Origin of the sequence: Alicyclobacillus sp. SP_1 (genome assembly GCF_024706985.1) — a bacterium.
GTDB lineage: Bacteria > Bacillota > Bacilli > Alicyclobacillales > Alicyclobacillaceae > Alicyclobacillus_I.
On record NZ_JAMCCX010000017.1, the window covers coordinates 111,261 to 168,931 of the forward strand.

Here is a 57,671-nt window from a genome sequence, read left to right on the forward strand (position 1 = left end):
GCGAAGGCAGGCGCAAGGAGGTGCCGACCATGCCGACGGCGATCTATGTGCGGGTGTCGACGGAGGATCAGGCGAAACACGGGTACAGCATCCCGGATCAGATTCGACAATGCCGGACGAAGGCCGGTGAGACGGACATCTGGGAGTACGTGGACGAGGGGGTGTCGGGCGAGTTTCTGGATCGCCCAGCCCTGTTACGGTTGCGACAGGATGTGCACGACGGACTGATTGATACGGTGGTGTGCTACGATCCGGACCGGCTGTCGCGCAAACTGGCCCATTCGCTCCTGGTGGCCGAGGAGATCGAGAAGCGGGCGCGGCTTGTGTTTGTCAACGGCGAATTTGCGAAGACTCCGGAAGGGATGCTGTTCTACCAGATGCGCGGCGCAGTGGCGGAATTTGAAAAGGCGAAGATCACCGAGCGCATGGCGAGCGGACGGCGGCAGAAGGCGCGTCAGGGCAAGGTGGTGCGCGACTTTCAAATCTATGGGTATCGCTATGACAAGGAGACGGCGCAGTTGCGTGTGCACGAAGAGGAGGCGGCGGTCGTTCGTCTCATCTTTGATCTGTTCACCAAGCCGAGCGCGGCGGCGCAGGGAATCAACGGCATTGCGAACCATTTGACGCGCCAGGGCATCCCGACCAAGAAGCATGTGGGCGTCTGGCATCGGCAGGTGGTGCGCCAGATCCTTCACAATCCGGCGTACATCGGCGAACTATACCAAAATCGGTGGAACGCGGAGGGAATGCTCGGTAATCCGTTTCGTAACGAGGACGAGAAGATTCACCTGAAGGCGCGCCCGCGTTCCGAATGGATATACACGCCATGCCCGGCGATTGTGGAGGAAGCGCAGTGGCGCTACGCCCAGCAGTTGCTCACGACATCAAGACGAAGGTGGGCGGGTCAGTCTCGACATGAGTACTTGCTGTCGGGGTTGGTGCGTTGCGCAGACTGCGGCAACACGATGACCGGACGGCGGGCGAAGAACTGGGGGCGCTTCGTGTACGAATACACGTGTGTGAAAAACACGGCGGGAGCCAAGCACAAAGGGTGCGGACATCGCTTGATCTGCGAGGATCTGGATGGACAGATCTGGCAGCAGATGCAGGCATGGCTGACCGCGCCGGAGGAGCTGGCTACGGCGATCAACGAGGAGCCTTTGCAAACGCCGTACGAACAGGACGAGTGGGAGCGGGTGTGCCGGGACATCGAACGCAATGAGCGGGGGCAACAGCGTCTCTTGGCGTTGGTGACCGAGGAGGACGGTCTCGATCTGGGCGACATTCGGGACAAGCTCAAGGAGCTCAAAGCGCATCGTGCGCAAGGGGAGGCCCGGAAGGTGGAACTGGAAACGATTCTTGCGGCGCAGGCAGAGCGAGACGGGAGCCGACAGACCGTGCAAGAAGCGGTCGAACATTATCTGGCGGTGCATCCTGAAGAACTGACCGAGGGGCAGAGGCGGGAGATCCTGCGGATGGTGGTGCGCGAGATCCGGGTGTACAAAGACGGGCGGGTCGACGTGTTCACCTTTTGACGGTGGACGCATAGGCTAGCCATCGTGAAGATCCTGCTTAATATATGGGATTATTAACCGCTACCATTAGACATTTATATAGAAATCCTAATGCATCTGCGTTCATCCAAAAAGCACCGAAAAGACGTGTATCTATCGGATCGAATCGGTGTGGACAAAGATGGGAACGAATTGACGATTGCCGACTTGCTTGGGTCGGACCCGGATGCTGTGGAAGACATGGTTGACCTTTCGTGGGAAAAGCAAAAAGTTTTCGAGCTGATGCCAAGTCTTCCCGAGCGAGAACGGGAGGTCCTCTGTAAGCGGTATGGACTCCCCGAAGGGGAAGAGAGAACACAGCGCGAAATTGCCAAAGAGTTGGGGATTTCGCGCTCTTACGTGTCACGCATTGAGCACCGCGCACTGACGACGCTTTACCAACACATGCATGGTGGCACCACGAATTCGGCTATGCTAGAGTAGGGAGCGACTCGTACGCTTGAAACAGTACAGGTTTTGTAGAGAGGAGAGTCTGCTGAAACCAGCACTCCGATGACTCAGTGGCTAAAAAACTATTTGCCGGACGAATACGTTTCGTCCGTTTACGATCTTTCCCTGGACGAGCTCTGGCGGCAAGGGCGCCGGCTTCTCCTTTTTGACTTGGACAATACTTTGGTTCCTTGGAATCATGGAGAGGTTTCGGAAGAGCTCATGAACTGGTTGGACTTGGCGCGTGAGCGTGGTTTCTTTGTGTGTATTTTATCGAACAACCGAGGGACGCGCGTCCGGCAGTTTGCGGAACGCATTGGCAGCGACTATATCGCCGAAGCGAGGAAACCCAAAGACATTGCATTTCTACAGGCAATGGAACGATTTCAATGTACACCTGAGATGACGGTTATGATTGGAGACCAATTGTTTACGGATGTCCGCGGTGGAAATCGCGTGGGTGCTCGAACGGTTCTCGTTCTTCCGATTTCTCGGAGGGAATGGTGGGGAACACGATGGAATCGGCGCGCGGAGCGCGTCATTCTCTATTGGTTGCGGCGTCGATACGCGCTTCGCACACCGAATCGAAGGGAGAAGACGAGGAATTGAGACAATGTCAGGGATGCGGAGCAGTGTTGCAGACGGTCGATAGCACTCAACCCGGATATGTGGTGCAAAGCGCGCTCAGTAGAGACCATCCACTCTGTCGGCGCTGTTTTCGAATTCGCCACTACGGCGACTTTGGAGAGGTTTCGGTGAGCCCCGAAGAATACCGGGCGGAAGTTGCGAAAATCAGGGAGAAGCCGGGGCGTGTCATTTATGTGTTGGATGTGTTTGACTTGGCCGGGTCGATTCTTTCAGACATTGCACCGTACTTTGAAGGCAGTGCCGTCGATGTTGTTGTGAACAAAATTGACTTGCTACCTCGCGAGGTTAAAGTTCATCGATTGGAGACGTGGATTCGCCAGACCGTACAAGCATCTGGGGTTAAGGTTGCTCGAGTTTTTTTTGTGTCGGCACAGAGTGGTCAAGGAGTGGACGCATGGAAAGCCGCCCTCACACAGGTGACAGAGGAGTTTGTGTATGCTGTCGGTGCTGCGAATGTTGGCAAATCGACGTTGCTCAATCGCCTAGTTCCGGGCGACCTAGGAGGGACTTCTGAAACGTTTACGATGTCTCGCCTGCCTGGCACCACGCTGCGGATGGTCGGGCAGTCCATTCAACTCGCTGGAAAGACAAAAATTTTATTTGATACACCAGGACTGGTTCGCAAAGAGCGCATTTCCGAACGTCTTTGCCCCAATTGTCTGGCGCAAACTGTTCCGCGTGCACGAATCCGGCCTCGCGTATTTCAACTCCGTCCAGAGCAGACGCTCTTCTTAGGGGGCTTGTGTCGGTTCGATTTCGAACACGGAAAACCGCAATCGGTCGTACTCTATGTCAGTAACGAGCTGCCCATTCATCGAACAAAATTGGAGCGGGCAGATGACATCTTGACGACTCGACAGCAGGAGGTGTTGAAAATCCCCTGCCGTTCGTGCCAAATGAGAGCACTTGCCAGTCAGCCACACGCCTTTGCTTCGGTTGGAATTCCAGCTGTGAAAGGGGCTCTGCGGATTGGGCGCAGAGGGTCCGATTTAGTCTTGCCTGGGCTTGGGTGGATATGTCTTTCCGGGGACGATGTGGTGGGTCGCTTGTGGACACCACAAGGAATTGTTCCATCGGAGAGGCGACGCCTGATTGGCGATGTCAGTCGCCCATTCAGCACTGCGAAAACGCGTAGAAGGATTCTTTCTACGTCTCGGACGGTTGCAGAGCGGCCCCGTTGGTCAGGGAGATGAAGAGCGTGGGGAAGGACCAGACGTCAAAACTATGCTGCGGTTTGCTCGGTTGGCCTGTGTCGCACTCTGCCTCTCCTGCCATGATGTCGAAGGCTTTTGACGTGTTGGCCATGGAAGCGGTGTACGTCCCTTTCGCCGTTGCTCCCAATCGCCTTTCGGACGCGGTTCGGGGACTATCCGCATTGGGGGTCGTCGGTGTTAACGTCACCATTCCGCACAAAGAGGCGGTGTTTGCACTCGTGGCTCGGCGCACGGAGGTGGCTGAGCTTGCCCGAGCCGTCAATACCGTGCTCTTTCATCCGGACGGAGCGATTGGTCACAACACCGACGTGGTCGGGTGGTGGGACTCGGTGAGGACTTTGCTTGACAAACGCCCCCATCCACGCATGCTCATACTGGGTGCCGGAGGTGCGGCCGCCGCCGTTGTGGCGGCCCTTTGCACTTATCATCCTGAGGCGACCGTCGTTTTGACATCGAGATCGACCGAACGTTGTCAACAGCTGATGAAACGCTTTGAAGACCGCATCAGGGTGACGGATGTTCCATGGACAGAGCGGACGAGTGCTGCAGCGCATGCGGACATGGTGGTCAACACCACACCACTTGGCATGTGGCCAGAGAGCGATGCATCGCCGCTCCCGGAGACGTTCGTCTGGTCGGACGAACAGATTGTCCAAGACATTGTCTACCGCCCGATGCAGACGCGTCTCTTGCAACAGGCGGCGGCATCGCGAGCGACTGTTTTGGACGGAGTTGGAATGCTCGCTGGACAGGGCGCGGCATCGTTAAAGTTTTGGTTTGACGTGGATGCTCCCGTCAAAGAGATGGAAGTTGCCGTTCGCGATTTCATCATGCGTGCTGACCTGCGTGCTGAATCGGGTGCTCGTGGCGGTGTCCCCGCAGATGAAACGCCGCCCGTGTGATATACTTTGACAAAAAGAGGACGATGACCATGCTATCAAACCAACAACGGCGCTACTTGAGAATATTGGCCCAGGCGACAAAGCCTGTCGTGAACATAGGCAAGAGCGGGATCAGCGGAAATTTACTTGAACAAGTAGAATTGGCTCTAGAAGCGCATGAGTTGGTCAAAATTTCTGTGCTGGAGACGAGTCCCATGCCGCGCGATGACGCAGCAAAGGCGGTGTCGGAAGTGACGGGAGCCGAGATTGTGCAGTGTATTGGGCGCGCCGTCGTGCTCTATCGGCCTTCGGAGTCGCACAAGACGATTGAGTTGCCAGTTCCGTGAGCGGCCAAACGGTGGTCTTGTTTGGAGGTACATTCGACCCTCCCCATCTTGGTCATTTACTGATGGCTACGCTGGCGCACGAGCAGTGCGATGCGCCCGTCTGGCTTTCACCGGCTCCGCTGCCGCCGCACAAGTTGGAACTGTCGCCGCTACCATTTTCCTGGCGTCTCGAGATGTTGCGGGAACTCGTCAAGGGACAGTCGGGGCTTGAAGTTCAGGCGTTGGAGTTACAGTTGCCACGTCCGTCCTACACAGTCGATACCCTGCGCTATTGCCGTGAGAATTTTCCACAATATCGCTTTCTATTCCTGATGGGAGCCGACAGTTTGCACACGCTACCCAGTTGGAAAGGGTCGGAGGAAATGGCGGAGCAGACTGAATTTGTCGTGGCGGCTCGGTCCGGGTATCCGTTTGAGCAAACGGTCAGACAATGTCGGAAGGCATTGCCGCAAGTGCGCGTGAAGTTGTTGGAAATGCCACTCGTGGACATCTCCTCGTCCTGGATTCGAGGTCGGTTGAGTCGCGGGCAATCTCTGTGCGGACTCGTTCCACCTGCTGTCGAAAAATTATTGCGGCAAGCAGTTCAAGCGAATTCCTGAAGGCATAGAGGGAGAGGAGACCGAGACTTGGAACTAGAGCAGACCTTGGCGAGAGATGCAGAGATTGCGCTCAGCAAAGACCGATTTTCGCATGTGCAAGGTGTTGTTGAGACTGCCGAACAGTTGGCTTCGCTGCATGGGGTAGACCGGGTGTCCGCCCGCCTCGCGGCATGGCTTCATGACTTGGCACGCGAGTGGCCGGAAGCTAAACTGGAGATGGAGGCAGAAAAAATAGATGTTCCTAAGGGATTTGGTGCAATTCCCACGCTTTTGCACGGCCCGGTTGCAGCACATTTGGGAAGAACGGTGTACGATATAGGCGATGCCGATATTCTTCATGCTGTCACATATCACACCACCGGAAGCCTCGGCATGGGGATGTTGGATAAAGTGCTTTTCTTGGCGGACACGATAGAACCCGGACGCCGGTTTCCCGAAGTAACGGCGATTCGGGAATTGAGTCAAGTCAGCTTAGATGATGCGATGTTGTTGGCGTTGGACAGTTCTCTGAAATATTTACTCGCGGTCAAGAAACAGATATTTCCTCTGACCGTGATGGTTCGGAATGAATATCTGGAGAAAGTACAAAAAGCGTAGGTTACAGAACGAAAAGGAGAGTGGCGATGACTCGCTCAATAGCAGAACTGGCGGTGGAAGCGGCGAATGCGGCGTCTGACAAAAAGGCAAAAGATATTCTTGTCTTGGACATTCGTGATTTGACGCCAATGGCGGACTATTTCGTCATCTGCTCTGCGACTTCAGGTACACAGGTGGAAGCGGTGGCTCGCTCGGTTCGAGAGAGAATGAGCGAACTCGGCGCGCACTGCAAAGGTGTGGAAGGAGTGGCGGAAGCTCGCTGGGTTCTCATGGACTTCGGCGATATCGTCGTTCATATTTTTCGGCCAGAAGAGCGCGAGTTTTATCATTTAGAGCGCCTATGGGGAGATGCGGAGCAAGTACCCTTTGAGGCGCAAGCCTGAAGTCATGACAGAAGATGGTAACAATCGGTTGATTCATGAGCCCTATGCAGAATTGGCGGCAGTATACGATGAAATGCTTCCAGATGAAGAGTTTTACGCACAGTGGTTGGCTTTGTTGAGAGCAGAGTGGCATTCAACTCAGCCAGCCTCGGTGGTCGATCTCGGTTGTGGCACGGGGGTACTTGCCGTCGCCATGGCCCAGGCTGGCTGGTCAGTGATCGGCGTGGATGGGTCGGAAGCGATGTTGGCAGTGGCGAGTGAGCGGGCGATTGAGGAGCGAGCAACCGTTTCCTTGAGATGTATGGACTTGCGGAGCTTTCATTTGTCCAGTCCGGTTGAGGTGGCTGTTTGCACACGGGACGTTTTGAATTATTTGCTGACGGAATCGGACTTAGAATGCGTCGTTCGACGGGTACACGATGCACTGGTACCTGGTGGGAAATTTTTCTTTGATGTTTTAGGCCCGAAGCGGGTTCGGCAACTTGCCGATGGGGTCTGGCATGTGGTGACAGATGCCACAGTGTTACTGCATCTCACGGAAGTAACGGAAGTAGCGGGTGAGTGCGGACGGCCCATCATTTCTCACGACATTACCTGTTTCTCGAAAGTCGATGATGGCTATTATGAGCGTTTTGATGAGTGTCATCTTCAGAGATTCTATACGGCGTCAGTCCTCGCGTCCGTCCTGCTTCGTCAGGGATTTCAAGTGGCGGCTGTTTACAGTGATTTTCACAAACACAATGCGGTTCTGGGGGCAGAACGAACGACCTTGGACTCCGTTGACTTTGACGATGCAGACCGCATGATTTTTGTCTGGGAGCGATTGGGCTGACGCGGATTCCGTATCTCATCGCCAGGAGTTGTTTCTCTTTGTGAATGTGGTACAAGAATCAATAAGACTGTCTGCATGCGAAACAGGCGCAAAACATCAGCTAGAGAAATCTCTCTCATACGGACTGGGAGGGATTTTTTATGTGGAACGGCGAAGATTCATCGGAAGTTGGACAAAGTCGGCAGTGGTCGAAAGTGGAGTGGGGTTTTGAGGACTCTGTCCGGGAAGAAGCTATCGAGCGGGCTTCTCTGCTTCATGTGACAGACAATGCTGTCGATGGTGGACTGGAGGACACTGTTCGTGCGCGCCAAACGGGGGTGTTTCGGTGGGCCATGCTGACTGCGTGTGTTTCGCTGATTCTGTTTTTTGGTATGTTGACTTTGAAGGCTTTTGCAATACCGCACTCTCACATGGCAGTAGCTGTCGCGCCAGTTGCCACGTCCCCTGCGCCGTCTCTTCAAGTCGATGTGGGAGGAGACGTTCATAAACCAGGGGTGTACACACTTCAGGGAGACGCGCGTGTCGAGGATGCCGTCCGGGCAGCGGGGGGCTTCCTACATGCGGCGGACATGGAGGGGGTCAATTTAGCACAGCCATTGATGGATGGCCAAGAAGTGTTCATTCCTCGGATGTCAGCGACGGCAGTGCCAGCGGTGGCTAATCGAGGCGCTGGCACTCTCGTCACTTCGCCCAGTGGTCTGTCGACTGCGTCGTCTTCTAGTTTAGGAAATTCCAGTACGCACCATCAAGGCAGACGACTCGCGAAATCTAAAAAAACTCCACTTGGCTTGAAAATTGATCTCAATACGGCAGACGCAGCAACGCTTCAAACGTTGCCCAAAATTGGTCCGGGCCGAGCTCGCGAAATTTTAGCCTACCGACAGTACCATGGCAGTTTTCACTCCGTTTCTGATTTGCGAAACATTCGAGGCATTGGACCGAAAATTTTTGCTGACATTGCTCCGTATTGTGTGGTTCAGTGAACACTCTTCGCATGGGGCAATGGCTGTGGGCGGCCAGTTCTTCTTGGACACCGCGACGTTCTGTTGTGGCCCTCTGGCTCTCGACTTGCGCCATCGAAACAGGGAGCATGGTGGCACGTGCTCGCGGTAGCATGATGTGGCTGTCGATATGCGTCGCAACAAGTTTGTCTTTGACTGGGCTTCTTCTGTACCGGCAAAGATTTCGTAAACCATTGGTCTGTCTATCGCTGATGTCCATGGCCGTTGCCTCTCCTTACGGCTGGATGCGCGAAGCCGCGCATCCAGCCTACGTCCCCGCTCCCATGGAGCAACGCGTCCCGCTTGTAGCCTCGGTGACGACGACGGAGGTAAAAGGGGATTGGGAAATTGTCTTTTTGACGGTTGAGGCCGTAGAGACGCCGTTTGGGAATCGCCAGTGTCGTGCTTCTGCTGTATGGGTTCCTGGTCCACGGGACCGACTGCCGTATCATCGTGGGGAAGTCCTCCACCTCAGCGGATTTTTCGTACCAGATACGTCAAGTAAGCCAGGGACTCTGTGGATGCGCTGGTTATCCCCTGAGGTAAAATTTATCGGTATCTTGAAGTCTTCGCAGGTTACCTCGGCCAATGTGTCACTCCTTATGCAGAAACGGCTTTCCAATTCTCTATCCTCCGTGGCACCGTCTGGGAAGCGCAGTGAAACATCCCTGCTCACTGCACTTTTGGTTGGAGATGCGGAGTCGGACGAGGCCGTCAAGCGCCTTTTTCTGGAGGCCGGTATTCTACACGTCATCACCGCGAATGGAACGAATTTAATGCTCCTTCTCGAGGTCCTGCACCGGCTTGAGTCGCCGTTTTATCGCGTTGTGCCGAAGTGGAATCAGCGACGTACACCCGTGATTTTACTGATTGTAGGCGGTTATGTCGTTCTCTGTGGCGGGACGGTTTCTATCGTTCGCGCGGCGGTGATGGCTGTCCATCGTCTGCTCGGAGACATCTGTGGACGGCGACCGCGGGCCCATGCATCCTTGGCGGTTGCCGCATGGACGATGGCTGTGGCGGTTCCGTCGCGCGCACTCTCGGCGACTGCGATTCTCTCGTTTGTAGCGGTTGCAGCGGTACTGCAGGCCGTACCACGTGCAGGTCAGCGGGATCGCCATCGACCATGGTGGGTCCGAGTTTTTCGTCGATTGGTATGGCTGGCACGGGTGACGGTGATAGTAGAGTTGTACGTGGAGCCTCTGACGGTTGCACTGTTTGCGCAGTGGACACCCTATGCGGCACTGACGAATTGGCTCGCCGACCCGACACTCATTCTTCTCATCGGTCCTTTGTTGGTCTTTGCGGGCTTGGCTGCGCTTGTGCCAGTTCTGCCCTTCGTCAAAGTGCCAGCACAGATGCTGGGAATGGCTCTGACGGCGGTGGTTGGCGGTCTCGTGCGCGTGTTAAAAATAGTCGTTGCCTGGCCGCACGCTCTCGTCGTGCTTCATCCGCCTAATTTGGCCTGGTTTATTCTCTACTACGGGGTCCTGAGCGGTGTTCCTCCGTTGTTTCGTGCGCGTGCCCAGATCTTTTCAAAACGTTCTTGGCGCCGCTTACGCGCCTTCTTGAGCCTTCCTCTAACGCACTGAGCCGTGTCTCTGGAAGGGAGAAGTCATGACGGAAATGTGGTATGATGGTGCTTGGTTGATGTGAAGGATTTCACAACCGAGCGGGATTGTCGCGACCCAATAGGAGCGGCGGACAGAGAGTGCCGGGACGCTCTAGAGCTGGCGGGCGAGCATACTGAAATGAAGGGGACTTGAATCATGGCGAAACTGGTGGTGCTTGGCGGCGGCTATGCTGGCATGATGGCGGCGTCGCATTTGGAACAGTTGGGGGACGAGTTTACACTGGTCAATGCCAATGACTATCACTATTTGACGACTTTATTGCACGAGGCAGCTGGCGGGCGCAGCGGTCCATCCAATTACTCCATCCCAATCTCCGACATTTTGACGAAGCGGACTTCGCATTTGGTGGTGGACAAGGTCACCCACATTGACCGCGAGAAGAAGAAAGTCACGCTCGAAGGTGGGGAGTTGGATTACGACTACTTGGTCGTAGCCATCGGCTGGGTGCCTGAATACTTCGGCATACCAGGTTTGGCAGAACACAGCTTGGGGATTCGGGATTTGGACACAGCTGCAGGTATTCGCAGTCACATCGAAGCGCAGTTTGCAGAGTACAAGAAGTCCGAGGACTTGCGGCATCTCCGGATTGTGGTCGGCGGGGCAGGCCTCACTGGCATCGAATTAATGGGCGAATTGATGGAGTTTTTGCCGAAACTCTGTTCACAACTGGATATTGATTTTTCTTTGGTCGATGTGCAGTGCATCGAGGCTATGCCGTCGATTCTTCCTCAAGTACCTGAATCGTTGCGAGGTGTGGCCGCCAATACCTTAACGTCAAAAGGAGCTAAGCTACGCATCGGCACAAAAATTCTCAAAGTGGAAGCTGGAGTCGTACATTTAGATGGGGCGGATCCGGTCGAGGCAGGAACCATCATTTGGACTGGTGGAGTGCGCGCCAATCCACTGCTGTCAGAGTTGGGCTTTACCTGTGACCGTCGCGGTCGTGCTAAAGTCAATCCGTTTCTACAGTCTGTGGACGATGAGAGAGTCTTTGTGGGTGGAGACAGCGCATGGTGTGATGACGAAGCGGGTCGGCCTTTGCCTCCGACAGCTCAGGTTGCCTCCCAGATGGGTGCGTTGATTGGTCATAACTTGCATGTGTTGGCGCGCGGCATGGCTACCGAGATGAAACCGTTCCACGCCTCCTTGAAAGGTACGCTTGCGTCGCTGGGACGTGATACGGGCGTTGGCGATATGGGCGGTATTCCAGTTCGGGGAATGGTGGCAAGCATCGCCAAGGAAGCAACAAAGGTCAAGTATCTGTGGGAACTGGGCGGGCTTCGTCTGACGGCGGATAAAACTAAACAAGTTGTACAAATGTAAGCACAGTCTGTGTTGCCTTGTGCAGACTGTTTGATGTGTCTGCAGACGATGTTGGCTTGTTTCTAGAGTAGCCGGGTTTGTGCGGTCTCCTAGATGGACGGGAGGGGCAGCAGTGACTGTGATGGACGCACTGGCTCGCCTGCAGGCGGGCAAACACGACCCGATTTATACTCTCCTTGGAACTGACGGAGCAGTGCTCAACTATTTTGTGAGTAGGGTAGTTCAGGCGGCTCCAGGCGGAGGAGCCGCTTTGAGACAAGATGTTTATTTCGATGAAGGTGGTGTAGAAGAAGCGCTCTACACCGCCTTTTCGCCGTCCCTTTTCGGGGATCACACGGTCGTGTTTTTAAGACGAGTTCCACTCCAGTCCTCGAGTGGCAAAGGCAAGTGGGACAGTACCTCGTTAGAAGACTACGTTGAAAACCCATCGACTTGCGCCACTCTGGTTCTGCAGGTGGATGCGGAAAAGTTGGACGAACGAAAGAAACTGACGAAGCTCCTCAAAAAGTATCCGATATTGACGTGCAATGTAGAAGGAACGGAAGACCGTCTGTCCGTTGCAAAGGTTATACATCCTGAACTGATTCAAGCGTTCACGGAAGCGGCTGTGGTAGAGTTGGCCAAGAGGTGTACGTCGGTGACCGCTCTCTTGAACGAAGCTGAGAAGCTTCGCACGCGAATGGCTGGCGCCACGGTTGACGATGCGGTCGTTCGAGAGATGGTTGTCGATTTACCGGAAGATGGGGTTTTTGACTTTGTGCAGCGAGTGCTGCACGGAGAAGTCGGACGGGCGCTTTCGACACGATTGGATTTAATACAATCCGGTACTGATGACATGGTGTTGCTCGCTATGCTGGCACGACATTTTCGATTGATGTGGCACGCGAAGCAATCCGGGGCAGGAAAAGAGGAGGCGAAGGCTCTCAGCGTGCATCCGTATGCGTTGAAGCGAGCGGCCGAAGATGCGTCGGCATGGCCATCGGGACTTATGGAAAAGGCGCTGATTCTCTGCGCAGATACGGAATTTCGAGTCAAGTCTGGACGTTGGCACGGAGAACATGCTCTTGAGTGGCTGATAGCCTGTCTCGGAACTTTGAAAAGGAGTAGTTCGCGGCGCAACCGGGCACAGTAACGTCGACGGTGAGCGTGTCGGCGAGTTGTGGTTTCGCCTGGCCTTGGGCGGGAGCTGGCTCATTGCATAGAAAAAAGCGACCCGTCAAAAGGTCGCTTTTTCTATGTCATGAAGAGCTACGCCAATTCCTTCTCCATTGCGTTAAACTTTCGAGTTAGACGCGATTTCTTGCGGCTGGCAGCATTTCGATGAATGATACCTTTTGTCGCCGCTTTATCCAATGCTCGCGTGGCGATGCGTAGCGCTTGACGAGCCTCATCGACGTTGTTTTGTGACAAAGTCACTTCAAACTTCTTCAAGGTCGTGCGAAGGGCGGAACGCAACGATGCATTGCGTAATGTGCGCCGTTGGGTGACGTGCACGCGCTTCTCGGCAGATTTAATATTCGGCACAATTTCACCTCCTTCGCCATTTCCATCCGTACAGACAGACGACAGCATACCACAGGTATACGCCTGGTGCAACCAAAGGAGGACGTGCCGTGTCAAAAGCAGAACATGCCTGGTCCAAGCTCCGCAAAGTGGAATTGTCCCCTCTACGTCAGCGAGGGCGTCAGAGTGCGCGAACCGATTTGGCCATTGAAGCCAGGGAGTTGATGCAGTCGCCGCTCGGTGCCAATTCGGGGATTGTCGAGTCGTTTGAAGATTTGGATGACATCCGTGTGAGCCGAGTCTTTGTCAAGACCAAAGTCGCCGAGCGAAAAATCGGGAAGAAGAAAGGACACTACGTCACACTTGAGGTGCCTGGACTGCGCCAGCGCAATCCAGATCTGCAGGAACGAGTCGCAGAGGTGTTTGCGAAAGAGTTTGAGAGTCTCCTCAAGTTGCCAAGTGATGCATCCGTATTGGTTGTTGGCCTCGGCAATTCGCAAGTGACCCCAGATTCGCTTGGCCCGCATGTCATTCAAAATCTTTTTGTCACCAGACACTTGTTCACCTATATGCCGGAAATTTTAGGGGACGGGAAAGGGTACAGGGTCGTTAGCGCGATAGCTCCAGGGGTTCTTGGTGTGACTGGCATGGAAACGAGCGAGATTGTCCAAGGAATTGTCGATAAAGTTAGGCCAGATGCCGTGGTCGTCGTTGATGCCTTGGCTGCCCGTTCGCTGTCTCGACTCAATTCAACAATACAACTGGCTGATTCTGGAATTCAGCCAGGGGCGGGAGTTGGCAATCGCCGTCGAGCAATTACTGCGGAGACACTCGGTGTTCCCGTGCTCGCCGTCGGCATTCCGACCGTCGTAGAGGCGGCGACCATCGCATTGGATACGATGGACCGCGTAACGCGAACGTATCATGAATTGCTTCCCGGGAAGGGACCGCACAACATACTCAAACCGTGGACATCAGAAGATAAAGGAAAGATGGTGCGTGAGGTATTGACGCCGCTTGGAGACAATCTGATGGTGACTCCCAAAGAAATCGATGAATTTATGGACGATATGGCGACGGTCGTTGCTAAAGGTCTAAACGTTGCGCTGCATCCGGCCATGACCTTGGCCGATGCAGCCATGTTGACACATTAATTTCAGAAGTTGCTAAGGTTTGCAGCCCGCTGCATGACGCTCGTTACGTAGTTCTCTGTCTGCGGATATGGAGGAATTCCACCGTACTTGGAGATGGACGCGGGGCCGGCATTGTAGGCAGCCAGTGCAAGGCGAGTATTGCCACCAAACTGGCTCAAGAGGTTTGCTAAATAATGCGTGCCAGCATCAATGTTTTGAGTCGGGTTGAACGGGTCGCTGACGCCGTATGTCGCGGCTGTGGTCGGCATGAGTTGCATGAGTCCCATCGCGCCTGCTGGAGAAACGGCGGATGGATTCATTCCTGATTCCTGCTCCATGACTGCCTGAATGAGTGAGACGGGTACCCCGTACTTCTCTGAAGCTGCAGTGATGGCGTCCTGATACGGACTGGGTAGCGTACCTTGATACGGCATCGCGCCTTCATTAGATAGGTCGCCTAATGCCCCGTTAGCCAGGCCGAGGTCTTCTGCTGTGAGCGGTTCGGATGGGAACTGTCCCGCAGGGGAAACACCCAGCTCACCGCTTGAGTATTTTGGAGAAATTGGTAGGCTTCCATTGGCAGCGGTGAAGGGCGACATGGCTTGGGACGACAGGTTGGACATGCTCTCGTTGTCTCCCATCCCTGTATCTGCCGAGCCAACGCCGGGTAAATCGGAGAGCCACGCCTGGATTAGTGAAGAAAGGGCGGTAACGTTTGTTTGCGAAGAGACTGTCGAAGCTCGGGCCAAGAGGTTAAGCAGGCTACCCTGGTCCAAAGGAGACTCCGCAGGAGCATCATTCGCCGCACTGTCCAGCAATGTGCGGACCACGCCAGGCGTGAGCGCCGACGAGTTTTGTGTACTTAACAACTGCTGAAGTAGCATCTCTTGAAAGTTCGTTGGCATGAGATTCGTGCTTGGAGTGGATATCATGCCAGCACTTTCAGACGCAATGGTGGTCAGATTTCGATTCGAAGCTTGGCGCAAGTTACCCGACCATTTGGCGTTTCCTTGGTTTTGGACGGTACTCTGACTGCTGTAATTGAGAGGATTGTTCAATGCCCTACCCACCCATGGAGTTCGATTGATTGCTGATACGAGTCAATTCGCCTTGAAACTCTATAATTCCTCCCTTAAGTGCGCGTTCTGGCAATAAACTTCCGTCGCCTATCTGTAGTCTAGCAATCTTCTCGTCGACCGTCATAAGTTCATAGAGGGACGCATATCGTTTGGTAGGAATGAGCGAGGGAACGGGGGCCACAGGACGATGCATAAATCGGTCGAAGAGTTGCGTCGCAAATTGAAATTGTTACTAGCCGGAGGTCTCTTTTGCGTTTTGTTGATGGGAGCTGCCGCGGGTTCCTTTGCAGGCTTGGCGGCTGGCATTAGTGCACTGTCCAATGCGGACAAACCGCTACCCGTGGTGATGGTGACACCGCCTGAGACAGAGCAACCTCCCGCTGCGTATACGAATCCAAATCCCTCCTACGAGGTTCCTTATGGGTATGACGTACCACAGACAGAGTCCACCCTTCCAAGCGATCCCCTCAGTCAACAATTGGACCGCATGCAAAGTCCCATTGGAGATGCCGTCGACACGGGCGGTGTACTGCTCGGAAACCGCGTGCAAGACGCTTTTGGAAATATGCTCGCCGGGGTATTAAAAACTTTGTTCTTGGAGCGCCCCGATGGGACTTCTGCAGTCAGAGGGGGGTCGGGACAAAATGGCTAAAGTGCACATGAGTGTGTTTTCAAAGTGGAGTCGCCACGCGGTTCACGTTCAGTTGCTGGCATCTGGGTGGTTTGCCGCGGAGGCGACTATCGCAGCTGTGGCAGCCAAACAAACTGGGAATTTAGTCCTGTTGGCATTAAGCATGGCGAGCGCGATTGAATTGTGGTCGGCGATGGCATTAAGTGTCCGTCTATGGATCGTCGTCGAGACGGGAGAAGAGCGCTTTTCAAACTTGGCAACGCGCCTGACGTCCCTCGTCACCGGAATCTTGCTCGCGAGCCTAGCTTGCTATTTATCCCTGCAGGTGGGGCGTCAACTCGTTCTGCCGACGGCCTGGAAAGTGTCTGCATTGGGATTTACGTCCGCCATTGCCGCGAGTGTGATAACACCTTGGTTTGTGCTACAACAGCGCCGACTCGGAAAAATTCTTGGCAGTTCTCCGCTGCTCGACGCAGGCGAACAAGGATTTTTCTTCACAGGTTTGTCATGGATTACCTTGGGTTCACTGGCCGTCGGTTGGGTGGCGCAAGAGCCGTTGGTCGATCTCGCTGGAGTCAGTATCTGCATCGTTCTTCTTCTAAAAAGTGGCTTGCAGTTCCTTGATATGGCCCGCCGCTTGACCTTTTCCAAAGAGGACGACAGGCCCGTGCTCTGAAAGAACTCCATTGTTCTGACTCACAGAGAATGCTATACTTTCGACAGACTGAATGCCGCGCGCAGACGCGGCCTATTTCATGCCCGTGCCGAGGGAGGACACTGTCCTAATGCAAGAGCGCCAATCGCGCATTCGAAATTTTTCCATCATCGCTCATATCGATCACGGTAAGTCGACGCTGGCTGACCGGCTTTTGGAGTTTACGGGAACCGTCGCCCATCGCGATATGCAAGAGCAGCTACTGGACCAGATGGATTTGGAACGTGAGCGTGGCATCACGATTAAACTGCAGGCGGTACGGCTTGAGTACCGAGCGAAAGACGGGATCGACTACGAGTTGAACTTGATTGATACACCTGGCCACGTTGATTTCACGTATGAAGTGTCCAGGTCACTCGCCGCTTGTGAGGGCGCGTTGTTGGTGGTGGATGCAGCTCAAGGAATTGAAGCACAGACCTTGGCGAACGTGTATTTGGCTCTGGAAAACAATCTTGAAATTATTCCGGTCATCAATAAAATCGACCTGCCGAGCGCAGACGTTCCTCACGTTAAACAAGAGATTGAAGATGTGATTGGCCTTGACGCCTCGGAAGCGGTTCTGGCATCCGCAAAAACAGGCATTGGCATAGAAGAAATTCTCGAACAAGTGGTGGCCAAAGTTCCACCTCCCGAAGGAGACGCAGGCGCGCCGCTGCAGGCGCTTATCTTTGATTCTCACTACGACTCATACCGAGGGGTTATCGTCTATTTGCGAGTGGTGAACGGCAAGCTCCAAAAAGGGATGAGAGTTCGTATGATGGCTACGGAGGCGGAGTTTGAAGTGGACGAGGTGGGCGTCTTTCGGCCGCAGATGACTGCCGTTCATGAATTGGCCACAGGTGAGGTAGGGTATTTCGCCGCAAGTATTAAAAACGTGCGCGACACACGAGTTGGAGATACGGTGACCGAGGCTCTGCGCCCAGCACAGAACCCACTGCCAGGATATCGTCGGTCCAATCCGATGGTCTTTTGTGGCCTGTACCCGGTCGACAGTAGTGATTATCAAGACTTGCGAGAGGCGCTTGAGAAGCTGGAATTAAACGATGCTGCTTTGACTTACGAGCCAGAGACATCGAGCGCTCTCGGATTTGGCTTTCGCTGCGGGTTTCTCGGTATGCTACACATGGAAATCGTTCAAGAACGGCTCGAGCGGGAGTACGATTTGACACTCATCACGACCGCGCCGTCCGTGGTCTACCATGTGTATACGACAGATGGGAAGATGGTTCGGATTGACAATCCGAGCGAGATGCCGAAACCGGACGTAGTGGAGCGCATTGAGGAACCTTATGTCAAAGCGTCTGTGATTGTGCCTCGGGACTTTGTGGGTCCAGTCATGGAACTTTGTCAAGAAAAACGGGGAATCTTCAAAGACATGCAATATTTGGATGAGACGCGTGTCACCTTAGTTTACGAGCTCCCGCTGTCCGAAGTGGTGTACGACTTCTTCGACCGCTTGAAGTCCTCGACAAAAGGCTACGCATCTTTCGACTATGAGATTTCTGGATATCAGGAGTCGCAGTTGGTCAAAATGGACGTGCTGTTGAACGGGGAAATCATCGATGCGCTGTCGTTCATCGTTCATCGTGACAAGGCATATCCTCGTGGCCGGGTGCTCTGTGAAAAATTGAAAGAGTTAATTCCTCGCCAGATGTTCGAAGTTCCGATTCAAGCGGCTATCGGTAATCGCGTGGTCGCTAGAGAGACGATTCGGGCCATGAGGAAAAATGTCTTGGCCAAATGTTATGGGGGCGATATCTCACGCAAAAGGAAGCTTTTGGAGAAGCAAAAAGAGGGGAAAAAGAGAATGAAGCAAGTTGGCAACGTGGAGGTTCCACAAGAAGCGTTCATGGCGGTTTTGAAGATGGATTGATGTCATTTGCACAATTGACCATTGAGGAATCTCCGCGTGCCCTCTATGTGCACATACCTTTTTGCAAAAGCCGTTGTTTTTACTGTGATTTTACGACCTATGTCGCACCGACGTCTGAGATGGAAGTTTACGCCTTGCACCTTGAAGAAGAAGTGCGGCGTACCGCGGCTGCCTCGGACGTGCCGCTGTCGAGCGTTTTCTTTGGTGGCGGCACGCCGACACGGCTTCCAAGTCCATTGCTCAAACGACTCTTGAAAAGTATCTGGACTCATTTCGATGTTGCGGCGGATGCTGAAGTCACCATGGAGGCGAATCCTGGGTCCGTCCATCTCGAACAACTGAAGATGCTGAGAGACTGCGGCGTCAATCGAATTTCTTTTGGAGCTCAGAGCTTTTCCGACCGACTCCTCATGACACTTGGTCGATTGCATGACGCGCGGGCTATCGAGCAATCGGTATCCATGGCGAGTCAGGCCGGGTTTTCGAATGTGAGCGTAGATTTGATGTTTGGTCTACCGGATCAACATGTGTCTGATGTCCGAGAGTCGGTTCTGCGCGCCGTGTCGACGGGCGTCCAGCATGTATCCGCCTATTGGCTGAAGGTGGAAGATGGCACACCTTTTGCCCGCTGGCAATCGGAAGGGAACTTGCATCTTCCTGGGGAAGACGAGGAAGCAGACATGTACGAACTTGTTCGGGACCTCCTGACTAGTGCGGGTTTTCGGCATTATGAAATCAGTAATTTTGCCCAGTCTGGATTTGAAGCGCGTCACAATCTTGTCTATTGGAGGAACCAACCTTATTTTGGGGTGGGTGCAGGGGCGCATGGATGGGTGGGGGATTGCCGGCTTGTCAACGTCAAGTCCCTGGTATCGTATGCGAATAGAATCCAGCGTGGGGACATGCCATGGGATGAAGTGAACCACGTGTCGCGAGCAGAGGCGATGGAGACGACCATGATGCTCGGCCTGCGACTAGCCGAGGGCGTCTCAGAGCGAGATTTTGAAGAGCGTTACGGTCTGCGCCTGGACGCAGTCTTTGGGGACGTACTGAGGAACTTGGAGAGTCGCCAGTGGCTGGAAAAGTGTCATGGCAGTTGGAGAATTCCTCACGCGCTCTGGCCAGTTTCTAATGAAATTGTTGAGAAATTTGTGGATGTCCTCGATGTCGATTGACAGAACGCCAATCGGTTGCTATTGTCAAATGGTGAGTTAGCACTCGTGGTAAAAGAGTGCTAACAAGCACAGCCGGATAGGGGGCGGAAAAGGTGCTATCCCAACGCCAACAAAAAATCTTATACGCGATTGTCGAAGATTACGTTCGTTCGGCGGAACCAGTGGGGTCGCGCACACTCTCGAAGCATCAAGAAATTCAGTTTAGCGCAGCTACCATCCGCAACGAAATGGCAGACTTAGAGGAACTGGGATACTTGGACCAACCGCATACGTCGGCAGGACGAGTTCCTTCTCAAAAAGGCTACCGTTTTTATGTTGACCATCTGATGGCACAAGCTCCTGTCGATACCTCCATGGCGGATTCGGTGCGCGTTCTTTTTGAGCACAAAATCACAGAAGTGGAGCGACTTGTGCAACAAACTGCGCAGGTGTTGTCGAATTTGACGCATCAGACGGCAATTGTGTTGGGGCCGCGAACTGCGGAAGAGAAGGTCCGGCAAATTGAGGTCATCCCGATTGCTTCCGGTCGTGCCGTCGCCATTTTAGTCACGGAGACTGGGCTCGTACAGGACCGTGCCATTCAGCTGCCAGAAGGAGTTCAGGGAGAAGATATTGCCCAGTTGGTTCGCCTCTTGAATGACCGCCTGGTGGGTGTTCCCATTTCTAAGTTGCGCTCTCGATTGCATTTGGAAGTGGCTTCTGAGCTGTCCAGTTTGGTCGAGACGTACGAGGAAACACTTCAATTTCTGAGTGAAGTTGGAGTCGCTTCTCCGGCACAACACCGTGCTTACGTGGGTGGAGCTTCAAACATCTTGGCTCAGCCGGAGTTTCGCGATGTCGACAAAGTTCGGCCTCTTTTTGAGTTGTTCGAGCACACGGAGTCCATCGGACGCGTTCTTCCCATCGTCCATCAAGGGACCATTGGTGTTTTGATTGGCGATGAGAACCCTGAATTGTCCTTGCACGATTGTGCCGTGATTGGAGCAGAGTACTACAGTCACGGAGAGGCAGTCGGCCGCATTGGGGTCATCGGGCCAACGCGGATGGACTATGCGCGGATTGTCAACATCTTAAACTATGCTTCGGCAGCACTCTCGAAGGTGCTGACGGACCGGTCCGATATTGGATGACGCGGCGATTCGAAAACATCTCGGGAGGCTAAGACACATGGTCAATGAGTGGACAGAGCCCTCGTTTCACGACGGGGATGGGTTCGACGGCTCGGCAAGCAGTATGCATACAGACACGTCTTCGCTCGGGGAGGAGCAGTCCGAGGATAAAACGGAGATGAACATTGCGGAAGAGTCTGCTCCGGAACCTAGTTCGTTGGACGAGGGAACGACGAAGCTGGCCGAGGAATTGGAAGTTACGAAACAGCAACTCATTCGCACTTTGGCAGATTTCGATAACTTCCGGCGGCGTGCTCGGCAGGAGAAAGAAGACTTAGTCAAGTCTGCTGCGAGAAGCGTGCTGTTGGAACTGCTACCCATTGCCGACAACTTCGACCGAGCCGTGTCTTCTTTGTCGGTGGAAGGGGTGTCTGAGCAGTTGGTGACTGGCATCGGTATGGTTCAGCGCCAGTTGCAGGCGTTGTTGGAGAAACAAGGTGTCGAGCGCATGGACGTGGTCGGCGAGACATTCAACCCAGAATATCATGACGCGGTACTCCAGGAAGCAGCATCCGACGAGCATCCGGCTGGGACGGTCGTTGATGTTTTACAAGCTGGGTATATGTTGAATGGGAAGGTGCTAAGACCTGCGATGGTCAAGGTCACTGTCTGACGCTCTACATAGGGCAATGTACACTCTTGTGAGAGAGTTTCATGAGTGGCATGCCGAAGAAATCTCTTGAAATTCACGCCGAAGTATCATGCTTTCTGGTCTGTAGGGATTTCGTTTGATTCAGTTGGATGAAGGGGGACGAAACAAGTGGCAAAAGTGATTGGAATTGACTTAGGCACAACGAACTCATGTGTTGCAGTGATGGAAGGCGGCGAAGCGGTCGTCATTCCGAATGCTGAGGGAAATCGGACAACGCCGTCTGTGGTAGGTTTCACCAAGGACGGGGAGCGCGTGGTCGGGGACGTTGCGAAACGTCAGGCAATCACCAACCCAGACAGGACTATAATTTCCATTAAGCGCCATATGGGGACAGACCATAAAGTTACGATCGACGGCCGGTCTTATACGCCCCAAGAGATTTCTGCCATGATACTACAGAAGTTGAAATCAGATGCAGAGGCATTTCTTGGAGAAAAAGTGACGCAGGCAGTCATCACCGTTCCCGCCTATTTCAGCGATAGCCAGCGTCAAGCGACGCGCGATGCTGGTAAAATCGCTGGCTTGGATGTGCTGCGAATTGTCAATGAGCCGACAGCTGCGGCACTGGCGTACGGTCTCGACAAAGAGGGTGAACACACGATTTTAGTGTTCGATCTCGGTGGTGGCACATTTGATGTATCCATTCTTGAACTCGGTGACGGCGTATTTGAAGTGAAGGCGACGAGCGGAAACAATCGCCTTGGTGGAGACGATTTTGATGACCGCATCATGAACTATTTGGCTGACAGCTTCAAGAAGGAATACGGCATCGATTTGCGGCTCGATAAAATGGCGATGCAGCGGCTCAAAGATGCTGCAGAAAAAGCCAAAAAAGAGTTGTCGTCGACTTTGACTACAACGATTTCACTGCCCTTTATCTCCGCAGATGCGACCGGACCGAAGCACCTCGAAGTCAATCTCACGCGAGCTAAGTTCGAAGAACTGACGGCAGATTTGGTAGAAGCTACACTCAGTCCTACGCGGCAAGCTCTCTCCGATGCAGGTTTGTCCGCGGATAAGATTGACCGGGTGATTTTGGTCGGCGGATCGACCAGAATTCCGGCGGTGCAAGAGGCGGTTAAGAAACTGATTGGCAAAGATCCATCTAAAGGGGTCAACCCGGATGAAGTTGTCGCGGTTGGTGCAGGCATTCAGGCAGGTGTGTTGACCGGGGATGTCAAAGACGTCGTCTTGTTGGACGTGACTCCGCTCTCTCTTGGTATAGAGACCATGGGCGGTGTGTTTACGCGATTAATTGACAGAAATACGACCATTCCTACGTCCAAGAAGCAAGTCTTTTCAACGGCGGCAGACAATCAGACGACGGTTGAAATTCACGTGCTTCAAGGTGAACGGGAGATGGCTCGCGACAATAAAACTTTGGGTCGATTCACATTGACGGACATTCCTCCAGCTCCGCGGGGCATTCCGCAAATTGAAGTGGAGTTCGACATTGACGCCAATGGGATTGTCAATGTTTTGGCAAAGGATTTGGGAACAGGCAAGAGTCAGCGCATCACCATCACGTCGTCGAGTGGTCTCGCCAAAGAAGACATTGAGCGGATGGTTCGGGAAGCGGAAGTCAATGCGGAAGCAGACAAAAAACGTCGAGAGGCGATTGAAAAGAGAAATCAGGCAGACTCGCTTCTTTACCAAACTGAGAAGACGCTTAAAGATCTTGGGGATAAGGCGGATGCTGCGCTCAAGTCTGAGGCAGAGGAGAAGCTGTCAGCTCTGCGAGAGGCGCTGAGCGGAGACAACGATGACGCTGTTCACGCTGCTTCGGAGGCACTCACCGAGGTCTTGCACAAATTATCCACCAAATTGTATGAACAGGCCGCTGCAGACGCGGGTCAAGCAGAGGGAGCTGGAGATGCGGGCCAATCGACAGCAGATGACAATGTCGTCGATGCCGAGTACAATGTTGTGGATGAGAACAAATAAGGTGCTGGTCGAATGGAGTCGCGGGGCTCCATTCTACGAGTTCGAGTCGGGGGGGAGTAGCCAGTGAGCAAGCGCGACTACTACGAAGTGCTGGGCGTTTCTAAGAATGCCTCGCAGGATGACATTAAGCGCGCGTATCGTAAGCTGGCGCGGCAGTATCATCCCGATGTAAATAAAGAAGATCCGGGTTCTGCAGAGAAGTTCAAAGAGGTGTCCGAAGCCTATGACGTACTGTCGGATGCGGACAAAAGAGCCCGTTACGACCAATTTGGGCATCAAGCGACCGGCGCCGATGCCGCGGGATTTGGCGGCGCTGGCGGCAGTCCGTTCGGAGACTTCTCGGGCTTTGGCGATATCTTTGATATGTTTTTTGGTGGCAAGACGGGGCGTGGTCCGCAACGTGGCAGTGACTTAGAGTATGAGTTGGAAATTGATTTTGAAGATGCCGCATTTGGCGTAGAAGAAGACATTCAAGTCCCGCGCACGGAAACCTGCGGAACTTGCGGTGGAACTGGCGCACGACCAGGGACAGACACTAGGAAGTGTACGTCCTGCAACGGAACGGGTGAACAACAAAGTGTGGTCAATACGCCGTTTGGGCGTATGGTCAATCGGCGCCCCTGTTCTGTTTGTCACGGGCGAGGCGTCATCATTGAGCACTTATGCCGCGATTGTGCAGGTCAAGGGAAAAAGCGAGTTCGTCGGACAATGACTATCAAAGTGCCGCCCGGTGTGGATACTGGAAATCGTCTGCGGATGCCGGGAGCCGGGGAGAACAGTCCGGATGGTGGTCAGCCTGGGGATTTGCATATTGTCATTCGCGTCCGCGAACACGACATATTTGAGCGCGACGGCTTGAATGTGATTGTGGATGTCCCAATAACGTTTGTCCAAGCGGCGCTCGGGGATGAAATTGAGGTTCCGACTTTAGATGGTCAAGTGAAATTGCGTATTCCAGAAGGGACGCAGACGGGCACCTCGTTTCGTATTCGCGGCAAAGGAATTCCCAAACTAGGGTCGCAAACTCAGCGTGGAGACGAGCATGTTCGAGTGCATGTGCAGACACCTACTTCCTTGAATGAACGAGGACGAGAATTGTTGCGCGAACTCGGTAAAGAACTTGGCGTCTCGACGACCGAGCAGTCAAAAACATTTGTTGAGCGGATGAAAAGTTTCCTCAGCAATGCCTGAGTGTCCGCACGCAAGTACCAGGTTGGACCCATGGTAGTCAAAGCTCCATCTCGGTGCATCCGCAGGCTGGAAGGATGGACGAATAAGAAAGGGAAGAAGCGGCCACGGGTTGCCTGAGGCCGCTTTTCCGCATACTTGGAACTTGCTTGCCTTTTGCGAATGGGTTACGCGAGCGGATAAGGATACTTCGTAAAAAGATGGTCGTAAAAGGATGGTGTCGATGAAGTGGTGGGAAGTTCGTACACCGGTTGATTTAACAGTCGCAGACCAACTCGCGGACTTGTGGCTAAACATTCCAGATGTAAAAGGTGTGGCAACCGAAAATTGGTCTGTCGACACGCCGCCGCATGCGGAATATGGAGAGTGGTTCGACGAATCCATTCTTGCAGGTACACAGCCTATGGTGGTTGTCTATCTGCCCGAGACATGGGATAGAGGACGCGTCCAAAGCGCCGTGGAGACGGTTCTTTCAGAGTGGATGGAGGATACCCCAAAGACCCCGCGCCCGAACGTTCAAATTCGACAGTTGGACGAAGAAGAATGGGCGGACGGGTGGAAAAAAGAGTACCGTCCCGTCGAGATTGGCCATCAATTCGTGATTATACCCCGTTGGGATGATGTCGCTGACCATCCGACGCGCGTGAAAATCGTCTTGGAACCGGGCATGGCATTTGGCACGGGTACCCATGAAACGACGCAACTTTGTCTGGAAGCATTGGAACGTTTGGGTGGGAACGGACGAGAAGTGCTCGACGTAGGTTGCGGGACGGCGATTTTGTCCATTGCCGCGGCTAAAGTGGGGGCGCAGAAGACCACCGCGATCGATATCGATCCGGTTGCGATTCGGGTTGCGAGCGATAATGTGGTACAAAATGGAGTGCCGCAAGTGCAGCTTATTGAAGGGGATTTAGTTTCGGCACTGCCATCATTCGAACAGTTTGATGTCATCTTCGCCAATATTTTGAGGGACATTGTGATAAGCTTAGCTCCGGATGCATATCGTCTTCTTCGCACTGGTGGCGTCTTTGTCTGTTCCGGATTTGTTCGGGACCATCTTGAGTTGGTTCGTGAAGCGTTGTCTGAGACGGGGTTTACGGCTCAGCATGCCTACACCAAAGGCGACTGGGCACTGATAGAGGCGGTGAAGTAAGGTGTTGCCGAGAGTGTTTCTTCCTGACGCTGGGGGGATTGACGCGCTCGTCGTGTCGGGCGAACAGGGGCATCATTTTGCACGTGTTCTCCGAGTCCGGGAAGGAGAGCAAATCGTAGCGGTCTGCGCGGGTACCCCGTGGCTTTGCTCGGTGCGAGGTGTCCGTCCAGACCTTGGAGAAATGACGCTACAACCCATCGAGCCATGCTCGTCCCATGAACCGAGAGTGCGTCTGACATTGATTCAGTCTCTCGCGAAAGGGGATAAGATGGATGCTATCATGCAGCACGGCACAGAACTCGGTTGTGCCGAATTTGTCGTCTATGTGGCTGATAGGTCTGTAGTCAAATGGACAGAGAGCAGCGGGTCCAAAGCGAGACGATGGAATAAAATTGTGAGGGAAGCTGCCGCTCAGTCGCAGCGGGACGTGCAGCCCGCGGTGACCGTCTGTATGAGTGTGTCTGATTTAAAGAGTCATTTGCAAACGTGTGATGTTCACCGGGTTGCTCTTTGCGATGAGATGGAGACCTCTTTAGGGATTGTTCCTTTTGCGCGTCAGTGTAGCATCGACGCGATAGCTGACTTGGCTGTATGCATCGGGCCGGAAGGTGGTTGGTCCGATGACGAGAGGCAACGCCTCATCAGTGAGCTTGGGGCGCAGCCCGTCACTCTCGGTCGACGCCAGTTGCGCACGGAGACCGCCGGTCTTGCTGCGCTTGTTGCCATTTTGGCTGCTATCGGGGAAATGGAGGGGAATTGAATGCCGCGTGTCGCGTTTCACACGCTAGGTTGTAAGGTCAATTTTTATGACACAGAAGGAATATGGCAGCAGTTTCAATCTGCCGGATATGACCAAGTTGCCTTCGATGAAAAAGCGGACGTCTACGTCATCAATACCTGTACTGTGACTCATCTGGGTGACAAAAAATCACGGCAGATGATTCGGCGCGCTATTCGCCAAAACCCAGATGGTGTGGTGGTTGCGACGGGCTGTTACGCGCAGATGTCTCCACAGGAAATTGCGGACATTCCGGGCGTGGATTTAGTGGTCGGAAACGACCGGAAAAGCAAGATTGTGCAACTGGTAGCAGAAGTTCGAAAAGAACAGCAAACTTTGATTGACGTGGGTAACATTCTCAAGTCGGACGAGTTTGAAGAGTTTGACGTTCCGGCGTTTGGAGACCGCACGCGCGCGAATTTGAAAATCCAAGACGGTTGCAACCATTTTTGCACATTTTGCATCATTCCTTATGCACGCGGACTCATTCGGAGCAGAGCCCCAGAACGAGTGTTGTCACAAGCTCGCAAGCTGGTGGATGCCGGATATCGGGAAATTGTGTTGACGGGAATTCACACGGGCGGATATGGAGAAGATTTGCAGAATTATCGGCTGTCGCATCTGCTAGAAGATTTGGAACGCATGGACGGGTTGAGTCGAATTCGCATTTCCTCTATAGAGGCGAGTGAACTGGATGACCGATTGATTGAAGTGATGCATCGGTCACAAAAAATTTGCAACCACTTGCACATACCGCTTCAGTCTGGAAGCAACCGGATTTTAAAGCGTATGAATCGACACTATACGCGAGAGTTTTTTTCCGAAAAATTAGCCCGCTTGCAGGTATCCTTGCCGAACTTGGCCGTGACCAGTGACATTATTGTCGGCTTCCCCAGTGAGTCCGAGGAGGATTTCTTGGAGACGGAACGATTTATTCAAGAGCATCATTTTTCAGAACTTCACGTATTTCCATATTCACCGAGACGAGGTACACCCGCCGCCAAATTTCCAGATTCGGTACCCCCTGATGTGAAAGCCGAGCGTGTGCAACGCCTGTTGCGGCTGTCGCAAACCTGCACTCAGTCCTATGCTGAACAACAGCGTGGAAAAATGTTGCAAGTAATTCCGGAACAACTTCTTGCTGCTCACGACTCCGACTTTTATCGGCGTAAATTTGCCCATATCCCTTCCTCGCAAGTAGTGGTCGGACACGCGTCCAATTACTTGAGGGTCGCGTTTGTCGTACCCACATCGGTGGACCGTGCATCCATTATGGGGGAGATTTGTGCAGTTCGCCTGTTAGAGACCTCCAGTGATATCCAACTGGGCGAGTGGTGCGGACAAGTCTCTTACGCCGAGGTTGCGGAACAGTCACGGAGTGTCATGGCCTGAGGGCACAAGGGGTAGTGTGATAGAGTAGTGAGATAGCATCGTTGTGGAGTGGTCGAGGAGGAGTGCGATGATGGTCGAGAATGACGATGTGCTGAAAGAGCGAGAAGCTCTTGAAGTGGAGTACGCCGCTGGAGGCATTGTGGTCCGTGGTGACCAGACACCAGAAGTTTTGATGATTGAAGACCAATATGGCCATATCAGTTTTCCCAAAGGGCACCTGGAGGCGGGTGAAACTTGGGAACAGGCGGCGATTCGCGAAGTTGCGGAGGAGACAGGCATCCAGGCCCAGGTGCTGGCGCCTCTCGGACATGTGCAGTATCGATTGAATCGAAACAACCGCAGCACCATGAAGACTGTTCGATTGTTTTTGATGGAGCCCTTGGACAAAGAGCTAAGTCCGGTTGCACAGATGGAGGAGGTCCAGTCGGCAGTCTTCGTGCCGTTGTCAGAGGCGCTCGCCGCTCAGCAGGACAGAGGATATGCGAATTGGGATTTTGTGTTGAGAAAGGTCGACGCTCTGCTGAGACTGATGCCGTGGATTCAAGAGTTCCGCAACTCAGGGAAGTTTGATGAATCGGTCGATCCCGCTGCCGTGCTGACGGACGACCTGCGTAGACATCTGACAGACTTCCTCGAAGTCACTTTCGACGAAATGCGCTTGGTCTATCCGGACATCTTAGACCAATACGAGCGCCGGGTTGCACTCATCTCTGGAGATGCAGATGCTTCAGTTTCGACCGCTGCAGCTCATGCACTCTCACAAGTTCCTTTAAATCTTCCGCAGACCGAGGAATTGTGTCGTTTGGTCGATTATACGCTCTTGTCACCTGACGCGTCATTTTTAGAAGTCTTGCGTTTGTGTTCTGATGCGATACGTCACAATTTTTACAGTGTCTGCATTTCGCCACGGTTTGTCTCGCTCGCTCGGCAGAGCCTGTCTCGACACTTGCCGTTGGTTTGCACGGTCTTAGGATTCCCCCATGGCGCGGGCGGGTCGGACGAACTCGTTTTCGAAGCGAGCGCGGCCATCGCTAGGGGCGCTAAAGAACTGGACATGGTTGCACCTTTTGGGGACATGCGGGAGGATGACTTCCGTTCGCTCTATACGTCTGTAGAGAGACTTGTCCACTTCGTGCGCTCCACCAAGCAGGAGATCGTCGTCAAGGTCATTTTGGAAGCTAGTGCTCTGTCTCTAGACCAAATTGCCAAGGCAACCCTTGTAGCCATGGCGGCAGGGGCAGACTTCGTCAAGACGTCCACCGGATTTCACCGTGGTGGCGCCACTTGGTTGGACGTCCTGACCATGTATGTGCTGGCGAGGCCGGCAGGAGGCAAAGTCAAGGCGTCTGGGGGGATTCGCACAGCGCTAGCGGCGGCGCGAATTGTCCAATTTGGGGCAAGTCGCATCGGCACCAGCTCGTCATTGCAACTCCCTGGATTGGGAAAATAATGACCTGTGGACCGAGAGTTACGAAGTCGTTTCGCGGTTTGGCAGTAACCATTCGACGAAATGGGCGTATTGCGAGACAAAGGGCCAGACGAGAAGTGTACAGAGAAGATTAAAGAGTGTGTGTGCATTGGCGACGATGGCCGCTGGCAGGAGTGTCGTGCCCGACATGGTGTGTGCGAAGACAGGGATAAAGGGTAGCGCCAGAGCGACGCCCAGACCGTTCAATAATACGTGGGACAATGCGACTTGCTGTGCACCCTTGTTTTGTCCAATGGCAGCAATGACGGAAGTCAAACACGTGCCGATGTTCGCTCCGAGTACGATGGCGACGGCGCCTTGCACCGTCAGCAAGTGATCGTTGGCAAGGCTCATCGTGACGAGAGTTGTGGCTGTGCTCGATTGAATGACGGCGCTGGCAAGTGCACCACAACCCATCGCCATGAGTAAGTTGCCCGTCCCGTGTGTGAGGAGACCGAGGAAGAACGGCTCGTGGCTCAGTGGAGCGAGCGCGTGGTCCAATTCTGCGAGAGCGAGGACGATCGTTGCCAATCCTGCGCATGCTACAGCCGGAGCGCGCCATTTCTGTTGGCGTGACACCAATCCGATGATGCTTAGAGACATCGCTGGAATGGCGAGCAGAGATAAATTGAAGCGAAGCAGTTGAGGAGCGATGGTCGATCCGACGTTGGCTCCGAGAACCAGCCCCAATGCGCTGCGGAACGTCATGCTGTCACTGGATACCAAGCCAACAGCAATCGCCGTCACCGCACTGCTACTTTGGAGAAAGCCGGTGGCTATAGTTCCAGATAGAATGCCTCGTGTCGGAGAATGGACCAAACGGTCAATCCAAAGATGAATGCGGCCAGCCATCATGCCTTCGAGTCCTTTGCGCATATAGTGCAGACCTGCTAGAAAAGCGACCAGTGCCAATGTGGCGATGAGGAGATGAGTCGCCATGTAGTCCCCCCCATTCTGAAAGAAACTATGCATAGGGGGACGTGGACATGTTGCTTTTTTTCGTCGCGGTGCGTCCATTCCGTGTTTGACACGTGAAAAAGCGCTATACTATAATACGCCTGATACGTCATTGCTTCGTGCCGGAGGGAGGGAAGAAGATGTCCGATATTAAGGTTCGCAAAAACGAATCTTTGGACAGCGCGCTTCGCCGCTTTAAAAAAGCGACGGCCCGGGACGGTGTCTTGGCGGAAGTTCGCAAACGGAAGCACTATGAAAAACCGAGTGTGGCCCGCAAGAAAAAGTCCGAAGCGGCCCGAAAGAACAACCGTTCTAAAACATTTTAAGGGTGTGTGAGTAGTCTATGGACTTGTCCGCTCGCCTTGCGGAAGATATGAAACAAGCGATGAAAGACAAGGACAAGGTTCGTCTCTCCGTCATCCGAATGATTCGCTCGGCGGTCAAGTACCGCGAAATAGAATTGGGCTCTGCCCTCACGGAACAAGATGTGTTAGCGGTGGTAAACCGCGAACTAAAACAACGCAAAGACTCCCTCCAGGCGTTTGAATCGGCAGGACGTTCCGATTTGGTGACGGAAGTGCAAGCGGAGATGGCTGTGTTGGCAGAATACCTTCCGGAACAGTTGACGGAAAAACAGATTCAAGAGATTGCGGAGCGCATCATGAATGAAGTTGGCGCTTCCAGCAAAGCGGATGTCGGGAAAGTCATGGCACTGTTAATGCCGGAAGTCCGCGGGCGTGCGGATGGGAAATTGGTCCAGAACGTAGTGGCGAATCTTCTGTCGTCCTGATTCCGAGCCATTATCCGTCCCGTTCGGCCACCGTATCACTGTTCCTTGTAAAATATGGATTTCATCCTGGCTGGGGTTCCGCTTTATGGAACCTCAGCTTTTTTGCGAAAAGGGCTTAAGCGTCTGACTTGCATTTTCATCATAGACTGTGACTGGACTACGCTATGAACGTTGGTTACGTTTTTTGAACTCGCATGCCCTGCGGGGTGAGAAGGCATTCCGGTTTTAGTGCTACCTCCAGGAGCATGGACATACTCTGGTAATGTCCATGCTGAAGGGGATGATGGCGTGCCAAACTGGACTCAAAAAATCAAACACACGGCCACCGACTGGCTATCGTTACCCCCCGATGCGTTGCTAAAGTCGCACCGGGTGACGTGCGTCGATGGCACGGAAGTAATAGTCGAGCATCTTCGCAAGCTCTTGCACGTATCGGTGGATGAAGTCTTATGTGACCTTGGAGATCGACGATTGAGAATCATTGGCGAGTCGTTTGAAGTGCTGCTTGTGACAGAGTCCGAACTCCATCTGAGGGGGCATGTCACTCGTCTCGAATATGTCAGGAGCGAGACACCATGAGGTGGCGCTCTGGTATCGGTTTACACCAGTCGCCTTGGTACAAGGCTGCCAAGTTGACGCTCCGTCTGCGCGGTCAGCGCGCAGATATCATGGTGGCACTGCTGCAACAGCAGGGTGTTGTGTTGGAGCAGATTGTTTGGCGACCCTATCTTGAAATTACGATTCGATTGTCCGATTTTTCTGCGGTGTATGCGCTTTGTCGGAGAGAACATGTGAAATTTCGAATTGTCCGTCGTTTCGGGGGGTTGTTCACACTGCGCCGATGGGCACAGCGAAGGGCCATGTTGGTCGGAGCGGGACTGTTCGTCATACTACTCTATCTCGCCTCTCAGATGATTTGGCGCGTGGATGTGAATGCCCCGAGTGCGGAGGTTGCAGAATCAGTCACAACGACGGCAGCGGATGCGGGGGTACGAGTTGGAGTTTGGAAACGTTCCCTCTCACCTCTGTCTCAATTGCAACAAAGCATTCTCGATTCATCCCGCGACGTAGCCTGGGTCGGTGTGCGTGTGGACGGTTCGGTAGCCCATCTACAAGTGATTCCGCGCATTGAGTCGCCTAAGGCTACCGCCCATCAACCCTCCAATATTATCGTTACCAAGCCAGCGGTCATTCTGGCTGTCCATGCAACTCGTGGCACCGCGTTGGTAAAGTCGGGAGAATTAGTGCGCGCTGGGCAGGTTGCCATCACAGGACAGCTGGGGGACGGTGCAGTGCAGGTTCCTGCTGGGGGCGAAGTGCTCGGAGAAGTTTGGTACAATTCGGAAGTGGAAGTGCCGCTGAAAGTGGCGCATGCGCAACTGTCAGGGGAGTTTGTTCAACGAGAGTATGTTTCTCTGGCCGGGTTGAGAATCCGCGTGTGGGGTTTCAAAGCTGTGCGCTATCGAGCAACTTATAGGCGTGAACAGGAAACGGATTGGGAGATATTAGGAAAGCGTTTGCCGGTGCAATGGGTGGAAGTTCGAGACTATGAAGTGCAACCCGCCGTTCTTTTGGAATCGGAGCGCCGAGCGCGTGAGGTGGCGCGCCATTTGGCTGCAGCAGACGTGCGTACCCTAACCAGTGAAGAGAGTCGAATTCTCAGCCAAATTGTTTTACATCGACAACTGAGGCATGGTACTCTATATGAGACCATTCTCACAAAGGTGGAAGAGGATATTGGGGCGCCTGCTCCTATACCAGCTGAGACCACGAAGAAAGAATCCGATAGCGTTCGAGGCTAAGTGAGGGAGTGGGTCTGCGGTTGACCACTGGAGTATCCGTCCGGAAGTGGACGTTTGCCAACAATGAGGAAGCAGTTGCCGTTCTGGGAACCAACGATTATTTACTAGAATTGTTAGAGGAATCGTTTGATGCGCGGTTGACCACGCGCGGAACAGAACTTTCGTTCGCGGGTCCGATTGAGGACCTAGACCGATTAATGGGACTACTTCGTGTGTTGACACAATTGGTTCACTTGGGAGTGCATCTGTCGCACGGTGATTATCGATACGCCATCGAATTGGCTCAGCGGGATGAGTTGGCCGAGTTAGTTCCCTTATATACGACCGAGATAGCTACCACCTTCAAAGGAAAGCCAGTGCGGGTAAAGACACTCGGTCAACGCCAATATGTCGAGAGCATTCGTCAACGGGAAGTTGTGTTTGGTGTTGGGCCCGCAGGTACCGGTAAGACGTATTTGGCGGTGGCGATGGCCGTCATGGCGCTCCGCCGAGGCGATGTCAAGCGGATTGTCCTGACTCGTCCAGCTGTGGAGGCAGGAGAGAAGTTAGGCTTTCTTCCGGGCGACATGCAGGAGAAGGTCGACCCGTATCTGCGGCCACTGTATGATGCACTGTATGACGTTTTCGGCTTGGAGCAGGTTCAGCGGGCACTTGAGCGTGGGAATATTGAAGTCGCTCCGCTCGCGTACATGCGCGGGAGGACATTGGACGACTCTTTCGTCATTCTCGATGAGGCCCAAAACACGACCGTCGAGCAGATGAAGATGTTCTTGACGCGCTTGGGATTTGGGAGTCAAATGGTCATTACGGGTGACATTACGCAAATTGACTTAGGGTATGGTAAGGAGTCGGGATTGGTTCAAGCAATTCGTGTTTTGGCGGACGTTCCAGGCATCGCATTTCATCATTTTTCTACGCAGGATGTGGTTCGCCACCATCTGGTTCAACGCATCATTGAAGCTTATGAAGCACATGCAGACACACTACATCCTGCCGACTGACTCATTTTGTGGGCGCGCACAGTAGCCCCGTATCTATGCAAGACAAGGAGATTTGTGAATGGCCACATCGCGGTGGTATCAGGTTGTCCGGAAGCTGCTGGACAACCCTGAGTTTCGTTCCTCGAGGCGAATTCGCGTCTTGCTATACGTCTTGTTGGCTGCGTTTGTGTATCTCATATTGCTGTCGTCTGTGCTCCCGCCTCGTTACCACTTGGCCGTAGGTCAGGTCAGCCCTGTCACCATTCGTTCACCCATCACCACGGTTGATACGCAAGCGACGAAGGCTGCGAAGCAAGCAGCGATGGACCGTGTGCCGAAGCAGTACGAGCAGTCTCCGCAGGTGGAGGCAACTGCGTTGCAGCAAGTCGACCAGCTGTATTCCACGGCTGTTCAAGATGTGTCTGATAAAAGCATGACGGCCAGTCAACGATTGGAGTCGCTAGAGGCTCTGGCCCCCCGTGGTGTCTCACCATCCACGCTGGAAGCGCTCTCTGGATTTACGCCGGAGGAAATCGGGATTTTGCAGAGCGTGTCCGAACGTATTGTAAAAGACTTGCTCAGCGTTCCTTTCTATCCAGAGTCTCTGCAGCAGGCGGGCTTGTTGGTGGACCGGCAGATGCTTAATTACGACCTGAACCGAGTCTCGCGGCTCATCGTGCAGAATGTCGTTACAAGCGTACTTCACCCCAACATGGTCTATCAGCAAAGCGCGACCGATGCAGCGCGGGCCGCAGCAGCGAAGAGTGTCTCGCCAGTGATGATTCATCAGGGCGAAGTCATTGTTACGAAGTATGGAATCATCACGAAGAATGTTCAAAGTCGGTTGAAAGATGTCGGACTGTACAGTGGTCAGACCGATTATGGAATGGTCTTCGGTTTTGCGTTGTTTGTGGCGCTCTCAATTGGTTTGTTAGCGGCCTACATTGAACGCAGGGACCGGCGGCGACGTCTTGATAACTTGATGCTCTTAATTTTGCTCTTGGTCTTCGTTTTGATTTCGGTGCTCATCGCACTGACCAAAGGCGTTGTAGATGCAGGTGGCCCATCGTCTATTCCGTTTTTGTTACCCATCTCGCTCGGGGCTATGTTGGTCGCCGTCATGATGGATGCGTCGCTTGCCGTCGTGACGTCCTTTTATTTTTCATTTCTCGTCGCCGCAGCGCTTGGATTTCAGTTTGAATACGTCTTGTTCAGCTTCGTGGGGTCGTTGGTGGGGGCGTACAGCGTTGGCAAGGTGACAAGCAGAGGTACCTTTATGCGGGCTGGATTTTTCGTATCTGGGGTCAATCTCTTGACAGTGGTCGCCATGCACTTGATGCAAATGGACAACGGAGCCTCGTTTCATGAATTTCTCGTACACAGTGGATTTGCCTTGTTGAACGGTGTCTTGAGTGCAGTCCTGGTAATGGGGATTCTCCCATTCTTTGAGACGACCTTTGGACTTTTGACGGCCATTCGACTGTTAGAATTGTCGAATCCAAACAATCCATTGCTGCGCAAAGTGCTCTTGGAAGCACCCGGAACGTATCATCACAGCTTGATTGTAGGAAACTTGGCCGAGGCGGCTGCGGAAATGGTGGGGGCAGATCCGCTCATTTGTCGTGTTGGTGCTTACTACCACGATGTCGGAAAGACGCGGCGTCCGATGTTTTTTGTTGAGAACCAAATGACGAAAGAGAACCCGCACGAAAAAATTGCTCCGAGTCTCAGCCATTTGATTATCACGTCACACGTCAGCGATGGTCTGGAAATGCAAGTTAAAGCTGGCTTACCTAAGCCCATTCAAGACATCTGCGCTACCCATCACGGCACAACGATTCTATGGTACTTTTACAACAAGGCTAAAGAACAGGATAAAAATGGAACAGTGAAAGTGGATGACTATCGATATGCCGGACCAAAGCCGAAAACGCGCGAGTGTGCGATTGTTATGATTTGCGACGCGGTCGAAGCGTCTGTGCGAAGCATGGCTAGGCCAACTCCCAATCGGGTGGAAGGTGTCATTCGAAAGATCATTCGCGACCGATTGCAGGACGGGCAGCTGGATGAATGCGACTTGACACTGCAAGATTTGGACGTGATGGTTTCGGCGTTTATGAAAACGTTGAAGGGAATTTATCACTCGCGCATCGAATATCCAGACATCGATAAACTGCGTAAGGAAGTGGCGAAGTGAGCGAAAATCGGTGTACGGTTGTCTGTGACTTTGAGGTGACTACACTTGAACGATGGAATTTAAAAGAAGAATTTGTTGCTTCTGTCTTGGCTGCTGCAGGCGAAGAGTTGGGAGTCTGTGGAGAAGTTTCGGTACTAGTGGTCGATGATTCTCGAATTCATCAATTGAACCGTGAATTTCGAGACGTGGACAGGCCTACGGATGTGTTGTCGTTCTCTCAGCTGGAAGGTGAATCCATGGGGGGGCTTCCTGAGGAACCAGTCCTACTGGGAGACATCGTAGTGTCTGCACCGACTGCAGTTCGACAGGCCGAAGAATATGGCCATACGGTCGCCCGGGAATTTGCGTTTTTACTTGTACACGGGTTTTTACATCTGCTTGGGTATGACCACGAAACCCCTGAAGAGGAAACGGAAATGTTTGCTCTTCAGGAAAAAATATTAGAGCGTCTATCGTTGGCGCGCAGGGTTTAAGAGCCCACAGGAAGAGAGGGCGTTGCGGCCTTGGAACCTAAAAAGAGGGCTCCTTTTCATCGCTCGTTAGGGTATGCGTGGCTTGGTGTGATATCGCATATGCAGAAAGAGCGGAATTTGCGCATTCATTTCGCGTTGCTCCAGTGTTTGACTGCATTTGATGTCGTAATTCAGCCTCCGCTTGGTGAAACTGCGCTAGGAGTCGTCGCTGCGGGAACGGTTATCGGCATGGAACTGGTCAACTCAGCCGTCGAAGCCTCGATTGATTTAATTGCTGGGGATCAGCGTCATCCGCTTGCGAAAGAAGCGAAAGATGCGGCAGCGGGTGCGGTCCTCGTGGTATCTGCGGCAGCCCTGATGGTCGCACTTTATCTAGCGCTCGCTAACTGGCCATGGCACGTCAATGTTCTCGTTCACGTCCGCTGGAAGAGTATGACTTTGATGGGTGGGTTCGATCTCGCTGCATGGATTGCCTGGTGGCGGGCTTCTGTGTTTGGGCGCACGCAGAACAGCCACTCTGCCTGATGGGTGTGAAGACTAAAGAAGTGGTGGAGGGATGTACGAATGGAACATTCGATGGATTCATTTCGTTCCGGATTCGTCGCCATTGTGGGGCGCCCAAATGTCGGGAAGTCGACGCTGCTGAATCATTTGATTGGACAAAAAGTTGCCATTATGTCGAACCGGGCTCAGACGACTCGAAACGCTATACGCGGAGTTATGACCCGCTCTGACGCGCAGGTCATTTTCATTGATACGCCGGGGATTCATCAACCGAAGCATCTTCTCGGCGAGCGCATGATGGATGCGGCTCTTCAAACGTTACAAGAAGTGGATGTCGTCCTGATGGTGGTTGATGCGACGGAAAGTGGCATTCACAAAGATGCTCCTGTCTTAGAACTGCTGAAGGATGTAACCACACCCGTTTATTTGGTGTTGAACAAAGTAGACCGTATCAAAAAAGAGCAGTTGCTTCCGCTGATTGCGTCTTATCATAAAGCGCGTTCGTTTCAAGAAGTGATTCCCGTCTCCGCATTGACGGGAACACAGTTGGACGAATTGGTTCAGTTGATTGTTGAAGCACTTCCGGTCGGGCCAAAATATTATCCGGATGGGATGGTGACGGATCACCCAGAAGCATTTATCATTGCCGAAATGGTTCGCGAAAAAGTTCTCCACCTGACTCGCGAGGAAATTCCTCATTCCATCATGGTCGACATAGAGTCGATGGAGCGGCGCAGCAATGGTACGCTTTACGTCAACGCCATCATCTACACCGAGCGTACGAGCCAAAAAGGCATCCTGATTGGAAAAGACGGCGCCATGCTGAAACGCGTGGGAGAACTTGCGCGGCATGAATTGGAGCGTCTGCTTGGTATGCGGATGTTTCTGGAACTGTGGGTGAAGGTGAAGAAAGATTGGCGCAATGAGCCCTCAATGCTTCGCCGCATCGGGCTTTCAGAATAGCGTTGGTGGGTTGGCACACACTGCTCTCCCAGCCGATTCATAGTATATCGGTATGGCCGAACGAGACCCTAAGTAAAGAGGTAGGCGCTTTCCGACACGAGACCCGACAACAAAGGAGTTGAGTTCGGTTGCGAGACTTTACGTGGAAGGTCTTTACGCTGACTGGGGACATTGATGCATACATGCTGTACAGAACGTTGGAGGACGAAGACGAGGAAGTGGACGAAGATTCCTTGGAGACGGATGAACAGGTTTTGCATTGACTCGTTTTTGTTCAATCCCGCGAAAGTGGAGGCGTGGATACCGGTGCAGCAAAATGTGACAGCCATCGTCTTGCGTAGTCGACCTTATGGAGAATCTCATACAACGTTGCAACTGTTGACAGAGGCCGGGTCTCTATCGGCCATGGCGAGAGGGGCTAAAAAACCGCAGAGTCGCCTGCGTGCTGCCACCGCCATGTGTGCGAAGGCGGTTTTTACAATTCGTCGCGGCTCGGGCATGGCGACCGTTCTTCAGGCGGAGGTGCTGGATTCGCATCGAGGTATCCACGAGTCTCTGGACAAGGCGGCTTACGCCGCCTATTTTTGTGATCTCGCTGGAGCAGCTGCCCCTCCCTATCCAGACGGGGGACGGGATGCCTTTGTACTCTTGGACGCGCTGTTGACGCGCCTTGACGCAGATACCCAGACGGAGATAGATAGATTGGGGGCGCTGGCCCGCTTCTTAGAGATAAAAATTTTGCGCCTGGTTGGGGCGAATCCATCCTATGAATTCTGCGGAGAGTGCGGTAACGCGCTAATGGAGCAGCCGTCGGTTGGCTATGTTGTGTCGAGGGGAGCCTTTTTTTGCCGTCAGTGTCTCTTGAAACTGCCCATCCTGCGCTCCATGGAGGTTCCCGGGAAGGTGATGCAGGTGATTGACGCGATGGATAAAGTTCCTTATACACAATTGGGCCAGTTGCGGTTGTCTCCAGTTACGATCCGCCTGCTTCGCCAAGTTCTCCGCCTGCAACTTTCCGAATACGCTGGCATCTCTCCGAAATCGGGAAAAGTGTTGGAAGAGATTTTACGGTCGTTCGGAGAATGGGATTCTCCTTCAGGTGACTCTTCTGTTGATGCACGCGGTGGGGACGAGGTAAACGGAAGTTAACGGACTGGCCATGACTCGGCTGAGCCATGCATCCACGCATGAATTTCGCTATACTGAATACACTTGGCAATCTGACCAGAGAAGAGGAATACGGCGGGGTCGGTAGGTTCGGACGAGATCGCAAACTTATAGGATAGGTCGTGATGTTCATCGAATTGACAAAGCGTCAGGCTGCGATTGTGGAGTTGGTGAAGCATCGTGGCCCTATCACCAGCGAGCAGATTGCGGAGACCTTATCGGTTGCCAAAGCCACTTTGCGTCCAGATTTGTCGGTGCTTACGATGGCTGGATTTTTGCAGGCACGGCCCCGCGTGGGTTATTACTATAGTGGAGTGCCGATGCACAGTGAGTTGATGACGGTTCTCGGCTCTCTGCGCGTCCAGGACTATAAGTCGGTGCCTGTTGTACTGTCGGACAAAAGTACAGTTTATGATGCGATTGTTACCATGTTTATGGAAGATGTCGGAACGATTATTATTGCACGAGACGGATTGCTGCAAGGCGTAGTCTCTCGCAAAGACCTTTTAAAAGTTGCTATCAGTGGCGGTGAACTGCAAAAAATACCAGTCAATCTCGCTATGACGAGAATTCCTCATGTGATATCGATTGAACTTGAAGCGTCGCTCTTTCAAGCGGCATCGCTGATGGTTCTCCATGAAATTGATTCGCTGCCAGTGGTTCGCTCTTCAGAAGTTGGTCTGGAAGTACTGGGCCGTGTTTCGAAGACCACCATTACACGTGCATTCGTCGAACTGGGGCAAGGCCCGCGCGCCATCGCGCGAGGTTCGCAGACGCTGGAATTGGAGGATGAATAGGGTGGATTCTGTGGGTCCAATTGTCTACTTAGTGTCAGACTCCGTCGGAGAGACTGCCGAGGCAGTGGTGCGAGCGACAGCTAGCCAATTCAACGGCGGACAGGTTCTCTTGCGTCGGGTGGCGCACGTGGCTACGGAAGAAGCTCTGATGGAGGCGGTCGATCGCGCGGTTGAAGAAAATGCGTTGATTGCGTATACCATTGTCGTGCCTAGGCTGCGTGAAGTCATGCTGCGCCTAGCAGCGGAGCGTAAAGTGGCGGCAGTCGACATCATGGGTCCGATGGTCAGTGCGTTCGAGCAGCTCGTCGGTCATCCGCCCCATCTAAAAGCGGGGTTAGTCCATCAATTAGACGCTGACTACTTTCGTCGAGTGGATGCTATCGAATTTGCGGTCAAATATGACGACGGTCGAGATCCGCGTGGATTGGAGAAGGCTGACATTATTATCGTCGGTGTTTCGAGAACTTCGAAAACTCCTCTGAGCATGTATCTCGCACACAAACGGATGCGTGTGGCCAATGTTCCTCTCGTTCCGGAAGTTGCGCCGCCCGAAGAATTGTTTCACTTAGAAGCGCCACATCGCATTGTCGGACTGACCATCCGCAAGGAGGAACTCAACCGCATCCGCCAGGCGAGACTGAAGGCACTCGGCTTGACAGCGGATGCAAGCTACGCGAGTCCAGAGCGCATCGCCGAGGAGCTGGACTACGCACATCGAGTCATGGAGAGACTTCGCTGTCCGGTCATTGATGTGAGCGACCGCGCGGTTGAAGAAACTGCACATCTGATTTTGGATTTGGTATCGAGACCCGACACGAAGTCTTTGCAAGAACATTGATGCTTCGATGGCGCGTTTACTACGGTGTGGTCGAATGACACTGATAGGTCCCTGCGATGCATGGTTGACGCACAGTGAGCACTCGATGCGGTAACGTTCAATGCCATTTGCGCTGTGGGCTAGTAGGTAGGATGTTGGCATAGAGCCAGCGTCCTTTTGATTTTTTATGCGCAGTGGGCATAGTTGTCAAATAGACTGACCATGCTAGACGATATGTAAAGGAAAGACAGGGCATTGTCTAGGCGTTACCAGGGGGACAAGGTACTCGTGAGAGCGGGCGGCCTGCCGTGTTGATTTTTGTGTCGAAGGAGGAAATGTATCGCTCTTTGTAGAATACTATTCGATGAGTGCAGCGTTCAAGCGCGCGCAGCTTAATCATCAAGAAGCCAGCGCCGTAGAGTGGGTGGTTTGTTTGCAGCGGTTGCCCGAAGAGTTTTTGGAGGAACTGCGGCGGCGTGTCGATATTGTCGACCTCATCTCAGAACATGTGCAGCTGCGCAAAACAGGGCGCTCTTTCATTGGTCTGTGTCCGTTTCACAATGAACGGTCACCGTCCATGTCAGTGTCCTCGGAACGCCAAATGTTTCATTGCTTCGGATGCGGCGCAGGGGGAACCGTCATTCGCTTTGTAATGGACATTGAGGGAATTTCGTTCCCGGAAGCTGTGGAAAAGTTAGCTGTGAGAGCCAATCTTTCGTTGCCCGTTGGCTTCAACCATACATCGGGTGAAGTAGCGAAGACCGAGTTGGCTGAGCGAGTACGGACTGCCAATGAACTTGCGGTGAAGTTCTATGCTCATATTCTAATGAATTCAGACGTTGGAGCGCAAGCCCTTGCGTATTTGAATCGTCGAGAAGTTTCTCGCTCCACGGCTGTGTCTTTTCAATTAGGCTATGCACCAAAGCAGGCAGATGTCCTGATGAACTTTTTACAGCGCCGTGGGTTCACCATGGAGGAGTTGGAGACGGCTGGCCTGGTCGTAGAAGTGGGTGGCCGCTTTGTAGACCGTTTCCGACATCGACTGATGGTCCCCATCACGAACGTGCGTGGTCAGGTGGTCGCCTTTGCTGGTCGTGCATTAGCTGCAGATGCGAAACCCAAGTATCTAAATTCCCCAGAGACACCTGTGTTTCGTAAGAGCGTCACGCTGTTTCATCATTTTGACGCTCGTAAAGCTATCCGTCGCAAGCGCCAAGCGTATCTTTTGGAAGGATACATGGATGTGATTGCGGCGAAACAGGCAGGTTTGGAAGCCGTTGTGGCCACGATGGGCACTTCGTTGACGCCTGAGCAGGCCAGCTTGTTGAAACGTGATTGTGACACTGTCGTGGTCGTCTACGATGGAGACTCGGCCGGGATTGCTGCGGCTCGCCGGGCTCTCGACATACTCGAGGAAGCAGAACTCGAGGTGCGAATTGTCCAATTGCCGGGTGGTCTAGACCCAGACGAGTACATTCGGACTCACGGCAAAGCGGCTTTTGTTCGAGAGGTATCGGTGTATGTCTTGACGCCACTGCAATTTCTCTTGCGCCGCTTGCGTCAGGAATCCGATTTGCTGTCTCCAGCAGGGCGAACCGCTTTTTTGAGACAGGCGATGGAGGTCGTAGCGGATCGAGCGACGCCTATTGAAGCAGAGTCAGAGTTGCGAAATTTGTCACAGGAATTTGAGCTGTCGATGGAATCTTTGAAGGAAGAAATGCATCTCGTCGCGAAGAAATCGCAGAAGCGCAAGATGTCGCATCGACAGTCGCAGGAGAACAAAACGCAACCTTTGCCAAAAGGGTTTATTGAAGCAGGCCAGCGTATCTTGCAAATGTTGATGAGTGATGCCAGGACACTCGCTTTCATAGAGGCGTACGACTTGGATGAACTGGCTACACCGGAACAAACCGCATTGTTGGCCATGTTGTGTGGGTGGCGTGCAGAGACAGTACGTATCAGCTTATCCACGTTTGTCGATGAAATCGACAGTCCTGATGTGCGGAAATTAGCTTCGGCTCTGGTGCTTGACGAACTTCCCGAGTACGACGAAATCCTCTTGGCGGACTACGTGCGCAAAGTGCGGGCGTACTTACTAGAGACACAGTATAAAAATGCGGTGAGTCATTTAATCTCAGCGCAAATTGCTGGAGAGACCGAAATGGTAACGGAGATAAAGAGTCAGGTCGATGCGCTGCTGCGCGAGATGGAGGCTCTAAAGTCACCCCATACTGGACATCATCCGCCAAGTGGGGGTCAGGAGGCCAGGACGAGATGAAAGCAACCGATCACAAACTTCGCGATGAAGAGTCCACTCGCCTGTTGCAGTCGGCCAAAGCAGTTTTGGTCGATCTCGGTAAGAAACGCGGTTGGCTCACGTATGATGAAATTGGCAATCGCCTGGCGGAATTCGCCATGTCGACCGATGCCATGGATGAGTTCTTTGATCAGCTCACAGAGCATGGTATCGAAGTGGTGAATGAGCGACAGACGGAGCAGGCGCGCGAACTCGGAGACGAAGAAGAAGTCGACGAGGGGCCGGGGCGCGCCGAGTTAGAGAGTGATGACTCCGACGGAGCCTTTGATTTGAACGATTTGACCATGCCGCCTGGCATCAAAATCAGCGACCCTGTTCGCATGTATCTTAAGGAAATTGGTCGAGTACCGCTACTCTCCGCCGCAGATGAGATTCAACTGGCGATGCGCATTGAAGAGGGCGACGAAGAAGCAAAACGGCGACTGGCAGAAGCGAATCTCCGGTTGGTGGTATCCATCGCAAAACGCTATGTCGGGCGCGGAATGCTGTTTCTCGATTTAATTCAAGAGGGCAATCTTGGCCTTATCAAAGCGGTAGAGAAATTTGATTACAGCAAAGGCTATAAATTTAGCACCTATGCTACGTGGTGGATTCGCCAAGCCATCACCAGAGCGATTGCCGATCAAGCGAGAACCATTCGCATTCCGGTGCACATGGTGGAGACTATCAACAAGTTGATTCGCATCTCTCGACAACTGCTGCAAGAACTCGGACGTGAGCCAACTGCGGAAGAGATTGCGGCGGAAATGGAAATGACTGCCGATAAGGTCCGAGAGATTCAAAAAATTGCTCAAGAGCCCGTGTCGTTGGAGACACCCATTGGAGAAGAAGACGACTCTCACTTGGGGGACTTTATCCCAGACGATGAGGCACCAGCACCAGCGGATGCTGCGGCGTATGAACTTCTCAAGGAACAGTTGGAAGACGTGCTCGACACCTTGACGGAACGCGAAGAAAATGTCCTGCGGCTCCGGTTTGGTTTAGACGATGGCCGCACGCGAACACTCGAAGAAGTCGGGAAGGTTTTTGGCGTGACGCGCGAGCGCATCCGTCAAATTGAAGCGAAAGCATTGCGCAAGCTTCGTCATCCCAGTCGCAGCAAGCGGCTCAAGGACTTCTTGGAATAAGTAAACAGCGCATTGCTGTGGCTTGCATCTGCATCAATGACACTAGGGCGAACCCGTCGGGAGCGCCCTGGTCTTTTGTTCGGCGCCGATTTGTTTTCTAGCTTATCACATCCTGCTTGGCAAATGGTGTCGGATTCTGCAGGTTGCAAGCGTTTTCGAGAAATCGATATAATCTCTTTGAAGGGAAAGAGGAGGAGTACCAGTGGAGTTTGATTTTACGTCTGAACAGAAAATGATTCGTGATACTGTCCGGGAGTTTGCACGAGCAGAAATTGCTCCAATTGCCGCAGAGTTGGACCGCACCGAACGATTCCCTATTGAATTGTTTGAAAAAATGGGCAAACTGGGGTTTTTGGGTCTGCCTATTCCTGAAGAATACGGCGGCAGCGGGGCAGACTTTTTGAGTTATTGTTTGGCATTGGAGGAACTCGGACAGACGTGTGCCGGGACAGCTCTCAGCTTTGAAGCGCACGTCTCACTCGCCTGTATGCCGATACTGCACTTTGGCACAGAGGAGCAAAAGCAGAAATATTTAGTGCCACTGGCAAAAGGGGAAGCTCTCGGGTCGTTTGGGTTGACCGAGACTGGTGCCGGATCGGACGCAGGTGGAACACGCACTACGGCCAAACGAGACGGTGACGAATGGGTTTTGAATGGGACAAAAATATACAATACTAATGGCGGCTACGCAAAATTTGTGGTTTTGACGGCTGTCACGGATAAGGAGTCGCGCGGCATCAGTGCCTTCATCGTGCCGACGAGCGCGAAAGGATTTTCAGTCAGTAAGGCGTACGATAAAATGGGGATGCGTGCATCGAACACGGTCGAACTGATTTTAGAAGATGTGCGGATTCCCGAGGAAAACTTACTGGGCCCTCTGCACAAAGGGTTCCGCCAATTTTTGTCGACGCTCGATAACGGTCGCGTGGCCATTGCGGCACTGGCTGTTGGCATTGCTCAAGCAGCCTTGGATACTGCACTTTCATACAGTAAAGAGAGGACGCAATTCGGGAAACCGATTTCTAAGTTTCAATCCGTTTCGAACAAGCTGGCAGACATGGCGATGCATCTGGACTTGGCTAGGAATGCGGTTTACAAGGCGGCTTGGATGTACGATATGAAACGCCCATACACCAAAGAAGCGTCGTACGCAAAGTTGTTTGCATCTGAGATGTGCACCAAGACGTGTTTGGATGCCATTCAAATTTTGGGCGGGAATGGTTACATGAAGGAATACCCAGTTGAGCGTCACCTTCGCGATGCGAAGCTTATTGAAATCGGCGAAGGTACTTCAGAGGTGCAACGACTCGTCATTGCCCGTCAGTTGGGTTGCTGACAAGTCGTTTCCAGCCGTTGGTTCCGTCGTTCACCGTGTGTCGCAGGCAGTCTTCTTCTTATGGAGTGCGCTGGTTGCCAAGGAACGGAGGGAGATGTGACGATGTGGACAGGGATTCTCTTTGTGGCCGTCGTTCCCGTTTCCCTATATCTCTTGCTTCGCCGCAGTGGGGAGTTGCTCATAGCGCGGGGCAACAGAGCGATTCCTGTTCCGGCCGATGTCGGCATTGTTCTTGGCGCCTATACGGATGGCTATCATCCCTCGCCTCCGCTGACGAAGCGTCTCTATGTAGCGCTGCAGTTGTACCGCCAAGGCTTGGTTCGCGCCTTGATTGTCAGCGGCGGGCGTGGCGACGACGAAACGGTGACGGAGTCGAAGTCCATGAAGCGTTTTCTAATCATCAACGGAGTTCCTTCGAATGTCATTTTTGAGGAACGTGCTTCGGTAGACACATGGGAGAACATCCGGAATTCTTCTGCGTTGATGCGCCAGCTTGGATTTCAAACCGCGATTATTGTCACGAGCGATTATCACTTGCCGAGAGCCCTCGCGGTGGCACGTCGTCTACACATCGATGTGAGCGGCTGTCCGGCGCCATCCGGGTCGCGCGAAAAGCGCTTTGCCATGCGCGAAGTTTTAGCCCGCATTCAATACACGTTGCAAGGCAAAACCCCGCTTGTCTAGTGATGAGAGGACGGGCGAGTTACCCGTCAGACCACGGCGAGTAGAAAGCATCCTTTTGCAGTCAGTGAGGTACAACCATTTTGTCACATTGCGAAGAGTTGTCCTATAGCGCATCCAAGACGCCCTTAAGCTCGTTGTCTTCGCGGCTTCTCTGGCTGGCCAACCATGTACCCATGAACAGCCGCGTTGTCGATGTGGGCGCAGACCATGCTTTACTGTCTCTGTATCTGGTTGAGTCCGGTATCAGTCCTTTCGTTATTGCGTCGGAAGTGGCAGAGGGTCCCTTGACGGTGGCAAAGAAAAACGTGGAAAGCCGACGGCTCCAGCACCTTATCGATGTTCGCCACGGAGATGGCCTTTGCACCGTTGCCCCTGGGGAAGTCTCCGTCGCGGTGCTGGCTGGTATGGGTGGATCCACGATGCTTGAAATTTTTCAACGTTCGCCTCGCGTCGTGGAGAACTTGCCGTGCTTGTTGCTGCAGCCGATGAGTGACTCTGGACCGTTGCGCCATTGGTTGCGGACCGTTGGTTTTGTACTCGTGGATGAGGCAGTGTTGCACGAGAAGCAGCGAATTTACGAATTAATAGCCGCATCGCGTGTTTCCCATGCGGCGAATTCACGGGCTGACTGCTTGGTTCCTCGCGAAGATTCTCTGAGCGATCCGCTCTACGCACCGTTCACGGCTTCTCCTGCATGGGTTTGGTTTGCTGAGCGTTTCGGACCGCTCAATCTTAGGCGGGGAGACGCTATCACGCGGTTATGGGTCGAGCAGGAAATTGTGTCATGGCGGCGAATTCTGAGGTCTCTCAGATCTGCGAAAGAACCCTTCAAGAATGGGCGCGAGGCCGAATTCCGTCAGAAAATTGAGGTGGCTAGCGACTGGCTGGAGCAGCGTGATCGATGTTCCGATGGATCGGTACGACCAGATTCTCCAGCGAACTAGGGCTTGCCGCTTCAGGGCTACACGCGCTATACTGTGGAAACTACGCGGTGGAAGCAAGCTGGGCAATCGCCGGTGCTCGGTCGAAAGACTGCACGGGAGGAAAGTCCGAGCTCCGCAGGGCAGGGTGCCGGATAACGTCCGGCGGGAGCAATCCTAGGGACAGTGCCACAGAAATGAGGACCGCCGATGGTGTCGGCAATGCCGGCACACAGGCAAGGATGCAACGGTGCGGTAAGAGCGCACCAGCAACCCGGGAACGGGTTGGCTAGGTAAACCCCACCTGGAGCAAGACCGGATAGGAGTGCGCACGTGGTGGCCCGCCACGCACTCGGGTAGGTTGCTTGAGCCAATTGGCAACAGTTGGCCTAGATAGATGATTGCCACTCCATTCGTGCGAGGCAGACGGGTGAAATGACCGAGAGCGAGTTGCTTATCGGATTTTGCGGACCTGCCGCTTGGAGCACAGGAGCACAGAACTCGGCTTACAGGCTTGCTTCTCCGAATCAATCCCCCACAAGGAAACAGTCTTGTGGGGGATTGGCGTTTTACGAGCCAATCTCTGCTGGATTCATCCTCCCGTTCATTCCAACTCGGTCAGTGAACGCTTGTTTGACGCTGTGTTTTGCCCAAAGGCAAATTCGGGAAGGATGAACTTTGCTGTTTTTGGTGTTTTGTTTTTCCTGATGAACGCAACTGGGTAACGTGTTTCGTTTTGTCTAGGCTCGCGCGCTGGTCAAATTGTTCGGTGAAGATTTTCGCAATATGAGCATGTCCAGCGTCCGTCGGATGGATGGGACGGCCCATTGGGCTGACCAAGTCCTCTAAGACTCCGTGGCGATATCCTTCGATGAATTCGGCAGACCTTTTCTCGAAACTGCGGTCCAGTGCAAGACAAGGAAAATCAAATTCTTCTCCTACCGTCGTGACACATTCATTGATGGCACCGATGGCCCTTACTGCAAACGGATAGTTCGGAGCCGGATTGTAAAGGCCGAACAAAAATACGTGGGGAACGCCATGGAGGCGAATCGTCTGACATAGTTGTCGAATGTTATTTGAGAAGTTTTGAAGAATTGGCGCTAAGGATGTGTCGTTTAACGGACTCTCCACCATTGGAAAGTAGTGATGGACGAGGAATCCACGCAAAAGTTTGCGAACGTCATTTCCGCCGGTCAGGACAGTGACCACGTTTGTTTGCTTCCACACCGTTGGAGATAGTTGTTGAACCGCATGTAGCAGGTGCGTACTCGTCCATCCTTCTTTCGCCACCACGAGCATTCGGTTTGCTGCGCTTTTCCTGGTTAAGTGCGTGTATATCTGTTTCACATAAGCGCGGTCTCTCGTTGAAGCACCGCGTCCAACAGTGATAGAATCTCCCAGTGCGAGATATCCGAATCGCTCCACGAAAAACCCCTCCATGAAGTTCCTTACGGAGTCCTCACGATGGACTCAACTCTATTGAGTCAATTCTCCCAAAAAAGTCTAAAATCCGCGCGTTGAAAACAGTAGGCCAATGCCCATCAAAATCATCAGGACAGACCACATCCGGCGAATTCGAAAGAAAACTTTCGGAGGCTCTTGGCGAGCGCGCCACCCTTGTGTGATTTTCCACAGAATCCGAGGGTAAATCAGGTTCGTGATGGCTACGCCAAACCAAAGAACAAAAAATAAAATCTGCAAGAGATGGATGCCTAGCGATGTGCTTGCACCCGCGGTTGCCTGCATGTCAATGTCCTCCTCGCCGCATGTGCGATGTCTTTGACCATGCTACCACACATGTGCTGAGGACCCAACCAGTATCGAACGGAGACGATAAGGAAGTCGGATTTCTACTGTCGAGTTTCTCTAGAATATGATGTCGACTTGCAAAATTTCGCGGCCATGCGCACAGAAGGGAGTGACATCACATTCGACTTTGTTCCCTGCGCCGCATCCCCATGTGGTTCCCGTCCCTTTTCTGAGAAAGTGGGAAAGGAGCGCTTGCCTATGTTGTCGAGCGGATAGGCAATTATCTCCAACGCATGGACGTCAGAATACATACGATGAAGGACGTCGCTGGTAGCAGTTCCGACGTTATCTGAAAGAGCGGACATCGAACATTCGTCGAATCTACTATGGAAGCACGCAGAACGGAGGTGTGTGCAATGTGCAGTCAAGCGGAATGTACCCGACTCATTGGCCAGCCGGTGCGCTTTAGGACGCCGTATGGCCTTCATCACGGTGTTATCGAACGAGTGACTCGAGACAAAGCCATTATTGTCTCTCCCATTCGATATGTACCGCCACAGTTTCAAATCTGTTCTCTCTCTGAAGACGACATAGGACCAGAGACTCAATCGTTGGATGTAGAGCTTGCTTGGGGAGGTCCCGTTGCTCGCGGAGCCTATCCGGGTGCTGGGCGGGGAGCGGCTCCTATGCAGGGAATAGCACCGTATGGTTATGGCTATGCGCGGTGGGCAGTGTCATTTTTAATCATTTTTGCCCTGTTTGGACTGTGGGCCTGGTAAAAAACCACGTAAAGCTCCAGACACCGGGAAGAATGTTTTATCGACAATCGGGCTCTTGTCGCGACCGCATGCAGTGCGGTTTGGAATACGATGAGGCAGGTCAAACGTAAAGGAGGAAGACAACGTGGGTACATTTGGAGGCTATACTCGTTGGGCAGTGGTGTTTCTTATCATCTTCGTCTTGTTCTTCTTGCTCGTCCCAGGTTATGGAGCAGCTCAATATTGAGTTGTTTCGGAATCAGTGAGTGAATGATGTGGCGTGCAGTAAGTTTGCGCGCCTCTCCAGACACCGAACATGACATGGAGGAGGTTACGTAACTATGTACGATGGCGGCGCATTTGGCGGCTATACTCGCTGGGCAGTAGTGTTCCTTATCATCTTCGTGTTGTTCATTCTGCTCGTTCCGTTCACAACGACGACTTGCACCACAACCCCCGTATATTAAACCGTCAAAGCATTCTCGCCGACCGACCTAGCGGCGGCGAGAATGCTTTGGATGTGGTTGCGGACAAGCCCGATGTTGTGGGCCTTAGAGCGACGTCGTTCGCGTGAATCAACAATAATCATGAGAGGTGGGACGTATACTTACCGTCGGCGTATGCGTCGATGACGTCTTTTTTGTCCTGCTTTTTGTCGTCGCTTCGAAGAAAATTTAGTCGGTTTTGGGAGCGCATTGGACGCCACGGTAGAGTCTTCAGTTATGTTCTCTCCTGCTGGTAAGATGCGGTTGAGCAAATCTCGGAGATAGGTCAATTCTGACTCCACATCCTCGACCTGCGCAGACCGGATACGCTCCAGTAAACGTGGATAGAGTAATTGTATCCCCCGGTCCAATGCAAACTTTTCCACTGGACTGAGGTGCCTGCTCACTCTGTCGAGGAGTTCTTGGATCCCCACGATACATCGCTCCTTGACGGATGAACCTTGAATCGGCTGTTCGTTCATTCGCTCTCCTCCTTGCCGGCGGTAAAGCAGACTATGCATCAAATGGGTCAGTTGACGAACTGAAATAGTATCATCATTAGATTCTGTAGAAAAAATTTCCGCACAAGTTGTTGTTCAATCGTCCATTGTTCTCTATAATCGAAGCATGTATCGTTTGTAGTCCATTCTTTTGTCTCTCGTTCATGAATCGTGAATATTTAGATGAATGTTTTGCGCGGATTCGCGGAAAATATGTGTGTGTTTCGGTTATGGGGTCGCGGATTGCGTTGACGTTTGACCTACCTGAGTTGGTATGGAGAATCTAATGAGGTGAAGGAAAGCATGCGTGAGCAGGCGAAACTGTGTGCTGTCTGCCTGAAATATGTTTTGGATGAACTGTCCGAGATGGAAAAGAAGCGATTTGAACGCCATCTTCGCAAGTGTGCGGCCTGTCAAGCAGAGTGTCGCGAGTATGAGCAATATCGGGATTGGTTGAGAGAAGACGCAGCACTTGCCGGTGGTGCAGAGGAGAGTCACGCATCAGGTGCCCCCTCTGGTGAAATGACCAAGCGAGCAGACGTAGTCTCGATTTCGGGGTATTCGAATAACAAGACCGAACGTTCTGTCATCTCCACTAAGTCTTCTATAAAACCGACAGTTGGCCGGAAGAAGTGGGTGCTTTCGCCTGCACGCTTTCGTCAAGTGGTCGCTATGCTCGCGGCAGCTGCGGCGGTATTGGCCGCATTGCCGCACGGTGAAGGGCGAGAAATGGTCGAGAGAGTCGCATCTTCCGCGCACTTGGTGAGTGAGCAAGTAGAACAGTCGGTCCGTGCTCATTTGAGCCACTTCAACAGCTTGACCCTACCCCAAGTTTCGCCCCTCGAGGGCAATACACACGGTGCAGTGATTGCTCCGACCTCATCCATGGATGCCTAAGCGCGTGTTCCTATTCCTCTTTCGCAAAGTGTCTACTTGTGTTTCGTCTTTTATGCCCTTTCTTCCACTTGGGGACGGCGGATGGTCGGATGTGCTGTCTTCTAGGACTACCATTAATACTCCTCCAAACAAAAACAAGAAACTCACGATGTAAAGCCAGTAGGCGAGCAGCATGATGAACGTGAGAGTCCCATATATTAACTGATACTGGCCCAAGTGCTTGGCGTAAATAAAAAATGCGTAACGCGACACATAGATACTGATGGTGGTGAAGAGGGCGCCGACGGCAATCCAACGAATCGAAAAGGTCTGCGATGGCAAAAGTCGATAGCAAAGAACGCAGGACAGAAACAAAAAGAGAGGGAAAGAAATTGCCGCAGTTGTGGAGAGCAGCGCGCTGACATTGGGCGAAATATTGTGGGTAGACTGAACTACCGCATCAGCAAAGGCGGCGGCAACGGTTCCTATAAGGAATATGCCAACCAATACAAAAGATGCGAGGTACTGCTTGAGAAAGGAACGCCTAGTTTTGGTGAACGCCAGAGCATCAAGCGCCTGTTGAAGCGAAAGAAATCCTTCCGTTGACGTCCAAACAAGCCCGATGATGCTGTATAGGCGTACTTCAGATCCGAGTTTCGCGAGTCTCTGCACGTTGGTCGCGAGTAGATTGTGTATGTTTGGAACGTCGGGAAAGTAAGATTGCAATTCTCCTTCAAGGTAATGCATCACATATTGGTCCGGCATGAATTTAGACGCAAGATAAAGGATAAGGAGCAAGACAGGGATAATTGACGAAAAAGCAAAAAAGGCCAAAACGGCTGCGTAAACCAGAACGTTTCCTCTTAAAGTCAGAGTGACAACGTGTCGTCCGAAGTGATACACTTGTTTAAGCGTGGATATCTCCCCCAAATTGACAAGGCAAGTCCGCAGGGACTTCTGCCGGCCCTCTGAATTCGCTTTAGTATGCTCCTACAGTGGCGTCCGTACTCTGTTTTCAGCGGTAAAGTGGAAAGGGGTAACAGTATGATTGATTTTTCCGAGCGAGATAAGCTCAATCCGTTTACTTGGTACGAGCGCATGCGGCGCGAAAATCCTGTATTAGTGGATGAAGACGGAGATGTCCATGCTTTTGGATATGAAGCCGTCAAGAAAGTGCTCTTTGAACATGAGTTGTTCTCGTCTCGCCGCGGTCCTGCGGATGACCCTAACAATCCGATTGCGGCAAGTCTGATTAGCTTAGACCCACCGCGCCATCGGCAACTCCGTTCGCTGGTTTCACAAGCCTTCACACCACGGGCGATTGCCGCACTGGCGCCACGTATTGAGGAAATATCGAGCGGATTAATTCAAGACATGAAAGCGACGTCTGGTGAAGTCGACTTTGTCGAGACATTCAGCGTGCCATTACCCGTGACGGTCATTGCCGAATTGCTCGGCATACCTTTGGAAGACCGAGACAAGTTCAAAGTCTGGTCCGACGCCATCATTTCCGGCACCGCTGAAATGGATAGCGGAGGGGAGTTAAACTTTACAGACGCACAGAGAGAGATGGTCATGTACTTTGGAGAGATGATTGCGGAACGCACGCGTCGGCCAAAGGAAGATTTTGTATCTCAACTGTTGGCGGCCACCGTCGATGGAGAGCGGTTGTCTCCGACGGACATCCTCGGTTTTTGTATTCTTTTATTGGTAGCTGGAAATGAAACGACGACGAATTTGCTCAGCAACGCGATTCTGACACTCAACGAGCATCAAGAGTTCTGGTCGAGTATGAGAGACAGTGCTGCGATGGTGGAAAATGTTGTTGAAGAAGTACTGCGTTACCGCTCACCGGTACAGCACATGTACCGAACGGCTACTCGCGATTTGGAACTAGGCGGCGTGCAAATTCCAGCTAATGCTGCCGTGGTTGCCTGGATGGGTTCGGCGAATCGAGATGAAGCGGCCTTTGAGCACGCTGAACAATTTGTCCCTGGACGCTCTCCAAATCGACATGTGGCTTTCGGACATGGAATTCACTTTTGTCTTGGCGCCCCGCTGGCTCGTCTGGAAGCGAAAATTTCATTGACTCAGTTGGCGAGAGAATTTAGACGTATCGACGTGGATACATCGAGATTAGTGTCCATTCCAACGTCGTTTGTATACGGCTTTTATCATATGCCTGTCACCTTAGCTTAGTGTGTCTCAGTGCTGATGGAACATGAAATGGTCGTGAGCAACACCCATGGGTGTTGCTCACTTTGTGAAGGTAGGTTCTTCACTTTAGAATCCAGTCGTTGGTTAGACAGAGATTACGCCATGGCTGTATTGGTCTCCGAGATGCTTACCGACGAAGAGTTCGCCAGTTGACCATAGGTAGTGCCACTGGTGTTCGTGGCAGATTGTAATTGCAAAATCATTCTGGTGTACGTGATTTCCGAAGTCTGAAGTCTGAGTATTGACTTTTGTAGAGTGGATAGAGCGTGGTCAAAGGGATAGACGCTCCATTGATCCATCTTTGAATGCTCCGCCTTCCAGAGTTGCTTGTCAATGGAACGCAACTCTTTCTGCGTTTTGTTATGCTCTTGAATCGCCAAATGCAGCCACGCCTTGGCGTTGCCATTCTCCTTTAGAATAGGCATCGTTCCGAATGTGCTGTGGAAAGCAGTTGCTGCTTGAGTCCATTGACTGAGAGGGAGAGCTACTGGCGGGTGACCGTAACCCTTGCCGTCTTTCTTCCATTGGTTCTCTAACTGGAGAAAGCCGGGACCATGTTGGCGTTCAAGGACCCAGTACATAATGACCAGATGCCATGCGGCGTCTGTCTGAGCTAATATTGAGTCGCGCTGTTTCTCCAATTTAGAAATATTGACTTTCAGTAACGGAGCGGTCCATGGTTTGGTTTGGAGGCTCGCCTTCTCCGTCGCAAGGGATTGTTCGGACGCGTACAGAGTTGCGGCCTGTGAATTCAAATTCGTCACGACCGACTTCAATTGAACAATGTTGGAGTTTGTAGGATTCGTTTGAACACGACTCCACAGGTTTGCCTCGGTCTTCAAATTAGCTTGATACTTCGCTTGAAAAGATGGGTTGTGTCCGCCCCCTTCGGCAGCGAACGCGGTTATGCCGGACGCGGATAAAGTGACAGCGGCAGCGCACAACATCAACACTTTTTTCATGGTAGTCCTCCTCGTTTTTGACAATGTCATCTCTACCGACGGAACCTCTCATTTCTTTTCCCGCAGAGACGCCTGCTTGGTTCGTGCTCTCGTCTACAGAGTGCGAAAGAGAGGTTCTGTTTGTGTCGGTAGAGGTGAAAAGTAGAAAAACAGAGGAAGCCTACTCCGTTCTTTAAGACAAAATACTCACGCCTTCGAGTAGCAGCACACGAGCAGGGGCCGCTTCCACACCCATCCACTTGAGCGGTGCCGCCACCATGAAGTAGGTTCCTGGCTGAATGTGATGAAGTCGCAGTCCTTCGAGAATGACTGCACCACTCGAGAACAGAGCCTTGTGTGTCGGGTGCCCCGGTTGGCTGCGCTCAATCCCTAATCCGTCAATTCCCACCCCGGCAATTTTCGCCTCTGCAAGCCATTTGGCAGCCGCTTCCCCGAGGTATACAAATTCGGGGTTAAAAATATCTTCCTTCGAGTTGGCTGTTTTAAACAACAAAAACTCATCTTCGTGGACATTCAGTGCTTCCACATCGGACACCTGAATGGCCCCGGTGACGTAGCTAAGGTCGACGACGCGAGCGGGGCGAACTACATGTTCCAATGGCAAGAGGTCAATGGAGTCGGCCCCAGGCATCATGTGCAAGGCGGCATCGACATGAGTTCCTGTATGTGCGTCGACATGGGCTCGCGATTCGCGCAGTCCAGATTCGGCGAAGTCCGCTTTTGTTTCAAACTCTGGACGCTTGTCCGCTTTGTCCTTGTATACTGGCATGGAATGATGAACTGGCATGGAAACGTCGTGAATTCTCCAGGTCATGGTTCCTGTCCCTCCCTTGTGGTGGCGGTGGCGCGTTCGAGTACCGTCTCTACGGATGTGGTCTCTTGCCCGTATACGGGCCACCAGCGATGCGCTTCTGCCTGAACCAAATCCTCTGCGGCTTTTGGTCCCCAACTTCCTGCTGGATAAAGATGCAACGGCGTTCTGTTTTCAGTGAATGCGGCAGCGATTGGATCGACAAATTTCCATGCCAGGGAAACTTCGTCCCAGCGTGTGAAAAAGGTCGAGTCCCCACGCATAGCGTCGAAAAATAGGCGTTCATATGCTTCCGCCGAATTAGCCGACGTCTGGCTAAATTCCATCGCTACAGGAATGACAGTCTCTTCGGCGCCCGGCCGCTTGGCGTTTAGCTGTATGTACATTCCCTCGACCGGATTGACTCGAATGACGAGCAAATTCGGACCTAATTTTCCGTCTTGGTTAAAGTACAGATGTTTGGGCATGTCCCGAAATTGTATGACGATCTCGGTGGATTTTACAGCCATACGCTTCCCCGTGCGAAGATAAAACGGCACTCCCGCCCAGCGGAAATTATCGACAAAAAGCTTGGCGGCGACAAACGTCTCTGTTTGTGAATCTTTTCTGACGTTTGGTTCGTCGGTGTAAGAAGCGACCGAGTGATTCTGTATGACGCCCGCATCGTATTGTCCGCGTACTACGTGCTCAGCTACCTCGTCTACGCGAAAGCGGTGAAGTGACCGCAACACCTTTACTTTTTCATCGCGTATCGCTTCTGTTTTTAGGCGACTGGGGGGTTCCATGGCAATCATCATGACCATCTGTAACATGTGATTCTGCACCATGTCGCGCAGTGCACCAGCGTGTTCGTAATAGGATGCACGTTCTTCTACGCCTACGGTTTCACTGGAAGTGATTTGAACATTGGCGATGGAGCGGTTATTCCAAACTGGTTCAAATATGGAGTTTGCAAAACGAATGACCTCGATATTTTGGACCATTTCCTTTCCTAGGTAATGGTCAATTCGGTAGATCTCTTCTTCTCTGAACACTTGACACAGTTCCGTGTTGAGCGCCTCAGCCGATGCATAATCATGACCAAACGGCTTCTCAATGATGAGTCGTCGCCAACCCATGGTTTGCGCTAAGCCGCTGGATTGAATTCGTCCGGCAACCGGGCCGAAAAATTCCGGGGCCATGGCGAGATAGAAAAGTCGATTTTGAAGGCCGTTTTTTTGTTCCAAAGACTCCAAAACCGACTTTAAGGTTTCGTAATCGTCGTCTCGACTGGCGTCCACCGAACAGTAGTGAAGGCGCTTAGCAAAGTCGGTCCAGTCGTCCATGGATTGAATCGCAGTTGGGGCGAATTCTTTCATGGCGCTCGTTGCCAAGTCGCGAAAACGTTCATCCGTATATGCACTGCGAGCTACGTTCAAAATTCGAGTCGAAGGGTGCAGCCTTTTCCTCTGGTGCAGTTGATATAGAGCCGGGAACAACTTTCTTCTCGCTAAATCGCCCGTCGCGCCGAATAAAATGAGCGTGTGTGGTTCCGTTTGGTGCTCGTCGTTGGCCATTCCCAGACCTCCCTTGGTATTGAGCCCTCTTGCATCTCTTGAATTGTAACAGAAGAGAGCGGGGTGGCGCCTGTCCCGAAACGGATGTAACGACGTCGCGGTCGCTTCGTCGAGTCAAGCGAAGCCGTGCCAGGAACTGAGATGCATCCACACGTAGACCACGCCAATCACCAATAATCCTCCGAGCACTGCACCGTACAACCATTTCATTGCGGTACGCATGGCGTCACCTCCTGGTTGAGTGTGGGACCGGATCGACCCGACGAAGCGGCACACTCTACAGTCTGCGTCACTTCAATGTGCCAAACGCGTATCCGGCTGACTTCCAGCGGGAAAGGAGTTTCGGCAGAATTTCAGCGGTGTACCGACTTCCAGAGACCCCGTCGTGAAAGAGGATGACAGCTTGAGGGCGGATTTTGTCGGCGAGTGCCTGGTCGATATCTTGGGTCGATCTCGCTTTCCAATCGAAGGAATCTACGGTCCACATGCGGATAGGATGACCCATTTGCAAAATTAACTTGCGTTCCTGGTTGTCAATATGGCCGCCTGGTGGGCGATAGAAAGTGGGGATGACGCCACTTGCACGATAAATGGAGTGGTCGGTTCGC

At 52.8% G+C, this 57,671-nt stretch carries 58 protein-coding genes, 1 other RNA gene and 1 pseudogene (1 of these 60 only partly in view); 49 read left to right on the forward strand and 11 right to left on the reverse strand.

The annotated features are described in order from the left end of the window. The first annotated feature begins 29 nt into the window (after window positions 1–29). The 14 genes and pseudogenes from M4I36_RS04940 (at window position 30) to holA (ending at window position 12,594) form a co-directional block, all read left to right on the forward strand. Entirely contained in the window at window positions 30–1,535 is a 1,506-nt protein-coding gene (locus tag M4I36_RS04940) for a recombinase family protein (RefSeq protein WP_258110601.1), read from the forward strand. 81 nt (window positions 1,536–1,616) lie between these two features. Continuing rightward, window positions 1,617–1,997, forward strand: a pseudogene (locus tag M4I36_RS04945) (sigma-70 family RNA polymerase sigma factor); the annotation flags it as partial. 69 nt (window positions 1,998–2,066) lie between these two features. Beyond that, the gene (locus tag M4I36_RS04950) at window positions 2,067–2,612 is read left to right on the forward strand and encodes a YqeG family HAD IIIA-type phosphatase (RefSeq protein WP_258110602.1); all 546 of its coding nucleotides are present in this window, start codon (window positions 2,067–2,069) and stop codon (window positions 2,610–2,612) included. After that, window positions 2,519–3,844: a ribosome biogenesis GTPase YqeH gene (gene yqeH, locus M4I36_RS04955; RefSeq protein WP_258110603.1), complete on the forward strand. Its 1,326-nt coding sequence runs from the start codon at window positions 2,519–2,521 to the stop codon at window positions 3,842–3,844. The genes M4I36_RS04950 and yqeH overlap by 94 nt, the downstream gene beginning before the upstream one ends. Window positions 3,845–3,849: 5 nt before the next feature. Beyond that, window positions 3,850–4,767: a shikimate dehydrogenase gene (aroE, locus tag M4I36_RS04960; protein WP_258110604.1), complete on the forward strand. Its 918-nt coding sequence runs from the start codon at window positions 3,850–3,852 to the stop codon at window positions 4,765–4,767. A gap of 29 nt (window positions 4,768–4,796) precedes the next feature. Then, window positions 4,797–5,093, forward strand: coding sequence for a ribosome assembly RNA-binding protein YhbY (gene yhbY, locus M4I36_RS04965; protein ID WP_258110605.1), 297 nt, complete (start codon window positions 4,797–4,799; stop codon window positions 5,091–5,093). Then, window positions 5,090–5,692 (forward strand): nicotinate (nicotinamide) nucleotide adenylyltransferase, encoded by a 603-nt coding sequence (gene nadD, locus M4I36_RS04970; RefSeq protein WP_258110606.1) that lies wholly within the window; start codon window positions 5,090–5,092, stop codon window positions 5,690–5,692. Before yhbY ends, nadD begins: the two co-directional genes overlap by 4 nt. A gap of 27 nt (window positions 5,693–5,719) precedes the next feature. Continuing rightward, entirely contained in the window at window positions 5,720–6,289 is a 570-nt protein-coding gene (gene yqeK, locus M4I36_RS04975) for a bis(5'-nucleosyl)-tetraphosphatase (symmetrical) YqeK (protein WP_258110607.1), read from the forward strand. A 26-nt stretch (window positions 6,290–6,315) separates the two neighbouring features. Continuing rightward, a complete protein-coding gene (rsfS, locus tag M4I36_RS04980; RefSeq protein ID WP_258110608.1) occupies window positions 6,316–6,672 on the forward strand; it encodes a ribosome silencing factor in 357 nt (118 codons plus the stop codon). Between the two features lie 4 nt (window positions 6,673–6,676). Further along, window positions 6,677–7,504, forward strand: a complete 828-nt coding sequence (locus tag M4I36_RS04985) for a class I SAM-dependent DNA methyltransferase (RefSeq protein WP_258110609.1) — start codon at window positions 6,677–6,679, stop codon at window positions 7,502–7,504. A 140-nt stretch (window positions 7,505–7,644) separates the two neighbouring features. Beyond that, a complete protein-coding gene (locus M4I36_RS04990; protein ID WP_258110610.1) occupies window positions 7,645–8,487 on the forward strand; it encodes a ComEA family DNA-binding protein in 843 nt (280 codons plus the stop codon). Between the two features lie 107 nt (window positions 8,488–8,594). Next, entirely contained in the window at window positions 8,595–10,097 is a 1,503-nt protein-coding gene (locus M4I36_RS04995) for a ComEC/Rec2 family competence protein (RefSeq protein ID WP_258110611.1), read from the forward strand. A gap of 177 nt (window positions 10,098–10,274) precedes the next feature. Further along, on the forward strand, window positions 10,275–11,462 hold the full coding sequence (locus M4I36_RS05000) for an NAD(P)/FAD-dependent oxidoreductase (protein WP_258110612.1): 1,188 nt from the start codon (window positions 10,275–10,277) through the stop codon (window positions 11,460–11,462). A gap of 121 nt (window positions 11,463–11,583) precedes the next feature. Further along, on the forward strand, window positions 11,584–12,594 hold the full coding sequence (gene holA / locus M4I36_RS05005; RefSeq protein WP_258110818.1) for a DNA polymerase III subunit delta: 1,011 nt from the start codon (window positions 11,584–11,586) through the stop codon (window positions 12,592–12,594). 116 nt (window positions 12,595–12,710) lie between these two features. On the opposite strand, the gene rpsT is transcribed toward holA, so the two are convergent. Further along, window positions 12,711–12,986 (reverse strand): 30S ribosomal protein S20, encoded by a 276-nt coding sequence (gene rpsT / locus M4I36_RS05010; protein WP_258110613.1) that lies wholly within the window; start codon window positions 12,984–12,986, stop codon window positions 12,711–12,713. A gap of 89 nt (window positions 12,987–13,075) precedes the next feature. Here rpsT and gpr point away from each other — a divergent pair, with 89 nt between their 5' ends. Next, the gene (gene gpr / locus M4I36_RS05015; protein WP_258110614.1) at window positions 13,076–14,119 is read left to right on the forward strand and encodes a GPR endopeptidase; all 1,044 of its coding nucleotides are present in this window, start codon (window positions 13,076–13,078) and stop codon (window positions 14,117–14,119) included. 2 nt (window positions 14,120–14,121) lie between these two features. Here gpr and M4I36_RS05020 read toward each other — a convergent pair whose 3' ends face one another. Beyond that, entirely contained in the window at window positions 14,122–15,156 is a 1,035-nt protein-coding gene (locus M4I36_RS05020) for a lytic transglycosylase domain-containing protein (protein WP_258110615.1), read from the reverse strand. Between the two features lie 208 nt (window positions 15,157–15,364). Here M4I36_RS05020 and M4I36_RS05025 point away from each other — a divergent pair, with 208 nt between their 5' ends. The 12 genes from M4I36_RS05025 to deoC all read left to right on the forward strand — a co-directional run bounded on the left by M4I36_RS05025 (window position 15,365) and on the right by deoC (window position 29,297). Continuing rightward, window positions 15,365–15,829 (forward strand): hypothetical protein, encoded by a 465-nt coding sequence (locus M4I36_RS05025; protein WP_258110616.1) that lies wholly within the window; start codon window positions 15,365–15,367, stop codon window positions 15,827–15,829. Then, complete coding sequence (locus tag M4I36_RS05030) at window positions 15,822–16,484, forward strand: leucine-rich single-pass membrane protein 1 (RefSeq protein ID WP_258110617.1); 663 nt, start codon at window positions 15,822–15,824, stop codon at window positions 16,482–16,484. The genes M4I36_RS05025 and M4I36_RS05030 overlap by 8 nt, the downstream gene beginning before the upstream one ends. A 109-nt stretch (window positions 16,485–16,593) precedes the next feature. Then, window positions 16,594–18,396, forward strand: a complete 1,803-nt coding sequence (gene lepA, locus M4I36_RS05035) for a translation elongation factor 4 (RefSeq protein WP_258110619.1) — start codon at window positions 16,594–16,596, stop codon at window positions 18,394–18,396. Continuing rightward, complete coding sequence (hemW, locus tag M4I36_RS05040) at window positions 18,396–19,571, forward strand: radical SAM family heme chaperone HemW (RefSeq protein ID WP_258110620.1); 1,176 nt, start codon at window positions 18,396–18,398, stop codon at window positions 19,569–19,571. Before lepA ends, hemW begins: the two co-directional genes overlap by 1 nt. Before the next feature lie 92 nt (window positions 19,572–19,663). Next, window positions 19,664–20,701 carry a heat-inducible transcriptional repressor HrcA gene (gene hrcA, locus M4I36_RS05045; protein ID WP_258110621.1) on the forward strand — a complete coding sequence of 346 codons (1,038 nt, stop codon included), beginning with the start codon at window positions 19,664–19,666 and terminating at the stop codon, window positions 20,699–20,701. Window positions 20,702–20,738: 37 nt separating this feature from the next. Then, entirely contained in the window at window positions 20,739–21,353 is a 615-nt protein-coding gene (grpE, locus tag M4I36_RS05050) for a nucleotide exchange factor GrpE (protein WP_258110622.1), read from the forward strand. Between the two features lie 147 nt (window positions 21,354–21,500). Next, a complete protein-coding gene (dnaK, locus tag M4I36_RS05055) occupies window positions 21,501–23,336 on the forward strand; it encodes a molecular chaperone DnaK (RefSeq protein ID WP_258110623.1) in 1,836 nt (611 codons plus the stop codon). A 63-nt stretch (window positions 23,337–23,399) separates the two neighbouring features. Further along, on the forward strand, window positions 23,400–24,527 hold the full coding sequence (gene dnaJ / locus M4I36_RS05060; protein ID WP_258110624.1) for a molecular chaperone DnaJ: 1,128 nt from the start codon (window positions 23,400–23,402) through the stop codon (window positions 24,525–24,527). Between the two features lie 220 nt (window positions 24,528–24,747). After that, complete coding sequence (gene prmA / locus M4I36_RS05065; RefSeq protein WP_258110625.1) at window positions 24,748–25,677, forward strand: 50S ribosomal protein L11 methyltransferase; 930 nt, start codon at window positions 24,748–24,750, stop codon at window positions 25,675–25,677. 1 nt (window position 25,678) lies between these two features. Then, window positions 25,679–26,437 carry an RsmE family RNA methyltransferase gene (locus M4I36_RS05070; protein WP_258110626.1) on the forward strand — a complete coding sequence of 253 codons (759 nt, stop codon included), beginning with the start codon at window positions 25,679–25,681 and terminating at the stop codon, window positions 26,435–26,437. Then, a complete protein-coding gene (gene mtaB, locus M4I36_RS05075) occupies window positions 26,438–27,847 on the forward strand; it encodes a tRNA (N(6)-L-threonylcarbamoyladenosine(37)-C(2))-methylthiotransferase MtaB (protein ID WP_258110627.1) in 1,410 nt (469 codons plus the stop codon). A 67-nt stretch (window positions 27,848–27,914) separates the two neighbouring features. Then, entirely contained in the window at window positions 27,915–29,297 is a 1,383-nt protein-coding gene (deoC, locus tag M4I36_RS05080) for a deoxyribose-phosphate aldolase (protein WP_258110628.1), read from the forward strand. Between the two features lie 18 nt (window positions 29,298–29,315). On the opposite strand, the gene M4I36_RS05085 is transcribed toward deoC, so the two are convergent. Next, complete coding sequence (locus M4I36_RS05085; RefSeq protein ID WP_258110629.1) at window positions 29,316–30,254, reverse strand: Na/Pi cotransporter family protein; 939 nt, start codon at window positions 30,252–30,254, stop codon at window positions 29,316–29,318. A 158-nt stretch (window positions 30,255–30,412) separates the two neighbouring features. Here M4I36_RS05085 and rpsU point away from each other — a divergent pair, with 158 nt between their 5' ends. The 19 genes from rpsU to rnpB all read left to right on the forward strand — a co-directional run bounded on the left by rpsU (window position 30,413) and on the right by rnpB (window position 47,671). Then, complete coding sequence (gene rpsU / locus M4I36_RS05090; RefSeq protein WP_258110630.1) at window positions 30,413–30,598, forward strand: 30S ribosomal protein S21; 186 nt, start codon at window positions 30,413–30,415, stop codon at window positions 30,596–30,598. A gap of 17 nt (window positions 30,599–30,615) precedes the next feature. Continuing rightward, window positions 30,616–31,062, forward strand: coding sequence for a GatB/YqeY domain-containing protein (locus tag M4I36_RS05095; protein ID WP_258110631.1), 447 nt, complete (start codon window positions 30,616–30,618; stop codon window positions 31,060–31,062). A 288-nt stretch (window positions 31,063–31,350) separates the two neighbouring features. After that, complete coding sequence (locus M4I36_RS05100) at window positions 31,351–31,641, forward strand: YabP/YqfC family sporulation protein (protein WP_258110632.1); 291 nt, start codon at window positions 31,351–31,353, stop codon at window positions 31,639–31,641. After that, entirely contained in the window at window positions 31,638–32,864 is a 1,227-nt protein-coding gene (locus M4I36_RS05105) for a sporulation protein YqfD (protein ID WP_258110633.1), read from the forward strand. The genes M4I36_RS05100 and M4I36_RS05105 overlap by 4 nt, the downstream gene beginning before the upstream one ends. 20 nt (window positions 32,865–32,884) lie before the next feature. Beyond that, window positions 32,885–33,865 carry a PhoH family protein gene (locus M4I36_RS05110; RefSeq protein ID WP_258110634.1) on the forward strand — a complete coding sequence of 327 codons (981 nt, stop codon included), beginning with the start codon at window positions 32,885–32,887 and terminating at the stop codon, window positions 33,863–33,865. 58 nt (window positions 33,866–33,923) lie between these two features. Continuing rightward, window positions 33,924–36,041: an HD family phosphohydrolase gene (locus tag M4I36_RS05115; RefSeq protein ID WP_258110635.1), complete on the forward strand. Its 2,118-nt coding sequence runs from the start codon at window positions 33,924–33,926 to the stop codon at window positions 36,039–36,041. Then, window positions 36,038–36,514: an rRNA maturation RNase YbeY gene (ybeY, locus tag M4I36_RS05120; RefSeq protein WP_258110636.1), complete on the forward strand. Its 477-nt coding sequence runs from the start codon at window positions 36,038–36,040 to the stop codon at window positions 36,512–36,514. The genes M4I36_RS05115 and ybeY overlap by 4 nt, the downstream gene beginning before the upstream one ends. A gap of 30 nt (window positions 36,515–36,544) precedes the next feature. Further along, a complete protein-coding gene (locus M4I36_RS05125; protein ID WP_258110637.1) occupies window positions 36,545–37,039 on the forward strand; it encodes a diacylglycerol kinase in 495 nt (164 codons plus the stop codon). A gap of 39 nt (window positions 37,040–37,078) precedes the next feature. After that, on the forward strand, window positions 37,079–37,981 hold the full coding sequence (era, locus tag M4I36_RS05130; protein WP_258110638.1) for a GTPase Era: 903 nt from the start codon (window positions 37,079–37,081) through the stop codon (window positions 37,979–37,981). Window positions 37,982–38,109: 128 nt separating this feature from the next. Then, complete coding sequence (locus tag M4I36_RS05135; RefSeq protein WP_258110639.1) at window positions 38,110–38,244, forward strand: YqzL family protein; 135 nt, start codon at window positions 38,110–38,112, stop codon at window positions 38,242–38,244. 43 nt (window positions 38,245–38,287) lie between these two features. After that, entirely contained in the window at window positions 38,288–39,130 is an 843-nt protein-coding gene (gene recO / locus M4I36_RS05140) for a DNA repair protein RecO (RefSeq protein WP_258110640.1), read from the forward strand. A 143-nt stretch (window positions 39,131–39,273) separates the two neighbouring features. Beyond that, window positions 39,274–39,945, forward strand: coding sequence for a transcriptional regulator CcpN (ccpN, locus tag M4I36_RS05145; protein ID WP_258110641.1), 672 nt, complete (start codon window positions 39,274–39,276; stop codon window positions 39,943–39,945). Next, window positions 39,938–40,783 (forward strand): pyruvate, water dikinase regulatory protein, encoded by an 846-nt coding sequence (locus tag M4I36_RS05150; protein WP_258110642.1) that lies wholly within the window; start codon window positions 39,938–39,940, stop codon window positions 40,781–40,783. The genes ccpN and M4I36_RS05150 overlap by 8 nt, the downstream gene beginning before the upstream one ends. 343 nt (window positions 40,784–41,126) lie before the next feature. Continuing rightward, on the forward strand, window positions 41,127–43,040 hold the full coding sequence (gene dnaG, locus M4I36_RS05155) for a DNA primase (protein ID WP_258110643.1): 1,914 nt from the start codon (window positions 41,127–41,129) through the stop codon (window positions 43,038–43,040). Continuing rightward, window positions 43,037–44,206: an RNA polymerase sigma factor RpoD gene (gene rpoD, locus M4I36_RS05160; protein ID WP_258110644.1), complete on the forward strand. Its 1,170-nt coding sequence runs from the start codon at window positions 43,037–43,039 to the stop codon at window positions 44,204–44,206. The genes dnaG and rpoD overlap by 4 nt, the downstream gene beginning before the upstream one ends. A 202-nt stretch (window positions 44,207–44,408) precedes the next feature. Then, complete coding sequence (locus M4I36_RS05165; protein WP_258110645.1) at window positions 44,409–45,542, forward strand: acyl-CoA dehydrogenase family protein; 1,134 nt, start codon at window positions 44,409–44,411, stop codon at window positions 45,540–45,542. A 102-nt stretch (window positions 45,543–45,644) separates the two neighbouring features. Further along, entirely contained in the window at window positions 45,645–46,226 is a 582-nt protein-coding gene (locus M4I36_RS05170; protein WP_258110646.1) for a YdcF family protein, read from the forward strand. Window positions 46,227–46,306: 80 nt separating this feature from the next. Then, window positions 46,307–47,170, forward strand: a complete 864-nt coding sequence (locus M4I36_RS05175; RefSeq protein WP_258110647.1) for a tRNA (adenine(22)-N(1))-methyltransferase — start codon at window positions 46,307–46,309, stop codon at window positions 47,168–47,170. A gap of 50 nt (window positions 47,171–47,220) precedes the next feature. After that, window positions 47,221–47,671: RNase P RNA component class A (gene rnpB / locus M4I36_RS05180), an RNA gene on the forward strand. Window positions 47,672–47,764: 93 nt separating this feature from the next. Here rnpB and M4I36_RS05185 read toward each other — a convergent pair. Both M4I36_RS05185 and M4I36_RS05190 read right to left on the reverse strand, forming a co-directional pair. Further along, on the reverse strand, window positions 47,765–48,574 hold the full coding sequence (locus tag M4I36_RS05185) for an SGNH/GDSL hydrolase family protein (protein WP_258110648.1): 810 nt from the start codon (window positions 48,572–48,574) through the stop codon (window positions 47,765–47,767). Window positions 48,575–48,652: 78 nt separating this feature from the next. Then, the gene (locus tag M4I36_RS05190; RefSeq protein ID WP_258110649.1) at window positions 48,653–48,895 is read right to left on the reverse strand and encodes a DUF6199 family natural product biosynthesis protein; all 243 of its coding nucleotides are present in this window, start codon (window positions 48,893–48,895) and stop codon (window positions 48,653–48,655) included. Window positions 48,896–49,314: 419 nt separating this feature from the next. On the opposite strand from M4I36_RS05190, the gene M4I36_RS05195 reads away from it, so the two are divergent. Continuing rightward, window positions 49,315–49,677, forward strand: a complete 363-nt coding sequence (locus tag M4I36_RS05195; RefSeq protein WP_258110650.1) for a hypothetical protein — start codon at window positions 49,315–49,317, stop codon at window positions 49,675–49,677. A 586-nt stretch (window positions 49,678–50,263) separates the two neighbouring features. On the opposite strand, the gene M4I36_RS05200 is transcribed toward M4I36_RS05195, so the two are convergent. Further along, entirely contained in the window at window positions 50,264–50,623 is a 360-nt protein-coding gene (locus tag M4I36_RS05200; protein ID WP_258110651.1) for a hypothetical protein, read from the reverse strand. A 309-nt stretch (window positions 50,624–50,932) separates the two neighbouring features. Here M4I36_RS05200 and M4I36_RS05205 point away from each other — a divergent pair, with 309 nt between their 5' ends. Next, window positions 50,933–51,538: an anti-sigma factor family protein gene (locus M4I36_RS05205; protein ID WP_258110652.1), complete on the forward strand. Its 606-nt coding sequence runs from the start codon at window positions 50,933–50,935 to the stop codon at window positions 51,536–51,538. On the opposite strand, the gene M4I36_RS05210 is transcribed toward M4I36_RS05205, so the two are convergent. After that, a complete protein-coding gene (locus M4I36_RS05210) occupies window positions 51,521–52,420 on the reverse strand; it encodes a YihY/virulence factor BrkB family protein (protein WP_258110819.1) in 900 nt (299 codons plus the stop codon). The two genes, M4I36_RS05205 and M4I36_RS05210, sit on opposite strands and share 18 nt — an antisense overlap. Before the next feature lie 141 nt (window positions 52,421–52,561). Between M4I36_RS05210 and M4I36_RS05215 the strand changes: the two genes are divergently transcribed. Continuing rightward, window positions 52,562–53,716: a cytochrome P450 gene (locus tag M4I36_RS05215; protein ID WP_258110653.1), complete on the forward strand. Its 1,155-nt coding sequence runs from the start codon at window positions 52,562–52,564 to the stop codon at window positions 53,714–53,716. A 113-nt stretch (window positions 53,717–53,829) separates the two neighbouring features. Here the strand turns inward: M4I36_RS05215 and M4I36_RS05220 are convergent, their stop codons facing one another. The 4 genes from M4I36_RS05220 to M4I36_RS05235 all read right to left on the reverse strand — a co-directional run. Next, window positions 53,830–54,696 carry a hypothetical protein gene (locus tag M4I36_RS05220; RefSeq protein WP_258110654.1) on the reverse strand — a complete coding sequence of 289 codons (867 nt, stop codon included), beginning with the start codon at window positions 54,694–54,696 and terminating at the stop codon, window positions 53,830–53,832. Window positions 54,697–54,868: 172 nt separating this feature from the next. Beyond that, the gene (locus M4I36_RS05225) at window positions 54,869–55,510 is read right to left on the reverse strand and encodes a cyclase family protein (protein ID WP_258110655.1); all 642 of its coding nucleotides are present in this window, start codon (window positions 55,508–55,510) and stop codon (window positions 54,869–54,871) included. Then, complete coding sequence (zwf, locus tag M4I36_RS05230) at window positions 55,507–57,063, reverse strand: glucose-6-phosphate dehydrogenase (protein WP_258110656.1); 1,557 nt, start codon at window positions 57,061–57,063, stop codon at window positions 55,507–55,509. Before zwf ends, M4I36_RS05225 begins: the two co-directional genes overlap by 4 nt. Before the next feature lie 289 nt (window positions 57,064–57,352). Beyond that, window positions 57,353–57,671: the 3' portion of a polysaccharide deacetylase family protein gene (locus M4I36_RS05235; RefSeq protein WP_258110657.1), read on the reverse strand. It continues 314 nt past the right edge of the window; only the last 319 of its 633 coding nucleotides appear in the window; its start codon lies off the right edge, out of view; it ends in the stop codon at window positions 57,353–57,355.

What these genes read in the sequence shown, in the direction of transcription:
- mtaB (WP_258110627.1), top strand. Translation starts at nt 26,438, where the DNA reads ATGCCGCGTGTCGCGTTTCACACGCTAGGTTGTAAGGTCAATTTTTAT.
- lepA (WP_258110619.1), top strand. Translation starts at nt 16,594, where the DNA reads ATGCAAGAGCGCCAATCGCGCATTCGAAATTTTTCCATCATCGCTCAT.
- holA (WP_258110818.1), top strand. Translation starts at nt 11,584, where the DNA reads ATGGACGCACTGGCTCGCCTGCAGGCGGGCAAACACGACCCGATTTAT.
- M4I36_RS04995 (WP_258110611.1), top strand. Translation starts at nt 8,595, where the DNA reads ATGGTGGCACGTGCTCGCGGTAGCATGATGTGGCTGTCGATATGCGTC.
- M4I36_RS05215 (WP_258110653.1), top strand. Translation starts at nt 52,562, where the DNA reads ATGATTGATTTTTCCGAGCGAGATAAGCTCAATCCGTTTACTTGGTAC.
- era (WP_258110638.1), top strand. Translation starts at nt 37,079, where the DNA reads ATGGAACATTCGATGGATTCATTTCGTTCCGGATTCGTCGCCATTGTG.
- M4I36_RS05105 (WP_258110633.1), top strand. Translation starts at nt 31,638, where the DNA reads ATGAGGTGGCGCTCTGGTATCGGTTTACACCAGTCGCCTTGGTACAAG.
- zwf (WP_258110656.1), bottom strand. Translation starts at nt 57,063, where the DNA reads ATGGCCAACGACGAGCACCAAACGGAACCACACACGCTCATTTTATTC.
- M4I36_RS05085 (WP_258110629.1), bottom strand. Translation starts at nt 30,254, where the DNA reads ATGGCGACTCATCTCCTCATCGCCACATTGGCACTGGTCGCTTTTCTA.
- dnaG (WP_258110643.1), top strand. Translation starts at nt 41,127, where the DNA reads ATGAGTGCAGCGTTCAAGCGCGCGCAGCTTAATCATCAAGAAGCCAGC.
- grpE (WP_258110622.1), top strand. Translation starts at nt 20,739, where the DNA reads ATGGTCAATGAGTGGACAGAGCCCTCGTTTCACGACGGGGATGGGTTC.
- deoC (WP_258110628.1), top strand. Translation starts at nt 27,915, where the DNA reads ATGATGGTCGAGAATGACGATGTGCTGAAAGAGCGAGAAGCTCTTGAA.
- M4I36_RS04985 (WP_258110609.1), top strand. Translation starts at nt 6,677, where the DNA reads ATGACAGAAGATGGTAACAATCGGTTGATTCATGAGCCCTATGCAGAA.
- rpoD (WP_258110644.1), top strand. Translation starts at nt 43,037, where the DNA reads ATGAAAGCAACCGATCACAAACTTCGCGATGAAGAGTCCACTCGCCTG.
- M4I36_RS05225 (WP_258110655.1), bottom strand. Translation starts at nt 55,510, where the DNA reads ATGACCTGGAGAATTCACGACGTTTCCATGCCAGTTCATCATTCCATG.
- M4I36_RS05195 (WP_258110650.1), top strand. Translation starts at nt 49,315, where the DNA reads ATGTGCAGTCAAGCGGAATGTACCCGACTCATTGGCCAGCCGGTGCGC.
- M4I36_RS05220 (WP_258110654.1), bottom strand. Translation starts at nt 54,696, where the DNA reads ATGAAAAAAGTGTTGATGTTGTGCGCTGCCGCTGTCACTTTATCCGCG.
- M4I36_RS04940 (WP_258110601.1), top strand. Translation starts at nt 30, where the DNA reads ATGCCGACGGCGATCTATGTGCGGGTGTCGACGGAGGATCAGGCGAAA.
- M4I36_RS05190 (WP_258110649.1), bottom strand. Translation starts at nt 48,895, where the DNA reads ATGCAGGCAACCGCGGGTGCAAGCACATCGCTAGGCATCCATCTCTTG.
- prmA (WP_258110625.1), top strand. Translation starts at nt 24,748, where the DNA reads ATGAAGTGGTGGGAAGTTCGTACACCGGTTGATTTAACAGTCGCAGAC.
- ccpN (WP_258110641.1), top strand. Translation starts at nt 39,274, where the DNA reads ATGTTCATCGAATTGACAAAGCGTCAGGCTGCGATTGTGGAGTTGGTG.
- rpsU (WP_258110630.1), top strand. Translation starts at nt 30,413, where the DNA reads ATGTCCGATATTAAGGTTCGCAAAAACGAATCTTTGGACAGCGCGCTT.
- yhbY (WP_258110605.1), top strand. Translation starts at nt 4,797, where the DNA reads ATGCTATCAAACCAACAACGGCGCTACTTGAGAATATTGGCCCAGGCG.
- yqeH (WP_258110603.1), top strand. Translation starts at nt 2,519, where the DNA reads ATGGAATCGGCGCGCGGAGCGCGTCATTCTCTATTGGTTGCGGCGTCG.
- M4I36_RS05170 (WP_258110646.1), top strand. Translation starts at nt 45,645, where the DNA reads ATGTGGACAGGGATTCTCTTTGTGGCCGTCGTTCCCGTTTCCCTATAT.
- M4I36_RS04950 (WP_258110602.1), top strand. Translation starts at nt 2,067, where the DNA reads ATGACTCAGTGGCTAAAAAACTATTTGCCGGACGAATACGTTTCGTCC.
- rsfS (WP_258110608.1), top strand. Translation starts at nt 6,316, where the DNA reads ATGACTCGCTCAATAGCAGAACTGGCGGTGGAAGCGGCGAATGCGGCG.
- M4I36_RS04990 (WP_258110610.1), top strand. Translation starts at nt 7,645, where the DNA reads ATGTGGAACGGCGAAGATTCATCGGAAGTTGGACAAAGTCGGCAGTGG.
- M4I36_RS05150 (WP_258110642.1), top strand. Translation starts at nt 39,938, where the DNA reads ATGAATAGGGTGGATTCTGTGGGTCCAATTGTCTACTTAGTGTCAGAC.
- M4I36_RS05000 (WP_258110612.1), top strand. Translation starts at nt 10,275, where the DNA reads ATGGCGAAACTGGTGGTGCTTGGCGGCGGCTATGCTGGCATGATGGCG.
- M4I36_RS05200 (WP_258110651.1), bottom strand. Translation starts at nt 50,623, where the DNA reads ATGAACGAACAGCCGATTCAAGGTTCATCCGTCAAGGAGCGATGTATC.
- M4I36_RS05025 (WP_258110616.1), top strand. Translation starts at nt 15,365, where the DNA reads ATGCATAAATCGGTCGAAGAGTTGCGTCGCAAATTGAAATTGTTACTA.
- M4I36_RS05030 (WP_258110617.1), top strand. Translation starts at nt 15,822, where the DNA reads ATGGCTAAAGTGCACATGAGTGTGTTTTCAAAGTGGAGTCGCCACGCG.
- hemW (WP_258110620.1), top strand. Translation starts at nt 18,396, where the DNA reads ATGTCATTTGCACAATTGACCATTGAGGAATCTCCGCGTGCCCTCTAT.
- M4I36_RS05095 (WP_258110631.1), top strand. Translation starts at nt 30,616, where the DNA reads ATGGACTTGTCCGCTCGCCTTGCGGAAGATATGAAACAAGCGATGAAA.
- M4I36_RS05115 (WP_258110635.1), top strand. Translation starts at nt 33,924, where the DNA reads ATGGCCACATCGCGGTGGTATCAGGTTGTCCGGAAGCTGCTGGACAAC.